Below are 57025 nucleotides of genomic sequence, written 5' to 3' on the forward strand. Positions count from 1 at the left end.
CCGCGTCGATCGCTCGTTGTACCTCGCCCGCAGAGGCACACTCAGCCCCGAGTCCGCACTGCTCAACGGCTTCGAGTACGGCTCGGGTCGTGTTCGCTTTGAGAGCGTAGCTCACCTCGGTCTCGGGGAAGGCCGCCCGAAGCCGATCCGCGTTCTCGCGGACTCGATCGGGATCAAGCACGTACAGCGGTGTGCCGTACTCGTCCGCGAGATCCCGGAGTCGATCGGCCGACCAGTCGGCCAGTCGTCGCACAGGCGGGTTCGTAGTCATATTCCGTTACTCTCGGAGTGCTGCCTCCCGTTCGGTTCCGTCGAGCGTCGTCGCCTCGATGTCCGTCGCAACAACCGCTGGTTTGTACGCGCCGCCCGCAAAGAGGTCGTGCTCACCAACGCTTGATTCGACAAAGCGCGTGAACGCGCGCCGTTCAGGCGGCAACCGGCCGTAGCGGATTTCCTCGTCAACGAGATCGTACACCGGGATGCGGGGTGTGAGTAGCGTGTTTTCGCCCACGACACAGCCCTCACCGACGACGAATCCCGACGTGACTCGACAGCCCGCACCCAGAGAAACGTCGTCTTCGACGACAACCGGCGCGTCTTCGACCGGTTCGAGGACGCCCCCGATCAACGTGTTCGCGCCGAGTTTCACATTGGCACCGATCTGGGCACACGAGCCAACGGTGTCACAGGAGTCAACGAGCGTTCCGTCGCCAACGTACGCGCCGATGTTGACGAACGCCGGACTCATCAGGATGGCGTCACCGCCGACGTATGATCCGCGTCGGATCACCGTTCCGTCGGGCGTGTTTCGTGTTCCCCGTTCGGGGAGATCCTCCGTTTCGCGCAACGGGAGCACGTCGTGGTACGCGACATCCCCGTGGGTGTGGCTGTGGATCTCTCGCAGCCCGAAGTTCAACAGGATTCCGCGTTTGACCCATTCGTTAGCCGTCCACTCGCCCCCCTGCCGCTCGGCTGCGCGGATGTCGCCGGTTTCGAGCGCGTCGAGGAACGAATCGAGTGTTGCATACTCCTCTGTCCCCGCTTCGCTCGCGGTCAGTTGGCCGTTGTCGTAGCGCCGATACAACTCCGTGATCTCCGATCGTAACGAATTCGTACTCATGTGTCTGCGATCACCTCGCTGAACGCGTACTGTCCCGGCTCCTGTCCGGCGAGCCACGTCGCGGCGTCGAGTGCGCCGGCTGCGAACACCCGGCGGCTTTCGGCCCGGTGGGTCAGCGTGAGCACTTCATCGTTACCGGCAAAGACGACTTCGTGCTCGCCACGGATTGATCCCGCACGCCGGACGTGGACGCCGATCTCGCCGTCGCTCCGTGGTTGAATCCCGTCTCGGCCATAAACGCGCTCGGTTGCGTCGGTCTCCGCCTCGATCGCGTCGAGCAGCGTGTTTGCCGTTCCGCTCGGCGCGTCACGCTTCCCGTTGTGGTGAGTCTCAGTGAGTTCCACATCGTACCCCGGCAGGGCCCCAGCCGCTTCGCGGACGAGCGCGAGTAAGCCTTGCACACCGCGCGCGAAGTTCGCCGCCCGCAGTACGGGAACCACGTCGCTCGCCCGTTCGATGCGGTCCAGTTCCGACGCTTCGAACCCCGTTGTTCCGATCACAGCAGGCGTTTCGGTATCGACGCACGCATCGAGGAACTCGACGCTCGCTGCCGGAACAGTGAAATCGATGAGTGCGTCGACCGACTGCTCGGCCAGCACCGAAGGGAGATCTTCCGGCTGGCACGTGCTGGCCGCCTCATCGACATCGGTGAGCGTCCGTGAAACCGCGATCGTCTCCACACCGCGATCGCTCGCCAACCCGAGAATCGATCGACCCATGCGGCCTGACGCCCCTGTCACCGCGATTGTCATGAACGGCCCTCAGGCGAGGACTGTGCTTCGAGTGGTTCGACCGGTTCGAGCGATTCGAGAACGCTAGCGAGTTGTTCGCGGTTCTCGGGACTGAGCGGCGACAGCGGTGAGCGCAGTCGCTCGGGAGCATGCCCTCGGATCTCCATCGCCGCCGTAACCGGGATGGGATTTGTTTCGAGGAACAGTGCCCGGAACAGCGGACCGAGTTCGTGGTGTAACTCGCGGGCGCGGTCGTACTCTCCCTCGTTGGCGGCGTGCACCATCGCACACATCCGTTCGGGTTCGACGTTGGCTGCGACGCTGATACAACCGGCCGCGCCGATGGCGAGCATCGGCGTCGTGAGCGCGTCGTCGCCCGAGAGCACCGAAAACGCCTCGTCTCGTGTGCGTTCGATGATCTCCGTGACGCGGTTGAGATCCCCGCTGGCAGCCTTATACCCGACCACGTTTTCGTGGCTGGCCAGCGAAACGGCCGTGTCGACTGCAATGTTCCGCCCGGTACGGCTCGGGACGTTGTACACGATCTGGGGGAGAGCTACCTTGTCAGCGATCGTCCGGAAATGCTCTTCCATGCCGGCCGGCTCGGGGTTGTTGTAGTACGGGGCGATGAGCAACAGCCCATCAGCACCCGCATCCGCCGCGCGAGTTGCGAGATCGACCGCCTCGTGAGTCGCGTTGCTTCCAGCCCCGGCGATCACGGGCACGTCGGTTACTGCTTCGACGACCGTCTCGATGACCGCAATGTGCTCGTCGTGGGTCATCGTCGCGCTCTCGCCGGTCGTGCCGACGGGAACGAGTCCGTCGACGCCTGCAGTTTCAAGACGCTCTGCTTGCGCAGCGAGCCGGTTGTGATCGATGCTGTACTCGTCTGTAAACGGCGTCGTCATCGCTGGAAGGACGCCTGTGAACGGTTCGTGTCTCATTCGTTTGCTTGATTACTGTGTCCAGTTGGTGTCACACTACGACGCTATCAAAAACAGCCCGCGACGGGGTGCCAACCCGCCATGGACCCGTCGCTACGGGCGTTTTGTTTTCCTCGGGCGTACCCGACGGTCACACCCGATGACTGTTGGGGATGTGACGACGTGCATGTCTGTAGAGGCGCGCCAGGACGACTTAGCAATTGTGCCACACCCCAATACCTGCCACATTAATGTATTCCAATAATTCCTGTCTGGATTTTTATCGTGTGTCGTGCATTGAGTGTCACTGTCAGAAGAATACCAAGGTCTATCCGCCTGGACGGTCGTATACGGCGTATGCCACCGTTACATTCGAGTCAGCGCGTCGCGGTGCTTGCCGACGCGCAAAATCTCTACCACAGTGCTCACAGTCTTTTCTCACGGAACGTCGATTACGACGCCGTTCTTGAACAGGCTGTGTACGAACGGGAACTGGTTCGCGCCATTGCGTACGTCATTCGGGCGCACTCTCCCGACGAGGAGCGGTTTTTCGAGGCGTTGTCCGACATTGGGTACGAAACGAAAAGCAAAGATTTGAAAACGTTCGCTGACGGGACAAAAAAGGCCGACTGGGATGTCGGGCTGAGTCTCGACGCCATCACGCTCGCGCAACACGTGGACGCGATCGTGCTCTGCACTGGTGATGGCGATTTTACCCGTCTCTGTTGGCACCTCCGCCACGAAGGCGTCCGGGTCGAAGTCATGAGTTTCCGGCCCTCGACCTCTGAGGATCTCATCGACGCCGCCGACTCGTTCGTCGATCTGGCCGAAGACGAGTATCTGTTGTAGCGAGAGACGCGATTCGAGGCCGATCACTCAGATATCTGCAAGAGACAAAAATATATTGCAATTCGCGGCGTCACCGTGTATGGACGAGTTTGATCCGGTCCCGCCACAGAAAGCTATTGACGACGTTCGGCAGCGCTGGCGTTCGTTGGGAGTGTCGCTGGGACCGTCACCCGAACGGCCACAATACGCGGACGCATTTCCATGAGCCTCCAGACGGAGCGTCGGTGACGAATGTATCGCCTCCCTCACAACATCCACTTGAGGTGTATGCGACGGTGCAGGCCGCAATCGAACAACGACTCGAAACCCATTGGATGGACGAAGAGACCGGGTGATCAGTTAAGCTTCGTCCGATAAAACAGCAGCTCGAACGGGTCACCCTCCCGTCGGCGGCGTTCGGTCCGTACCTGTTCGAAGCCGTTGGTCTCGAAAAACCGCCGTGCGCCTGTCTGTGCAGGTGTCGTATCGAGCACTATCTCCGTAAAGCCCTGCTCGCGCGCGCGGCGCTCCACTTCCTCGCAGACGGCTTGGCCGTACCCGTTTCGTTGGTGAACGGGATCGACGCGCAGCCGTTTCAGTTCTGCGGTCGTCCCAGAGCAGTCAAGGACTTCGGTGATGTGGCCCGTGGCTGGCCGGAACGCGCCCATCGCTACGATCCGATCATCGATCTCACCGACGAGAAAGTCGCCGTCCGTGAGATACGTCTTTTCGACGGCGTCGAGATCCGGCTCCGGCGCTCCCTCGATGAACCCACCCGCCGCTCGTAACGCGGTCTCGTGGAGTTCGCGGACACGGTCGTCGTCGGCAGGGCGGTACTGACGGATCGAGAGCGTCGTCATGTACGATCCACTCCGTATCGCAGTTCGACGATTCCCGAGTCACGCGCAACCGTATTCAGGAGCGTCAGATCACGCGTTTCGCCAGCGTCATCGAACAGGGGGATTCCGCCACCGAGCAGTATGGGGGCGCGACTCAGATGGAGACGATCGATCTGGTCCGAGCGCAAGACCGTTTGGGCGAGTTGTGCACCGCCGACGAGCCAAACGTGGTCGTACTCTCCTTTGAGTCGTTCGACGAGTCCGTCGACGGGACCGTCGAACAGCTCGATGGCTTCATTCGCGCGTGGCAGTTCTCGACGTGTCACGACGTACGTCGGTTTCTGTCCATAGGGCCACTCTCCGAACCCCATGACCTGTTCGTACGTTTTCGATCCCATGAGGAGACAGTCGATGCTGGCGAAAAACGCCTCGAAATCCCCGGCGTCGTCCTCCGTCTCCTCGTGAAACGCATCGAGCCACGAGACGCCACCGTCCTCGGTGGCGATGTATCCATCCACGCTCGCGGCGATGTACAGTGTGACAGTTCCGGAACTCACGACCGGACAGACCGCGGCTCACGATAACAATGTTCCGCAGACACGACGGCATCACCCGAGCCGTCGCAGCCAGTAGTTGAGCGTTGAGGTCAGCCGATCGCCGCGCCTGGTCACGATGACGGTGCCTTGGGCGTTCCGGCCGACTTTTTCCGGCGTTGGGCCGACTGCCAACCGTTGGGTCCACGTCCGATCGGTCGCGCCGAGGACGGTCACGTCCCGGTCGGCGGTCGCTTCGGTGATGGTCTCGGCCACCGAGTCGGTTTCCTCAACGAGCAGCGACACCGCAGTGACTGGTTCGAGTGCCTCACCGACGGTACGGACGTGTTCATGGGCATCGGTTCGCTCCGCTCGGGACGCATTCTGGTCGACAAGCCGAAGCACGTCGATTCCTGCGTCGTTGGCCACCGCGATCGCGCTTGCCACGCTCGCCGCAAGCTCGGTGTTTGGGCCTTTTCCGGCCGGAAGCAGTATGCGCTCGACTGAATTAGCCGTGTGTCCGATCTTCTCGACGAGCACGTCACACGGCGCGCGCGTCACCACTCGATCAACGTTCCGCCCGAACACCGATTCCGTCCGACGGCGATCGTGCCACCCGAGCAGCACGGCGTCACAATCGAATTCCGAAACGGCCTGCTCGATGGCCCGAGAAACATCGGGACCGACCAGCAACCGACCGCGGATCGGGACGCCAGAGCCGTCGGCTAATGCTATCGCACGATCGAGGATCTCCTGCCGATCGCCACTGAATTCCCGTTTGATGAACTCATCAGTAAACAGTGAAAATGGCGAGCCGCGAGGTTTCGTGATGACGCTCACGATGAGGACTTCCCCGTCGTTGTCAGCCGCGAGATCGAGCGCCGTACGGAGCAACTGCTCGACCGGCGTCGGTGCTTGGAGCGCCACGGCGATCCGGTAATCCGCCGACGGGAGCGTCTCGGTGTCGGTCGTGACTCGCCCTCTGGACGGTCTCACATCCTCCATGGTGTAAGTTATCACCAAGCACCGAAAAGTGTTCTCGAATTTCGAGGACAAAAGGACTATTCACTAACCGTCCGTTCGATCGGTCATGACCGTCGATCTCACCTTCGATGACGGACTGATCCCGGCGATCGCTCACGACGCCGAGTCCGGACAGGTGTTGATGTTCGCGTACGCCTCCCCGGAGGCCATCGAGCGAACCGAGGAAACGGGGCTGGCGCACTACTATTCCCGCAGCCGAGAGGAACTCTGGCAGAAGGGTGCGACCAGCGGCCACGTCCAACACGTCGAAGCGATCCGGGTCGACTGCGATGGTGACGCGTTGGTGTACGAAGTCGAGCAGGAGGGTGGTGCGTGTCACACCGGATACGAGAGCTGTTTCTACCGGACGGTCGAGACGGTCGAGCGGACAGACGCCTCGGTTGCGGTGTCAACGACCGAAACGGGCGAGCAACTGTTCGATCCCGAGGAGGTGTACGAGTAACGCGTCATATGTCAGACGCAGTCGAGACACTCCGAAACGTCGTCGAGGAGTACGATACCGTGCATGACCGCGTCGAATCGGTTGGAATCGAAGAGCTGAGAGCGGTGAGTACGGCCTATCACGACGTGATTGAACTGTTCGATCGGTACGAGGAGCGAGCGACCGACTGGGACGATTTTGAGGGGTACGTGGAGTTTCAAGAGAAGCTGGTCGATCTGATTGAAGGACTGCCGGCGGAGCTACCCGAGCGCGAGGCATTCGAGGCGGCCGACGAGCAACTCCACCAGCAAACGCTCTCCGCTGCGGAGTTCGATCGCGCGCGGTCGGCGCTACAGCCCGCCGCTGAGTACGCCGAGCTGTTGGACCGATACCGAGAGCTTCGAGAGCGCTACGACGACGCGCGCCACGCGGTCAGCCAGCAACGCGACGCGACCGTAGAACGGATCGAGCGGCTCGAACGACTCCAACGGTTCGAAACGGTTGATCTCGACGCCTCGGTCGATCGGATTCGAACGCCGATCAAGCGGTATAACGATACCGTCGGTGCTGCGTTCGAGACGTTTCGCGCCGAGACAAGCACTCGAACAGTGCTATCGCTCGTCGCCACGACGGAGCAGTATCCGCTCGTCGACTACCGCCAGCCGCCACCGGCGCTGTGTGAGTACGTTATGACACACGAAGCGGGCACCGAACCGATCCCGACGCTGCTTGAGTACGCGGACTACTCCCGCTCGAAGTTGAGCCACTACGTAGACGATCCACAGGCGCTGTTCAGCGCCGTCCGAACGAGCCGTACGTATCTGAGCCGTCTCGACGGTAGCCCGCTCGAAATCGCGTGGCCACCACCCTCTGCTGGGGCCCTTCGGTACCAGATCCGCGAACGCATCGCCGTCGCCGGCCGGTTCGCCCCCGAGAAGACGGTGCCACAACTCCGAGAACTCCGGTCGCTGTGCCAAAGCGCGGCGTACGAGCGGCTTCGGAAAACTGCCGTCGCCCACGATCGGCTCGGTGACGACGACCGCGAGCGCATCCGAAATGGCTCTGTCGATCGTGATCTCGAACGAGCGCGAGAGAAACGCCAACAGCTCGACGCCGTGCTCGATGAGCAACAAATTTCATAACAAGATTTTTTTGGAATGATTGGTAACGCAGTACATGCGTTCACTGCGTCTCGGTTTTACGCTCGGACTCGAACTCCCGTTCGAGCAGACGGTCGAGTGGGCCACCGAAGAGGGGTTCGACTTCGTTGAGATCCTTCTTGACGGTCCATACGCCCGCGAGCGCGTCGAGAATCGCAGCGAATCGATGCGCACATCCCTCTCCGACGCTGGGCTGGACATCGTGGTGCACCTGCCGTTCGTCCCCGATCCCGGCTCGCCGTTCACGCCGGTTCGGAACGGGGTGATCGCGGAGTTCAGGGCCGGAATGGAACTGGCGGTCGATCTGGGTGCGGAAAAAGTGGTTTTTCACCCATCCTCAGACGCGTGGAAACTGGGCTGGTCCGAATCCGAGTGTCAGGCGTTCGTCCATGAGAGCCTCGACGAACTGGTGCCTGCTGCCAGTGATCGAGGACTTACCCCCTGTCTCGAAAACATCGTTTCGAGCTACTACGATATCACCACGTTTCCGGAGCTGTTAGACCGGTATCCCAACGCGTCGATGACGTTCGACACCAGCCACGCGCTGCTCGCTGGAATGGAGGAACCGGCGATGGCCCAGTTCTGTCGGGAGTACGCCGACCGGATCGACCATCTTCATCTCGTTGACACCCGTGACGGTGACGAACACCTTCCGGTTGGGATGGGTCACATCGATTTCGCCACCGTGTTCGAGGGGATTGCGGCCGCTGACTGGTCGGGCACCGCGACACTCGAAGTCGGCACCAACGATCTCGATACGATCGCACTCGGCAAACGCCACGTTGCGAAATTGCTGGCGGACTGATCAACAGATCTGCCAGCCGCCATCGACGTGGAGCAACTCCCCGGTGATGTAGCTCGCGTCGTCGCTCGCGAGAAAGAGGTACGCGCCAGCAACGTCCTCGGGATGTCCGGCCCGCCCCATCGGGATCGGCTTGAGAAAGGCGTCCTCCTGTGCGCCAGTTGTCGCCTCCTCGGTCCACCCATCGAGGAATTCCGTGGCGATCTGGCCGGGGGCGACGCCGGCAACCCGGATGTCGTGTTCAGCGAGTTCGAGCGCCGCGCCGCGCGTAACCATCCGGATCGCTCCTTTCGTCGAGTCGTACTGCACCTGTCCGAACTGCGCGAGCGAGGAGCTGATTGAGGCCGTGTTCACGATAACGCCGCCCTGATCGCGGTCGATCATGTCATTGGCGGCGGCTTGACAGCCGAAAAACACGCCACGGACGTTCACCGCGTGGATGCGGTCGAACGCTTCGGGCGTGAGTTCTCGCAGCGGTGTTTCGATGTGCAGCCCCGCGTTGTTCACCATCACGTCGACACCGCCGTGCTCGCGGGCCGCCACAACAAGCGATTCGATGGCGTCGGGATCAGTCACATCGGTCTCAACGTACGCGGCCGTTCCACCGGCCGCGTTGATCAGTTCGTGAGTCGGCGTGGTTTCATCAACGTCTTTCGGCTCGGTCCGAACGTCACCGATTACCACTGTAGCACCTGCGTCCGCGAACCGCAGCGCAGTCTCTCGACCGATCCCCGAACTCCCGCCCGTCACGATCACTGTCTTCGCATCGAAATCATAGGTCGGCGTTCCCATGGGTCGTGTACACGATTCATCACCATAGGTGTTAACCGCAGCCCCCGAAACCGAATCGAACGTGCCACTCACCCGAACAGTTGAGTGAGAATCGAGCGCTCGGCCCGCCGGAGCCGCTCCAGAAACGCTGATTTGCTTACGCCGAGTTCGGCCGCGACCGCAGCCGCGTCGGCGTTCCTCGGCAGCTCGAAATAACCCAGTTCGGTTGCCACACGCAGCGCTTGTTCTTGCTTCCGTGTGAGATCCCACCGCTGTGTGATGGCCGTTCGTTCGCGTTCGTCGTGCACTCCCAGCGGATACACCCGCTTGAGCGTGACGCCGACCGTTTCACCGGCCCGGTCCATTACTCCGCCGAGCACATCATACCCGACGACGGCACCCGTGACGGTTGCGGTTCCGTTTCGATAGCCCAGTGACTCGATCAACAGGCCTTCACTCACCAGTTCGTGGACAACACACGGGTGTTTCGAGAGACACCGGTAGTTCACGCCGTTGTCGGTTAGCACGCGATGGAGATACCGAACCCGGTCGTCAGCTTCCAATACAGTCGTCAGGCGATCGGCCGCATTGGACGCGCCGAACCGTAACAGCGCGTATCCGTCGGACCGTAACTGTGGGGGCTGTGCCGTTACCGGGACAGCCACCCGCCGGGTGGCCTCCGCAAGCGGACAGTCATCACCCCGTATTTCGAATTCCACGACGAGGCACTCCGAAATCACGTGTATCGATACCGCTGATTTGTTATAAAACCCGCTCATGTTGGGGGTAATTCGTATGGTAGTGCATCGCAAACATCCGATCGTAATGAACGTCGAGGAGGTCACAGAGCGGGCCGAACCACGGGCGTTCAGTCCCCACGACGACATGCCTGAGGAGTACCGCAAGGCAGCGACGCGGATGATTCAGTTTCACGCCAACTCCGAGATCATGGGTGCGTATCTCGAACGGCCGTTCATCCGTCAGGCACCGAGTCTCGATCGGAAGCTTGCGTTTTCAGCGAAAGTTCAGGACGAGATCGGTCACGGACAGTTGCTGTACCGGGCAGCGGAGTCGCTCGGAATCAAAACGCGCGCGGAAATGTTGGACGAATTGGCCGCAGGTGAGGGAAAATTCCTCAACTGCTTTCATTATCCCATGACCGAGTGGTGGGAGACGCCGATGATCGCCTTCTTCGTTGACGGAGCGGCGATGCGCCGGCAAGCGACGATCAAACGCACTAGTTGGGAACCGTACGCCCACGCGATGGACAAGATCTGTTTTGAAGAGGGGTTCCACATCAAACACGGTGAGGACATCATGCGCGAGCTAGCGATGGGGTCCCGCCGGGAACAGCAGTTGCTACAAGAGGCGTTCGAGGAGTGGTGGCCGCGCATTCTGCAGTTTTTCGGGCCGACGGACGATCGAAGTACTCACCACGATTTCTCTGCGCGCGTGGGACTAAAAACGATGAGCAACGACGAACTCAGACAGGCGTTTCTGAACGCTTACCTTCCGAAAGCCGAAAAATACGGGTTAGAGATCCCTGACGAGCCACGGATCCGCAAGGAGGACGGACGATACATCGTCGCGGAGGATGATCTCGACTGGGAGGAGTTTTGGGAAGTCGCCAGCAACGAATACGACGGCAGTCACGAACAGATCGGATCCCGTGCCGCCACGCAGGAGGCGGTGGCGTGGGTCAGAAACGCGATCGACCGATCCGAACAATCACAACCATGATCTGGGAAGTGTTCAGACAGGAACAAGCGGGCGAATATCACACCCATTGCGGAAACGTCCATGCACCGGACCGGGAGATGGCGCTGTTGTTCGCACAGATCCAACACGCACGCCGAAAGCCGACCAACAGCTTATGGGTCGTTCCACAGTCGGAAGTGTCGGCAGTCGACGCAGATACCGACGGCGTCGAGTTCGGTGGGACGACCGACAAATCGTACCGATGGGTGTCGGCCTACAACGTTGATGTCGAATTCGCTGAAGAGATCGAAACCTCAGACCGCGAGCAACGCAAAGCGGAGGGTGAACGCTGATGGCAACGAACCAGCAGTCCGATCCGGACGAACTGACTGACCGTCAGCAGGCGGCCGTCGAGACGCTGCTGTTCTCGCTGGCTGATGATGAATTCGTGCTCGCGGAACGATACACCGAGTGGCAGGTGCGTGCACCGACGCTTGAGTCGGATCTCGCGCTCTCGAACATCGCACAGGATGAGTTGGGTCACGCGCGACTGTGGTACGATCTCCTCACGGAGTTCGATTACACTGAATCCGAGCTGCTCTTCGAGCGCGATCCGGCCGATTTCACCCACGCAGCACTCGTCGAACTTCCCTTCGCGGACGGCGACTGGGCCGACGCGATCGTTCGAAGCTACCTGTACGACACCGCCGAACAACTCCGGTTGGCCGCGCTTGAAGACGCCGCCTACACTCCGATCGCGGATCGGATCGGGAAGATCAGGAGTGAGGAGGCCTATCACCGCGAGCACGCAGAAAACTGGCTCGAACGGCTGTGTGCGGATCCAGATGGGCGTGCGAACGTACAGGCGGCGACAGATCGGCTGTTCCCGCACGCGTTGGCGCTATTCGAACCGGTTGACGCAGAGCACGAGGCAACGATCCGGGAGTTCGGTCTCCGATCCGAATCGCTTGCCGACCTGCGCGAGCGGTGGCTTTCGATCACCGTGCCGCTTCTCGATTCACTCGGCGTTCGCCCGCCGGTTTCGGCGGACGGTTCACCCCCAGAGCTTCCGGTTGCCTACGGTCGCGGCGGTGAGCACACCGAGCAGTGGCCGGTGCTCCACGCGGAGTTGACCCGAACGTACCGCGAACTCGACCGGACGAACACCCGCACGATCACGAACGATCCCGACCATGCCAGATGATCCATCCACCTCGATCGAGGCACACGGCGAGCCTGAGCAGACCGCGTACTGTCCGTATACGGCGTACGAACAGACGGGCGACGACAGTGATCTCCCCGCGACCGGTGAATCAGCACGCGGCCGAAAGCGATCAGTATGGGACGCGCTGTCTGAAGTAGAGGATCCAGAAATGCCGATCAGCGTCGTCGATCTGGGATTGATCTACGGCGTCGAAATCGATGACGACCACGTGCTGGTCGAGATGACACTCACCTACACCGGTTGTCCGGCCCGCACGATGCTGCTTTCAGATGTTCAGAGCGCTGTCGAAGCGGTCGATACCGTGGAGGACTGTGATGTGCGACTCGTATGGACGCCCGAGTGGTCGATCGAATTCATCACCGAAGACGGCGCGAACGCGCTCGAAGCGTTCGGGGTGAGTGTCCCATGAGACGATTTAACAACCCAGATCCGAGCGTCGACACCGATCGATCGACCGACGACGTTCGGTGTCCGTACTGTGAGGGGACGAACACGAGCCGTGAGCATCCAAAGGGACCGTCGCTCTGTCGATCGATGCATTTCTGTTACGATTGTAAAGAGCCGTTCGAAGCGCTTCGCTAAAGCCATAACACGCGCGACGGACAAACTGTGTGAGAACTTCTCATGATGTTGTCACCCGATCAATAACGTAATGCCGTCTCACGCGCAAGCAAACCCAGGATGAACGGTCGAGCGTTTACTCGTCGTCGCCTCATTCAGTTGGCGGGGACATCGGTGGCGGTCGGTATCAGCGGCTGTTTGGCCTCCGACGATGGAGAGAGCGGTGCCGAAGGCTATGCACCGCAGTCCGCGACACAGACCAACGAGACCATGAGCGCGATGGGGAACGAGAGTTCGTCCACGACCCCAGTGAATGAGGATTCGTTTAAAACACGCCCGACTCGGGGAGTGTCCGTGCCGCTTGTGCCGACCGATGTCGCGTATAGGTGGTATCGCAACCGGGAAGCCCGGTTTGTGGACGCCCGCAACGGTGGATATGAGGAATCTCACATCAGCGGTGCTGTGCGGAGTCCAGCCCCAAACGGGCAGGCGAACAGCGATCCCGTCGAGAACTGGCCGAAATCGGATCGGATCGTAACGTACTGTCGGTGTCCCCATCACATGTCGTCACTCCGTGCTGCAAATCTCATCAACCAAGGCTATGAGCGAGTGTACGCCCTTGATAAAGGGTTCGACGATTGGATAGCCAAAGGCCATCCCATCGCCGGATCGAACGTCGATAAACAACCGAATCGACAAACGATCACCGGCACAACCGCACCGAAGTTCGCGGGAGAGACGGCGTGGGCATTCCACCGCCAATCCGAACAACAGGAAGCGACAGGGATCAAGAAAAACGGTCAGTACGTCCTCAATCTACCCTTTTATGACGTTACTGCTGATTCGATGATCGAGATCAAAACACCTGGATACACGATCGAGGAATCGCTCGGAAAACTGACTAGCACCACTATTACCCCCTCCGGAACGCTGTCTCAGAACGATCAGTAACACTGAACGCAACATATAAAATACACGTTGTCAGTTAGTAGCATCCCCCATGATGCGGGTACGTGAAACGCTCGCTGTGTGCGATTCGGTACTTTTATGTAGAAGCACATTCAATCATCGTCCGATTATGGCACAACAGATGGGCAACCAGCCTCTCATCGTTCTGTCCGAGGAAAGTCAGCGAACCTCGGGCCGTGACGCACAGTCGATGAACGTCACCGCCGGGACGGCGGTTGCCGAGTCGGTACGTACGACACTCGGACCGAAAGGGATGGACAAGATGCTCGTCGATTCGACGGGCAACGTCGTTGTCACGAACGACGGCGTCACCATCCTGGATGAGATGGACATCGAGCACCCTGCCGCGAATATGATCGTGGAAGTCGCCCAGACCCAGGAGGACGAGGTTGGCGACGGCACGACGACGGCAGTTGTGATGGCTGGCGAACTGCTCGCCAAGGCCGAGGATCTGCTCGAACAGGACATTCACGCGACGATCCTGGCTCAGGGATACCGTCAGGCCGCCGCGAAAGCCAAGGAGATCCTCGATGAGATGGCCATCGATGTCGGCGAAGAGGACACCGAGGAACTCGAACAGATCGCCGCCACGGCGATGACCGGCAAGGGCGCAGAGTCCGCCCGCGATCAGCTCGCTGAGTTGGTCGTCGACGCCGTCAGTTCAGTCAGTGACGACGACGGCATCGACACGGACAACGTGAAACTCGAAAAGGTCGTTGGCGGCTCGATCGACGAGTCCGAACTCGTCGAGGGCGTCATCATCGACAAGGAGCGCGTCCACGACAACATGCCGTACTTCACGGAGGACGCCGATGTCGCGCTCATCGACACCGCGATCGAGGTTCAGGAAACGGAGATCGACGCGGAAGTCAACGTCACCGATCCCGACCAACTCCAGCAGTTCCTTGACCAGGAGGAGGCCCAGCTTCAGGAGATGGTCGATCAGCTCGCCGATGTGGGTGCCGACGTGGTGTTCTGCCAGAAAGGCATCGACGACATGGCCCAGCACTACCTCGCTCAGGAGGGCATCATCGCAGTCCGTCGTGCGAAGAAGTCCGACATGAAGCGACTCGCCCGCGCGACGGGCGGCCGGATCGTTTCGAGCATCGACGACATCACCGAGGACGACCTCGGCTTTGCGGGATCGGTCGCAGAGAAAGACATCGGCGGCGACAACCGCATCTTCGTCGAGGATGTCGAAGAGGCCCGATCGGTCACGCTCATCCTGCGCGGTGGGACCGAGCACGTGGTTGATGAGGTCGAGCGCGCTATCGAGGACTCCCTTGGTGTCGTTCGCGTCACGCTCAGTGATGGCACGGTGCTGCCCGGTGGCGGTGCTCCCGAAACTGAACTCGCCTTGCAGCTTCGTGACTACGCCGACAGCGTCGGCGGGCGCGAACAGCTCGCTGTCGAGGCGTTCGCGGACGCCATCGATGTCATCCCCCGTACGCTCGCTGAAAACGCAGGGCTGGACCCGATCGACTCGCTCGTCGATCTCCGCAGTCGCCACGACGGCGGCGAGACAAGCGCTGGTCTCGACGCCTACACTGGCGATGTCGTCGACATGGAAACCGACGGCGTCGTCGAACCGCTGCGCGTGAAAACGCAGGCCGTTGAGAGTGCGACGGAAGCGGCCGTCATGATCCTCCGCATTGACGACGTGATCGCTGCTGGCGATCTCAAAGGCGGCGGCAGCGACGACGACGAGGATGAAGGACCTGGCGGTCCCGGCGGTGCCCCCGGCGGCATGGGTGGCATGGGCGGCATGGGCGGCATGGGCGGCATGGGCGGCGCGATGTAAGCGTCCCCACGATCGCCTAACCGCAATCAGTCCAATCAGTTCCTACACGCGATTTTTTTCAACGCGTTGCCGTACCGAATTCGAAATCGTCACGCAGTGACCCAGAGCGACGTGTCATCAGACTTTCTTTCAGTGTCGTGTCCGTCCCTTCCCTGCCCATCGGATCAGTCGCGTCGGTTCTGTCGCTGAGCGTATTTTTCGTTCCGTTTCATACTGAGCGCGATGGTGTATCGCTTTTAGCCAACAGCGAGTTTCTGTAACACCACGACTGATCAGTCTACTCTCTGATCGCTTGGCGGTGATTTCCACCGTGAAACCGTACACCGCGTCGCGTGATCACTCCGTAACGTCCAAGGGGAACTGTTCGTGTTCACACACCGTGTTCAACACGACGCTCGTGTTGGTCTCTTTGACGTTGACATCGTTCAGAAGTTCCTTGATCTCGTCGTTCATCCCGTCGGTGTCTTTGAATTTAGCGATGGCGATCACGTCGTGGTCACCGGTCACCTCATACACCGACACCATCTGTTTGGCGTCCCGGAGCGTAGCGGCGACATCAGTGATGGCCGTGCCTTCGACCTTGAGCTGGATGACTGCTGTCACGTCATACCCTAACTCGCCGTAATCGACTTTCGGTGTGTATCCTTTGATCACTCCCTGTTCGTCCAGATCGCTCAGGTGGTTCGAAACGGTCGTGACCGAAACATCGAGATCCTCTGCGAGGTTCCGAAGACTCGACCGGCCGTCGTTAAGGAGCGCGTTCACCAACTTCTCGTCCAAGTTTTCATACGTCATTACATCACCACACTCGACGGAAGCACTATAATTTTACGAATATCCAGTTATCTGTCCCTGCATAACGCGATTGCGGGAACCAATACGATTTTAACTATTCGGGTGGTTGAATAGGACGTCAAAGAACAATGGGAAACGAAAATATTGCCCCTGATGGGGGTCTCAGCGTCGAGGCACAGAACGTTCTAGATTCGATCGAAGAAAACGACGTGGATTTCCTTCGGATCCAGTTTACGGATATTCTCGGAACCGTCAAGAACGTCTCCATTCCGGCGAGTCAGGCCGAAAAAGCGTTTTCTGAGGGCATTTACTTCGATGGGTCCTCGATCGAGGGGTTCGTCCGGATACAGGAGAGCGACATGCGCCTCAAGCCAGATCCGAGCACGTTCGCGTTGTTGCCGTGGCGAACCCGTGATGACGGTACTGCCAGCGCTCGGTTGATCGCTGACGTGATGGAGACATCCGGTGGCAGCTTCGCTGGTGATCCCCGCCACGTGCTCAAGCGCGCGTTAGGGAAAGCCGGCGACATGGGGTATACGCTCAACGCCGGACCGGAGCCGGAATTTTTCCTCTTTGAGGAGGAAAACGGGCAGGCAACGACGGTTACCCACGACGCTGGGGGCTATTTCGATCTCGCACCGAAGGATTTGGCGAGCGATGTCCGTCGGGACATCATCTACGGACTCGACCAGATGGGTTTCGAAGTCGAAGCCAGCCACCACGAAGTCGCAGAAGGACAACACGAGATCAGCTTCAAATACGCCGACGCCATCACGACCGCTGATAACATCGCTACCTTCCGGGCCGTCGTGCGTGCGATCGCCGCCGAGCACGGGCTTCACGGGACGTTCATGCCGAAACCGATCGCGGGCATCAACGGCAGCGGGATGCACACCCACCTCTCGCTGTTCACAGAAGACGGTGAAAATGCCTTCTACGACGGTAGCGACGAATTCGATCTCTCTCGGGAAGCCAAACAGTTCCTCGCTGGGATTCTCGAACACGCCCCTGCCATCACCGCGGTGTGTAACCCCACCGTGAACTCCTACAAACGACTGGTACCGGGGTATGAAGCGCCAGTGTACGTCGCGTGGAGCGACGTGAACCGCTCTGCGTTGGTTCGCAAACCTGCTGCACGAACACCGGCCGCCTCGCGGATCGAACTCCGCTCACCGGATCCCTCGTGCAACCCGTATCTCGCGCTGGCAGTCATGCTGCAAGCCGGTCTCGATGGGATCGAACGGGAACTCGAAGCGCCAAATCCCGTCCGGGAGAACATCTACGAGTTCGACGAATCGACCCGTGAGGAGTACGGCATCGACACCCTGCCGCCCAATCTCGGTGCGGCCATTGACGCACTCGAAAACGATGCGGTCGTCCTCGATGCACTCGGTGAGCACGTCGCTGAGAAGTTCATTGAGGCCAAACGCGCCGAATTCGCTGAGTACCGTGCCTCGGTTTCGGAGTGGGAAATCGATCAGTACCTCGAAATCTTCTAACCGACGTCGGTTCGATCGGTCGCACTACGACCGGAACGAACTGATGCGGTCTCGTAGTCGACCGGGAACGCCGAGCAGGTTGAGACCAACCCCGACCACGATCATAAACACATAGAGACCGAGCGTCGAGAGCCAGAGCACGATCATTGCGAGGATTGCCCACCCTCCCCTGAGAAAGTAGAACGCGCCGAGCGTCATCACCGTTCCATAAAGGAGCACGAGATACGGTCCCCATCCTCGGGCTTTACCGCGACGGGCGCGTTTCCGAACGTACCGTTTGAGATCGGATTCGATCTCATCGCGGTGGAGAGTACGCTCATCGACCTGTGCTTCGAATTCATTGAGTTTCGACCGGAGATCCCGCACCTCAGATCTGAGATCGTCGTCCGGCTCGCTTGTCTCGTCTGGCATAGTATGGTGGTGAATCGGCAGCACCTAAGTTGTCGGTTCCGTCTTTGTCCCGCCGTGATCGTCTCCGTTGTCCGTTTCGTCCGTCGCGGTATCGAGGCGTCCGGCGAGTGTGGCGTTTATCACCACGCCGACGAGGAGGATAAGGCCGCCGAAATAGAGAAACGTTACGAGCAATAGGCCCCCCCCGAGTACCCCATAGGCAGCGTAGGAGGTCGCGTATTCCGTGTACGTTCGAAACACGGTCTGGAGCACGGTCCAGCCGATGGCTGTAAACACGGCTCCAGGCACCACTTCTCGAACTGAAACGGACACCCCCGGAAGGATGTAATAGATCGGCAACAGTGAGAGGATCAGCCCGCTCACCTGAACGATCGTTCCGATCGCGACGACGAGATAGCCGCTGATAACGGTCACAACGTCGAACACTGCCAGTATCGTTCCGATGACGACCGTCAGTGTGATCCCGATCCCGACTGCAAGCAGGGTGAGTAACGCGTTTCGGAGTTGACCGACGAATCCCGGTGACGAAGCGCCGCTGTAGACGGTCGAAAACGCGATATCGATCCCTCGAAACAGCTTCAACCCACTCCACAAAAGAACGAGCAGGCTGACGACTGTTGCGCCGCTACTCCCTGACCGACGTTCGAGCGCGTCACGGACGACCGTGCCGGCTTCGCCACCGATAGCAGCCGTCACGGGGTCGGAAACGGTGTTGGCGAACGTTGCCCCACCGAGCGTTGTCCCGATCGCAATCGTAAGCAAAAGCAGGGGGATGAGCGAGACGAACGCGTAGTAGGCGAGGCTGGCCCCGAGGAACGTGATCTGTTTCGATCTGATTCCGTCAAGAATCGACCGGGTAGTGGCAACTGCTGCGGCGACGTCTCTGTTCACACGGTAGCAGTTCACAGGGAGCCCACATATATCTCGGGCAGGTCAGGACTGAACGGTGGCGCGTTCGATCTCTGCGACGTTCGCATCGGTTTTGAACGTCGTCCCGCCGTATTGGGCGCGTGAAGCGTCGAAGCCAGCATGTCTGAGCCGATCGAGGAATTCGTCCATGCCGATCGCAGAAACACCCCACTGTTTGGAAAGCCGGTGTTGGTCGTAATGCGTCGGCGTGTCGATTTCTGCGCCGACCGTATCGAGCAGTCGCTGTGCCCGCGTGGCGGTGTTGAACGTTTCGGGCAGTCGCTCGCTCACTTTAGTCACAAAGTCCGCGTCGTGTGTCGGACCGAGCCACAGCGGTCCAGCCGTGTTGATACGGTCGCTCGCACAGTTCGGGCACACGGCGGGCGGATCAGCGATCAGTCCCTGCGTCGTCGTGCGATACAAACAATCCTCGCAGTGATCGACGTAGCCCAACGTATCGATAGCGGCGTTGGCGTCCGTCGCCCGGTGATCGAGTGCCAGATACGTCCGAACGTAGTGACGGGTGACGTGACTCAACACGGGCGTGACACCGATATCATAGCGCGCACCAGTGCGCGCGAGCGCGGAGAGAAGGATCCGGAGTCCCATTTCGGCGTGAAAATCCGTATTGCGTGGCACGGCGCTGTACGACCGAACACCGCTTTCGAAGTGCGCACCACACAGCGGCGCGGTGTCGGTCGCCGTGACACACAGTAGGGATCGTGCCGACCGAAACGCACTGTCAGCGAAGGGGATCGGCGTCCCGAACGGGTCGAGGTCCACGACGTCGAACCGTTCTTCGTGCATGTACGCGTTGGCGTCCCGGTGGACGGCAGTCCCCGAGCGGTCGTTCCGCGCGAAGTTGGCGCGACAGTACTCGACCGCGCGCTCATCGTGGTCACAACACGTCGCTTCCCAACCCGCCGCCGCTCCGCGAACACCTCGAATACCGCTTGCGGCCGTCGCGTCGAGATACGTTCCTGTTCTGTCTCCCGTGCGGTCGTCCCAGACACGAAGTACGGCAGCGGTGATGTCCCGATTCAACTCTTGGTCGGGGTTGAAAAACACGTCGTCCCCGATACCCGACTCCGGTTGTTCGGGCACATCGACGGTGACGAGTCCCTCCGAAACTTCCATACACGCCTCACATGCTCGAACGCGAAAAACGACACCGATCGAACGTTGTATGAGTGCATCGAATCGGTTTTGGTTCCGGCCGGACAACCGTGTAGGTGTGATCTCCGTGGAAGAGTGGCAGGACTCTCTCGCTCAAGCAGGCGAACTCACTGCCCCGGTTGTCGATCGTATCATCACTGTCCACGGCTCGCGGGGGGAGCGCGCCATTGAAGCCGTCGCTGAAGCGCGTGTCAAGGAATACCGCGATTTCACCGTTGTCGTCGGCCACACCGAGGAGTACGTGGTCGAAGACGGCGAGTGTCCCTGTGAGGACAGCGTGTACAACCTCGACCGCGACGATCCGACACAGCAGTGTTGGCACACGCTTGCTGTCGAAATCGCACACCGGATCGACGCCGTCGACCATCACGATATGTGGTACTCGGAAGTCCGAGAGTTTCTGTAACCGACTCGGACGTAGTTTTCATTGGGAACCAGACGTGTGATCAGTAATCGTGTAGTTCGTGACGACGTGGTCGATGATCCAATTGACCGTGTCCGGATCGTACGTCCAGAAACCGTAGAAGGTGTCCGGTTCCCGTTCTTCGGCTAACAACGCACACTTGTTCGTGTCGGCTCCGTCCCCATCGTACGCGACGAACCACGTCGTGCGAATTTCCTCGGAGCGTTCGAGATGCACGGTAACGTCATCGTGGGTCGGAATTTCGCTGTCGGGAAACGCGTACAAATGAACCGATAAGGGTTTTTTGTCCGCGAGGCGCTCGTACGCATCGATCCGGAATTCAAGCGCTGAAACCGTTCCGAACCCGGCGTACACCGTTCCCGAACCGATGCGCCACGCGCGGTCTTCGATCTCGTGAGAGGCAGCACCCATCTGATCCATGTCGTACGACGTAAACGTCGTTTCATCGAGATGATCGAGGATCGGTCGGTACGAAGCCGGCTGTGAGGCTGTCCCGTCCGTTCCGAGCACTGAATCGATGCTCGTCGCCGTGACGAAGTCGTCTCCCTTGCTGAGAACGACGTACCGCTGTGGTCCAGCCGGTGTCTGTTCCCCCTGAACATCGATGTTCCGATCGGAAAAGTGATCTCGAAGCGCAGTGATCTCCGATTCGGTGGCGTTGAACACTGTGAGCGTCTTCCGATGCGCCTCGACCCCTGCGATCAGCTCTGTAAGCGTCATTCTCAATACATCCTGTTTGCTCTGCCATATAGTACGGTGTCTCCAATATGGTGACCGGTCCGGACTCAAACGTGGTCTTTACAACGCTGTGATCTATTGGTATTCTTGATAATCACTGCCCTTCCTTATGCTCATGATAGAACCTTATTCATCATAATCGATGTATGCTAACACATGGTAAACCCTTTAGTCTGCAGGGTTCCTTGCTGGGAGTACAGGCCTGTTTGGCCGTGATTTGCAATGACAAATGATGAGCTACTCTGGCGGATCGCTGGTGGGTCTGGCGACGGGATCGACTCGACCAGCCAAAATTTCGCCAAGGCACTGATGCGATCCGGTCTGAATATATTCACACACCGGCATTACCCCTCACGGATCCGTGGCGGTCACACGTACGTAGAGGTTCGAGCAGCGTCCCACGAGGTCAAATCACGCGGTGATGGGTATAACTTCCTCTTGGCGCTTGGGGACAGTTTTGCGCGCAATCCACAAGAAGACGCCTACTACGGCAACGAGGAAGTCAAACCGCTCACTGAAAATCTCGATGACCTACGCGAGGGCGGTGTGATCGTTTACGACGAAGGGTTACTCGATGAGACAGATGTTGCGGATCTCGATGAGCAAGCCGAAGAGAACGGCTGGCACGTCTACCCGCTCGATCTCCGCGGGCTTGCACGGGAACACGGCCGTGAAGTGATGCGAAACACTGCCGGCGTCGGTGCGACCGCCGCGCTCCTCGGTATGGAACTCGATCCGGTCGAAGAGTTGATGGAAGAGCGCATGAGCGGCGAAGTGTTGGAGCAGAATCTCGAAATCCTTGAGATCGCAAAAAACGAGGTCGAAGACCGGGAGTTCACCCACGACCTCCAGATCCCGGCGGTCGAGGACGGCCAAAAACAGGGGTTAGCCGAGGACCACGAACAGGTGCTTGTCTCGGGAAGCACGGCAATCGCGTACGGAGCGATCGATGAAGGCTGTCGGTTCATCTCCGGCTATCCGATGACGCCGTGGACCGACGTGTTCACGATCATGTCCCAGAACCTGCCGGAGTTCGGCGGGATCGCTGAGCAGGTCGAAGACGAGATCGCCGCTGCGTCGCTGGCGATCGGAGCTTCCCACGCGGGCGTCAAAGCCATGTCCGGTTCCTCTGGCGGGGGATTCGCGCTCATGTCCGAGCCGCTCGGACTGGCAGAGATGGCCGAAACGCCGATCGTGCTCGTCGAAGCAATGCGAGCCGGACCATCGACAGGCATGCCGACCAAGCCCGAACAGGGCGACCTCGAACACGTTCTATACACGAGTCAGGGCGATTCGAACCGTGTCGTCTTTGCGCCGGGGAACGCACAGGAAGCCTACGAGCAGACCCGGCGAGCGTTCCAGCTCGCCTATGAATACCAGCTCCCCGCGATCGTGCTGTACGACCAGAAGCTCTCGGGTGAGTTGGTCAACGTTGATGAGGCGTTTTTCGACCGCGAGCCGAACCCGTCGCTCGGCTCAGTGCTCACGGAAGAGGAGATCGCAGAGGCACCCCACCACCACTCTGGGAAGTTCAACCGGTACCAACACGATGTCGAAAACGGCGTCAGTCCCCGTTCAGTCCCCGGACAGGAAGACGGTCGGTTCCTCGTGACCGGCAACGAGCACACCCCACAGGGACACATCAGCGAGGATCCGGACAACCGGGTCAATCAGATGGACCGCCGGATGGAGAAGTTAGAATCCATTCGCGCAGAACTCGACGCTGACGACCAGAGCAGCCAGACGCTGTACGCCCCCGATGGTGCGGAGTGCCAGTACGGTATCGTGACGTTTGGTAGCCAGCAGGGCACCGTCGAGGAGGCCACGAAACGGCTCTCCGAGAACGGTCACTCTGTGAAAGCACTCGGTGTTAGCGAGTTGCTTCCGTACCCGACTAAGGACGTTAAAGCGTTTCTTGACTCGGTTGAGCAGTGTATGGTCGTCGAGATGAACGCCTCCGCGCAGTTCCGGGGTCTCACCCAGAAGGAACTGGGCGGCTACGGCGACATGATGACGAGCCTGTTGAAGTACAACGGCAACCCCTTCGAACCGGAGGAGATCGTTGACGGGTTCGAATCGAGCATCAGCGGGGATGGGGACGCCCCCGGTCACTCGACCACGTTCGTTCCCGCAGCAGGTGACTAACCAATGAGTGCATTCAGTGCAATCGAGACGAAACGGGACGTCGACCAGAACGAGTTCACCCCCGACATCGAGCCACAGGCGACGTGGTGTCCCGGCTGTGGCGACTTCGGCGTTTTGAAGGCGCTGAAAGGCGCTATGACCGAAGTCGGCAAGAATCCGGACGAGGTGTTGCTCGTGACAGGTATCGGCTGCTCGGGCAAGCTCTCGTCGTATTTCGACAGCTATGGCTACCACTCCATCCACGGCCGCTCGCTTCCGATCGCGCGGGCGTCGAAACTCGCCAATCCGAACCTCGAAGTCGTCGCTGCTGGCGGAGATGGTGACGGCTACGGCATCGGTGGGAACCACTTCATGCACACCGCCCGCGAGAACCACGATATGGTGTACATCGTGTTCAACAACGAGATCTTCGGGCTGACCAAAGGCCAGACTTCACCGACGAGTCCGAAAGGTCACAAATCCAAAACCCAGCCACACGGCAGTGCGAAAGATCCGGTTCGGCCGCTGTCGATGTCTCTCTCTGCAGGTTCATCGTACATCGCTCGGACCGCTGCCGTCAACCCCAACCAGGCTAAAGAGATCCTTGTCGAAGCCATCGAACACGACGGATTCGCCCACATCGATTTCCTCACGCAGTGTCCGACGTGGAACAAGGACGCGAAACAGTACGTGCCGTACACCGACGTGCAGGAAGACGAGGAATTCTCCTTTGAGGTAACCGATCGTCAAGAAGCCGGCGAGATGATGTATGAGGCCGAATCTCGACTCTCAGAGGGCGAGGTGCTCACGGGTCGATTCTACCAGGACGATCGTCCTTCCTACGGTCAGGAGAAACGACACACCGGAGAGATGCCCGAACAACCCCTCGCAGAACGCTACTTCGACGATAGCTACGAATGGGAACGGTCGGCTGATCTCATGCACCGACACCGGTGAAAAGCGACCGAATCGTCTCACTCGGACCCCGACGCGGCACTATCTCTCCATCGTTCGTAACGCCGCCAGACTGACGCTGTCTGTACTGCGTGTTCCTCGCCGGATGACCGCTGATACAGCCTGAACCCCCCCCCACACTAAAGCGCTGATCACGATGAACGTGACGCCATACGCCGGGCCTGAGAGTTCGCCACTCGTCGACGCCTCCCACTGAGCAACTTTTGCACGGATACGTTGCAGAACTGTTTGAGAAAGCTATTGATAGCTCCCATATGGATTCATTCAATGTATTATTAATATAATTTGTGAATAGAAAACGCCACTCTCTAATCAGTGAGAATACACTTCTACCATTTTCTGATTCGGAAGGTATTTTTTCTCGGATGCAAAATAATGATCCATGAGTACGGACACGACCGAGAATAGGATCCTTTCGGCCTTAGAGGACGATGCTCAAGCCTCCTACGCCGAGATCGCAGAACGGGCCGGCGTCTCGAAACCGACAGTACGTAAGTATATCGATAAGTTGGAGACTGAGGGGATCATTGTCGGCTACTCTGCTGATGTCGATCCGAAGAAACTCTCCGGTCGGTCGATTGCGCTGGTCGGAATCGATGTCGAGAGCGAGCAGTATGTCGAAGCCACGCGGGCGCTCGAAGAACACGACGCGATCGAGGCGTTGTACACCTCTTCGGGTGATCACATGTTGATGGCCGAGATCCACGCTGTGGACGGCCACGCAGTCGGTGACATCATCAGCGATCAGATCGAATCCATCGATGGCATCACGGCAGCCCATCCCTCGTTTCTCCAAGAACGGCTGAAGTAATGCGTGATTGGGGATCTGTATCGATCCGCTGCCACCAGCGGACGAACTCGGTTTTCCGTGGGACCAGCTCGCTCTGTCTTCCCCGAAGAGAGCGGTTCGCCGACACGGGTACAGTTCTTCGGACGGTAGTATTATTCATGCCGGTGTTCACCCGTCATACCCATGTTCGGGCATCGCTCGATTCCGTGTGGGAGTTTCACTCCTCGATCGATGGACTCGTGGCGCTCACACCGGGGGTTGCGAATCTTCGCATTGAGCGCGTTGTCGACGCCGACGGACGGCCAGCGGATCGGGATCAACTCGTACCCGGAACGCGCGTCGAAGCGTCCGTCAGACCGTTCGGCGTTGGTCCACGACACGCGTGGACCTCTGTCATCGTCGAACGCACTGAAGAGCCGGGAGCGAGGGTGTTCGTTGACGAGATGCAGGACGGTCCGTTCCCTCACTGGCGACACACACACGCGTTCTACGCCGATGGACCGGAAACCCTGCTCCGAGATCGGATCGAGTACGAACTCCCCGCAACGTTCGGTCCACTCAGTCGGTTCGGTGCGCTCGGGTTCGAACCGGTGTTTCGCTACCGTCATCGGCAGACGAAAGAGATCTTGGAGTGATGGCACGAGATTCGCCATCTGTCCCGCCTGCGCTCGGACTCCTCATCGCTGTGGGGGCAGTGAGCACGAGTGCAATCCTCATCCGTTGGAGTAACGCACCGAGTCTCATCAAGGCGTTTTATCGTGTTCTGTTCACGACGGTTCTACTCGCACCGGTCGCTCTCTTGCGCTACCGAACAGCGTTCAGCCGTCTCACTGTCCGTGACGCACTCGGTGCTGGAATCGCGGGATTCGCACTTGCGCTGCATTTTGCGACGTGGTTCGAGAGCCTCGAATGGACGAGTGTAGCGGCGAGTGTCACGCTTGTTCAGTCCCAACCCCTGTTCGTCGTTATCGGAGCTGCTCTGTTGCTTGAGGAGCACGTCTCGACACGAACCACAGTCGGAATCCTGATCGCGCTCGCAGGGATGGTCGTGATGTCGGTCGGTGGTGGTGGGGGTGGCGGACCGACGGCATTATCAGTTTATGGGAACGCGCTCGCTGTTGTCGGTGCAGTGATGGCTGCCGGATACGTGTTGGTCGGTCGAGCGCTCAGACACGGGGAGCGCATCGCGTTGCTCCCCTACGTGACGATCGTCTACGCCGTTTGTGCAGTCGTTCTGCTCGTACTGCTTCGCATCGAACAGCTACCGCTCATTTCCTATCCGCCGCGGGAGTGGCTCCTCTTTCTCGGCATGGCTATCGGTCCCGGAATCTTGGGACACACGGTCATCAACTGGGCGCTCGCACACGTCGAATCGAGCGTTGTCAGCGTCTCGCTCCTCGGTGAACCGGTTGGAAGCACGGTGCTCGCGCTCGTACTACTCGGAGAGTTCCCCGGCGTCGCTACCGTTGTTGGTGGGACCGTTGTGCTCAGTGGGATCGTCGTCACGTCTCACCGCTGAATGTCGAATGCCTGAGAAACACGTCTAACTCACGTCATTAGCACCGACTGACAAGTAGTTCGTCGAGAGGTAGAAAGTAAAGATTAGGCAGAATAATCGAGTGCATCGTTGATTACTTTATACACTTGTTTGACGATGATCTGCATATCGAGCGGGAACGACTGTCGTCTAATGTATTCGACATCGTATCCGAGCTTTTGTTTTGGGTTCGTACTCGATGCCTCGTTAATCTGTGCTAATCCCGTTAGTCCTGGTTTAACGAACCATCGTTTCTGCCAGTCACCAACCCGTTTTTGGAGTTCTTTTTCTTCGTCTGTCCATGCGGCTCGTGGTCCGACGACGCTCATCTTCCCAGTGAAGATGGCCCACAACTGTGGGATTTCATCGACGTGCGTGTCTCGGAGGATACGACCAACTCGTGTGATTCGATCGTTCTCTTCATCATCAATAGGGGTTGGATCCTCCGTCTCTGGGATCATCGTCCGGAACTTATACACGGAAAACGTCCCGCCGAAAGCTGATGTCCGTTCTTGAACGTAAAATATTGGACCAGGACTGTCAACTTTGATCGCTATTGCGATCGCGATCATTAGCGGTGAGAACACGAGTAAGCCTGTGGCTGCAAACGACATATCAAATACACGCTTTATCATTCGATCTTGCCAATCCCACGGCTCGAGATTAATATCAACTAGGTCTTCATATTTTGACGTGTCGCATGTCAGTATGTTATCTCCAAGTTCACGGTGAGCTTTCGTCGTGACCCCGTGATTGTAACACGTGTTAAGAACTCCGAAAAATTCCTCACGGTCTGTCTGGCTGAACGCAAGTACGGCAGTGTCTGGATCGTAGGACAGCAATGTTTCGTGAAGGCGTGATAGTCCACCGAGATAATCCAGGTTATCTATCTCTGGTTGAGGAACAAGGGATGTAGTTCCTCCGTCGGTGAACGTCGCTACTGGAGTTGATTCGGAAGTGGTTTCGGGATTTTTGTGCCCATCTTGACTGCGGATATTCAACGATACATACCCAATAAAATCTATCTCTGAATTGTTGTTTATTGCCGAAATCTTCTCGAGGTCATCTCCAATAATAATAACGCTTTCAGTTGCTCCTCGTTTTTGATTCCGTATGAGAACGTGCCACGCGGGAAGAAGAACAAGCAGCCCAAGGGTCATCAACACGAGCATCATCCGGGGAAGGCGGTAAGTGTAATCGAAATATCCGATGGTGGCGAGCGCAAACGCCGCGAGCAAGAGCCGACGTTGTGTTTCGGAAATTACGTCGATAATACGACGGGGGCGGGGTTTGTACAGCGGAATAAGCGACAGCAACACGACGAGAACTGCTGTCGCCGTGATGATAGTGAGACCACCGTGTGTGTGTACAGGTTTCGGGAGGTGTGAAACAACCGGCAATGATTTCGCGAGGTTCTCAACTGTTGGATGGCTAGTAACAGGGACCACAGTCGCAGTGATCAATGCCGTGCCGGTCACACTCGCCACCCGGTATCGCCAGCCGGACGTCACACCACTACTACGTTGACTCGACATACTATTATCTGTTTCCTACGTCTGATTGATATCCACTTCGATGGTGTTCTTTGCCCGTATCAGTGCCATCACAGTGTCGCTTGCTACAGTCGCTCCTATGTACATATTTCGATACTCCATGTTCTTCCGAAGGTCTCGTAGAGCAATCGTTTAGACGTAGTATTAAATGGCTGGGATCTCGATCCTTCCAATTATTTTACTACCCTCTATGTTATGAAAGACATATAACATTTGGTTAGAACAGGTACATTCACCACGACTACGAACTAGTTAAACGTGGCGTTTTGACAGATATCAGTATTCGATTCGTATCAGAATCTGATTTCATGTAATTGGCTTTTATTGACATGAAATAAAATAGGAGTTATACATGGGTTGGCTAAGCATCATTCTTGAAGTTCAATAATTAATATTCTTATTCCTACATAATAGCGAAGGTATATTTCAGCGTTCATACTGTTTTCTTTTACATCTATATTACGGATATAACCAGTGAGCAAAGATTCCCTCGGGATCGCTTCCTACTGGAGACAGCCACCAGCCGAATTGAGGTCGATCGAAATATCTCGGATGTGACCAGGAGTTACTGTCTTTTTTATTGTATATAACTGGAGAGTGTATAATCAGATTTTTACCTTGCTGCTACAAGAGAGTAGCTGATGAGTAGACTAGTCCGATACCTGTCGACTGGGTTTTTCGCAGTGATTGTTTCATGTCTAATATTAACCGACGCCAGCAATCCGCTAGTCACAAAATATCATCTTCTCGCACTCGGTCTATTGCTGGGGGGGGTCGGATTCACCGTCTATGGAGCCGAAGTGTATGGTGCCGATGGTCGATTCGTGATCTTGTTGTTCACGTATATCCTGAGTATGCTAGTCCTCCTCGGGGTGGTGTTTCGGCGGATGGGACCAGGGTTCCCACAGCCGGGAAGAGCGGCGAAGTTGACGCTCATCACGTCGTTGTTTTTCTTTTTCATTTTCGTGAGTCCGCGACAGCAACGATACTTACAGCGAGCAGGAATCTTTTTACTGGCGTTCGTCGTGCTGTTCTCGGTCCATCTGTTCTACGTCATGCCGATCGTAGATCCGGCTACGTCCGGCACTGCGGCGTTTTTCATCATCGCTGGGTTCATGACGGGACTGAACCTGTTTGTCATCCCTCGATACGTGCCCCGTAATGCGTTTTTGTGGACGGTGAGTTTCTTTTCAGCCGCTCTCATGCTGCTCGGATTTCTCTCTTACAGCGGGGCATTCTCGTTTTTCGGACTTCCTGTTGCCCCATGGGACAGGACGTTTACGCCGATGTTTGTGGATAGCGAAGTGTATATACTCACGTCGGTGTTCCCTAATCCGAACACACTCGGAGTGGTCGGGTTTGCTGGAACCATCGCATCAGTTTTACTCGTCACTCGTGCATTCCCCCGACGCAAGCAGAACGACCAACAGCAGCAGGTGCACACGGATGGTGGATCAGCCACCGTCTCCACGTTCCCATTCGTCGTATCACTCGGCTTGTCGTTCGTCGCCGGAGCGTTGTTCGTGGTAAACGCGTTCGGAACGTATCTCACTAACAGCCGAGCGAGCTATTTCGCGGTCGGGACGGCCCTCGCGCTGTACAGCGTTTACCTAATATTCGGTCGGCGTGCGCTTCCGTTTGCCGTGGTCGGTCTGATCGGTTCCGTATTCCTGTTCATACTGCTCATGCCGGTGCTCGGTATCAGTTCCACGGGACGGTTCGAACTCTGGGCCGGATCGATCGCAGCTGCCTTTGATGGACCATTGTTGTTCGGTCGCGGACTGGTCGCCGTCGGTGACACCATCGCGCCGTACGTTTCAGGATCTGCGAGCGGCTATAGTCCCCACAACTCCTATCTCTCGATCCTGATCCGGACTGGCGTCATCGGGTTCTCTGCGTATGTTTTCATCGTCGTTGGGAGCCTGTTCAGGGGTGTGTTCCAATCGGCTCGGGTTGACGTGCCCGCACTCGTTCTCGCGTTCGGTTTCGCAACCCACCAGATTTTCGAAGCGTACACGATCTTCCACCATACGCTTCCCGCAGTGCTCGCGTCGCTTTCGGCTGGTTATCTCATCATGAACGGAGCGTGGGTCGACGTGGCCGAAATCGACGAACGGGAAAGGCGTCGACGGAATTCCCGCGGTGCTGGAACCAGCGCGTGGAGTCGACCCGAGTGGGAACGATAGCACGGCCGACCGCTCAATCGTTGGTGTTTGGCCGTGGTTGCCGATGCGAATTGCTGTCGACTGGTCGGTGTTGCCGTCGGTCTTCTCGCGTCACATCGATGTCCAGCACCCCGCTCGTCTCATCGAAAACGACGTGTGAGTGTGGATAAGCCAGTTCCACGTCACTCTCCGCAAGTCGATTCAAGATCTCGTTTAGCACACGGGAACGAATCCTGTACTGTTTGGATGGCTTGGCGATCCAGTAGCGCAGCTGCAACTCTACGCTGTGGGCCCCGAATTCAGTGATATAGCACGTGGGAGCGGCTGGATAGCGCGCGCTCGAAATCCGAATCGCTGGCCCACCGGAAACGATTCCCGATACATCGGTAGCCGCGTCCTCGATGAGCGTTCGGGCGGTGTCGACATCGCTTTCGTAGGTAACGCCGATATCGAGTGCCAACCGCGTGCGGGCGTCCTCTGCGGTGTAGTTGACGACATCCCGCTCACGCATCGAACTGTTCGGGATCACGAGGGTCGTGTTATCGAGAGTGGCGACCTTGGTGTATCGGATCGTGATATCCTGAACGAAGCCGCGTTGCTCCGTATTGACGAGTTCGATCATATCCCCGATCTCGTAGGGTTGATCAGCGAGAATGAACAGTCCGGAGATAAAGCTCTGGACGATCGGCGCGAGCACGACACCAGCTATCGCTGAGAAGACGGTGAGCGGAAGAACGACGATATTCCCACTGATGCTGTACAGGTTGGTGATGGCAAACAGGATCCCGATCCCGAGAATCACCGCCCGGATGGCTCTGAGTATCATTCGCGTGACGCTCGGTCGTTCGAACTGGCTGGACACGTGCGGCTCCACTGACCGAGCAACGTACTTTGCGATGTACCACGCGATGGCAATGACAAGCGCTGTGACGAGCAACCGTGCTACGTCGGTTGGGAGCCACTGATTGAAGAGATTGAACAACTCATCTATGGCTTCCCGAGATTGCTCGACTGCTTGCTCTCTGACTGACGTGTTCACCGGGGTCGACGTGGAAGACGACTCCGGTGTCGCAGTAGCTGTGGTGTTGGTAGTTGTGGTCGTGATGTTCTCGACCTGTGATTGTCGTCGCATCCGCTCCCCGATCCCCATATCCTGGGGCATCTCAGGTGAATGAAAAAGCGTTGCGAACGACGACTGTCCGGTCGCTCACTCCACTCGATCGATATCGCTGTTACCCGCGAGAAGCGTGTACTCCTGAAGTATCGATTCGAATTTATCGCCACCTTCTGTCCGTTTCTCTTCAGCTTCGTACGTAACCCACTGGGTTGTTCTGTCGTGTTGAACGTAGCTGTACATCCGGTACTCCGTCGGGGTTTCCAACACGAAATCGACGATCGCGGTATCGGAAACCTCCTCCGGGATCGATCCCCGTTGGATCTGTCCCTGTGTCACTCCCCAAATGCCGACGACGGTCTCGTCGAGCGGGAGGTGATCGATCGCGTCGATCGGATCGAGATCGGTCTGGATCTCGGATCGTGTCACTGGCCGATCAGGCCATTCCGTTACTGGCCTCGGTGGCATATCCTACATATTTTTTCGAATTGTATTCACTCTTTGCTTTGCACTATAAAACGTGTGGTCGGCGTGTCGTGTAATGTCGTTGCTCCGGTCGTTGTCGCTCGTGGACAGTGCTCGTCGGACGACTTCACGCCGAGATGTCGCAGAGGTCCACGAAGTTCTGGAGGATTCGGAGTCCGGTCGCGCCGCTCTTTTCGGGATGGAACTGCGTTCCAAAGACGGTGCCGTCGTCCGTTGCAACGACGCTCGGAAACGCGCGGCCGTAGTCAGTGCTTGCCACAGCGGCGTGTTCGTCCTCGGGCGCGGCGTAGTAAGAGTGAACAAAGTACGCGTACTGGCCGTCGACGCCCGCGACGATCGGGTGGTCGCGCTCAACGGTTAGTTCGTTCCACCCCATATGGGGAACCGTTTGTTCTCGTTCAAATCGGACGTTTTTTCCGGGGATCAGATCGAGACCGTTCACATCGCCCTCTCCGACCTGTTCGGATTCTTCACTCGCGCTGAGTAGCATCTGCATCCCGAGACAGATGCCGAACAGCGGGATGTCATCGTCAACGGTTTCGGTCAGGGTTTCTCGGAATGGCTTGGCGTTTTCCATTCCCTCACTGAACGCACCCACACCGGGCAACACGATCCCATCGGCGCGCGTGAGGGCGGTCGGATCGTCACTCACTTCGACGTTTGCCCCCACCCGTTGGAGTGCTTGTGTTACACTCCGAAGGTTTCCGAGTCCGTAATCGACAACGACGATGTCCGCCTGGTTCATGGCGTTACTTTGGCAGGCGCGAGTAAGTCCTTTACCGTCTCAGTACTCACTGAGCCGGGACTGTCCGCCCGCGCTGTGACCCACGATCGAGATCGCTTCGTCTAACGCGCCTTCGAAGGCGTCCTGTTGGCTCGAATCGTACAGCGTCGCAGCGGGATGAACGCAGATCACGACGCGTCGTGAGGACCCAGCGATCCGGTGTTCAACGACCGACCCGGCTTCGTTGGTCACCGCGACATCGCGCTCAAGAAGGTGCTGACTCGGTACCTTCCCGAGTGTGACAATCAGTTCAGGATCGATCTGTTCGATCTCCCGGTGTAAATGCACGCGGCAGTTTTCGAGTTCGTTCGCGGTCGGATCGCGGTTATCCGGTGGCCGACAGCGGACGCAGTTGGTGATGCGGACATCGCGCCGTGTGAACCCGCGGTCACGCAGCGCCGCATCGAGGACGTCGCCTGATCGTCCGACGAACGGCTCGCCTCGTTCGTCCTCGTTCGCCCCCGGTCCCTCTCCGACGAACAGTATCGATCCGCTTGTGGTGCCAGTCCCATTGACGATCCGCGATCGAGACTCACACAGTTCGGGACACTGCTCGCAGGCGAGTACGTCGATTCCGTCGGTGCGCTGTTCCATACTCGAATCCCGTCCGACCGTGACTACAAGGTTGTGTTCTCGTCCATGTTCACAGCGTATCAACCGCAGCGGCTGCGGTGTGGGCCACACGAAGCGGCTCTGGACGGCCGCCTTCAGGAGTGAACGCCCGAACGACTCGCTTGGATTCCGCAGTGGTGAGTCCGACAGCGCGAACGAACAACTGCTCACCGTTCACACTGATTCTCTGACGGGACGGTTGGCGTTCGTATCGGCTAAGCCGCTCAGCGAGTGCTCGACCCTCGAACGCGTCTCGGAGTGCGGGCGCTAATCCATCGCTTTCCTCGAACGAAACAGAAATCACCGGACGATCGACGGCAACAGCAATCTCTGGGAGGTCAATGACGTTGTACCACGCCGGGGCAATCCCTGCGAGAAACACGTACTGCACGTCGGGTCGATCGATCCGCTGCCAAAGCTCAGTGATACGCGCAGTGCTGTCGGTTCCCCCCACGGTGATGTGTCCGCACACCATCCCATCGAACACACGATCAGCGCGCACGACAGCACCCACGATTGTGCTTTTGGTGGCCCCGTGAGTGTACGAATCAGCGACACCGAGCGCTCGCGTTCCTGCCTTCACTCTTTCATCTCTTGCAACCGATCTAACAGCTCGTCATTGGAAGTGTCGAACTCGAACGAGACGCTTCCCTCGTGGGAGTCCCCTGACGTAACGGTTTCATCTTCGTCAAAATCGGTGTCGATCTCACGATTCTCCTGTTCGGATTCATCGTAACTCCCAAAGCCCATACACGCTTTTCTAGGGAACAGCCGTTGAAAAGCGTTGTCCGAGTTTGGAATAATATAGTGTGGACAATATTCCCTTCGATTTCACGTCCGTCAGAGCGCTCGCTAACCGTCTAATCCGCAGGCCGGCAGGATGGTGAAGCAGGCTGAAGTGTGCGCACCACCATCGACCGGTATGGACGTACACAACGTCACGGCAGGGCTCGAGGCGTTCACCTGTAACGCGTATCTCGTCACTGGTGGGGCAACGACGCTCGTCGACGCTGGAGCAGTCGATGGCGTCGTTGACGCGATCAACGAGCGGACGGACACCGTTGACAGGGTTGTTCTCACGCATCAACACGGTGACCACGTCGGGGCGCTCGACACCGTAATGGACGCCTTCCAACCCGACTGTTATGCGTATGCCGACCAATCACACCGGACACACGCCATCGAAGACGGGGACGCCATCGAGATCGGTGAGGAAACGTTCGAGGTAGTGCACACGCCGGGTCACGCTGATGATCACGTCTCATTGGTGGGTGAAACCACGATTTTCACCGGCGATGTGGTGGTTCACGACGATGGGGCGTTCGACGATGGCAGCTTCGGACGAACGGATATGCCCGGCCAGTCGCGCGATCGCCTCATTGAGAGCATTGAGACGCTTCTCGACCGGCTTCCAGAACAGGATAACGCCGACGCGGACGGTATCACTCACATGTACTCGGGACACGGCGGCCCGTTCCATGGCGATGTCCGCACTGTCATCAAACGGGCGCTCGAACGGGCACGTCGGCGCGAACCAAAATATCCGGAGTGAGGGCACTTACTATGGTGGTCCGTCCGGATAGAAAACGAACAGATCACTCGGTGATCACCCTGAGATCGATCCCATCTGGATCGGAAACCTCGACGCCGTCCTCTGTGGTGGTGAAGCGTCGGCCGCTCGCGTCCAAGCGCGACTGCACCGTGTCGAGCGTGTGCTGGTCGGGCACCACGATCTCGAACCGATCCAACCCCCGGCCCGTGTGTGGTTCCGTCCGTTCGTTCCACGTGTTGAGACCGATGTGGTGGTGGTAGTCGCCCGCAGCGACGAACAGCGCCGACTCACCGAACTGATCCCGGACACGGAAACCGAGATCATCGACGTAAAACGCCCGTGCAGCAGCGAGCGAGGAGTTTTCGAGATGCACGTGGCCGACGGTCGTACCGGAGGGAACCGTCGGCTCCTGAGAGTGCTCTGGCAACGATTCGATGTCCAACGGGCGCGTCTCCATACCCACAGAGCCGTCCGCCGGAGTCGGCCACGCGTCGCGCGGTCGATCACAGTACACTTCTACCCCGTTTCCCGCCGGATCGGTGGCGTACAACGCCTCGCTGACGAGATGATCGGACGCCCCGTCCAGTTGCCACCGGTCGTGATCACGAATCCGGCCGAGTGCGGCGGCCAACGCCGTCCGTGACGGCACGCGAAACGCAACGTGGAACAGTCCCGTTTCCGTTCGGCTCCGCGGTGGGACATCCGGAGCGGCGACCACCACTACCAACGGGTCGGTTCCCGTTCCCAAAACCGCGCGACCGTCGTCGTGCTGGTGGGTTGTGAGACCAATCACCGTCTCGTAGTACTCGACCGTTTGATCGAGATCACCGACGCGAAGGAACACTCGACCGATGTGCGTAGAGCGTGGGAGTGTCGCCTGGTTCGACATGTGGACAGTCCTGTCTCAGTGTTCCAGAATGAAAAGCGTAACAGCCACGGTTTAAACCCGGACGGGAGACGTTTTCCACGGTCCGTACGACCCTGCTGGTCGCCCAGATTCACGAATCCCGTTTGCACGAGATCCGCTACGTTGGTCTTCGCTCCCATCCGCTCTCACGGATGGGTACTGGACCGCTTCGATTCTCCTTCGAGGCGTTCACCTCGTTCTCCTGTTATGGAGCCTTCGGTTTTGTCTCTCATCCGACCAAGTTCCGTACGAACCGGATCGGATCATCCGGCGTGTCCCCGTGACTCCTACATCTTGATTCTAGTTAGCAATGAGCATAAGAATTGTCGTTGCAAGAGAAACGTCTCCGTCTCAGCGGCGGTACGGCGGGCACAGCCCCCCTAGCTCACATGAAGTCTCCGAGCGTAGAGGGCTTGTTATGATCATTCTCGAAGATGCTTTCGAGCTGTCGTTTGAGGATTTCGAGTCGTTGTTTGGTGTACTCCCGGCAGTCGAACTCCTCTGCAACGCGGATTGCGGTGTCGAGATACTTATTGACCGATCCTTCATGAACAGTAAGATTCACGCGGCCACCACACTCCCGACACTCCCCGGAAAGTGGCACCCGTCGGTATTTCCTGTTACAGTCCAAACACCGGGTCTCTTGGCGGGCAAACGCCCGAAGATTGCCGATGAGATCCGGGAGGAAGTGATATTCGATGATGCGCTCTGCAACGTCGGTCTCGTCGACCGCCCGGAGCTTTCGGGCGAGGGCCAACTGAGCGTCCATCTTTTCCAGCATCGATCCGAGGGTCTTGTATGCGGAGAGATCCGGTCCGGCGGCGAGATCTGAGGTGTCGTGTGTGTGGTCGAACCCGGAATACTGGTCGTCGGTTCCAAGCGTGTCCTCTGCGATCGTGATGTCGACTTCGTCGGGATCAGCCATCTCTCGGGTCGCTTCGTAGAACTCGACGGGATAGGACGAAACGATGTCGACGTTGTGGGCTTCGTCGTCGATCTCGGTCGGATCGATCCGCGAGGACATCACTAGCGGTGCGTCCATGGAGTTGTGGGCGTACAGCCAGTTTGCGGTGAAGATCGGTTCACCGCCCACTTGGAGATCGTACAGATAACCGCTGTAGTTGACGCGTTCGATGTCGGTCACTTTGAGATACGAGAGGTCACCGTCGACGAGCGGGCGGAGTCGTTCGAGACGAGTCTCGGCCGCAGTCGACAGCTCACGCCGAGTGAGCGTGTCGACGATTTCCCGGAGTTTCGTCGCGGGGATCGTGTCTCGACGCGCGTACTTCCGTGGGATGAGTTGCCCCCCGTTTTGAACCATCTCCCGGAGTTCGAGTAAGGCGTCCGGAACGGGGACCACGAGACTCTCTTCGGATCCGTCGCTATCGGCCTGGGGTTCCCGAGTCGCGGAAAGGGTGTACGCTGGCTCGCCCGTCTGATGGGTGGTGATGTTCGCGACCAACCCGAGCCGGTGGAGCAGAAACACCAGTCCGTCTTTGACCGACTCGCTGTGTGCATGGAGATCGATCCGAGAACGAGCGGTGGTTTCATTCCCGCTGCGACCACCGGTCATGTATCCGCGAAGGAACGACTGCACGATCTGGCGTTCACCCCGGAGAACGCAGTCCGGAACGGCGAACGCCTCGTTGTCGGCGTCGGTGTCCGTAACGCCGAGGTGGTCGAGTACGTCGTTGAACACGGCCGGGAATCGAACGTGCTCGGTGTCGTGTTCGGTCTCGACAGCGGGTTCACAGCCGAGTGTTCCTGTTGCGATCGTCAGCACCCGGTCAAGGACAGCCGCTTCCGTGACCGAAAGCGTCGGTCGCTTCCCCTGGGAACCGTCAGCGATGAGCAGTCCGAGTAGCCATGCGACTTCTTCATCAACAGGGATGTACCGGTTGAGACCGCTCGATGAATCCTTACGTCCGATCTCCATGACATTTGGTACAGACTGAGAGCTGTGCGATGAGCTGCCGGCTACCACTCTGAACGGAAGCGTCTCTCGTCCCGTGGACTGATCTCCGTCGTCCGGGTCGTTGATGAAGACGTGCGGGGTATCCAGACAGTCGGTAACGTCGATCGTGGTTTCCGTCTCGTCGACCGCGAGTCGACGGGGTGCGAGGATCAGATCACCAGCGTCGAGTTCTGCTCCGGCAATGGTCTCGATGCCCTCGTCGTACCGGAAGAGACTGTGGTTGTCCGTGATCGTCACCGAGCGTCCGAACTGGGTTTTGACCTGAAGCAGTTGTTCATCCTCGACACGGTACCGGATGGCCTTCTCGATCGGCTGCGGTGTTGTCTCGTGGTGTTCGTCAAAGGCGTACGTCGTCCATCCCTCCCCGAGACAGCTCTTTTTCTCGAACTTTCCGTCGTACTCGATCGGACAGTCTAGCTCCGTCCACAACTCCTCGATCGGAAGCGTCTGAAGTTCCCCTGCCGGGTCGAAGGCGGTGAGACGGGTATCCGCCGTCACGCTTCCGCCGCGTTTGTCGGGCAGATACAGCTTGCTGAAGTTCAACAAGCCATCCATCAACAACATCACACAATCTTCGTCGCCATCGCAATTTCTGCGCTTTGCAGCGTGGAAATACGGGTGCGCATACCCGACGGCGGCGTCGGTGAATCCGACGACACGGCCGACGACCGCCGCGGAGGTGTGCGGTGCCATCCCGAACACCAGCTCACCCACCAGTTCGTCGCGGTCGTCAACGTCATAGAACGGCTCCATCCCGTAGTAGCGTTCAAGGAGGTCGTCCACGAAATCCGCCGTTTTGAGCATGTGCTCGGCCGCACCACTGGAGAGGACGATGTCTTGGACCCGCAGCTCGACCAGTTGGTCGTCGTGGCGGAGCGCCGCTCCGTCGATGTCGGTTTCGTATCCCAGCTCGCGGAACTGTTCGACGGTAACGTCCAACTCGGCCGGTCTGACGGCCGTCACCGGGAGATCCGTCATATCGTACCGGATCGTTCCGTCTTTGAACGCCGAAACGTCGTGTTTCGCGCGCAGGACCCCTTTCTCCATCGGTTCGGGAACCTTCTGCTCAGAGGTGAGTCCTTTCACCCCTTTGAGGATCTCGAAGGCGTGTTCCCGCTCTCCAACGGCCGACAGCGCCTCGTGATACGCCTCATTGAGATCAACCGTCCGGTTCTCGACAGGCGTGGCAAGCTCCTCACACCGGGGACACTCCGCTCGACCGGATTCGTCAGGCTCGACACGGATATCACAATCACGACAGACGTACACTGGTTCAGTGACCCCGCCACAGTCCGGACAGCGGGCCGTAAACGTCGTCGTTCCACAGTCGACACACTCTCGGCGTGCGATCGTCAGCTCAACTTCGCCAGCAGTCGATCGCATCGACTCCGTGTGCGCAGCCGCCTGTGCGACGTCCCGCTGGCTGCCACCGGACTCACCGATCGGGAACAGCGTGTGAACCGCCGGACTCAGCTCGCGCTTTTCGGATTTCTCCGGGCGACCCATCCGGTTGCCGACGCGGGTCGGGGCGCGTTCTCGAACCGAGAACGGTGCGACCTCGTTTACCGCCTTGATGGCGTTGCTCCCGGCGCTTTCGCCCCACGATCGGGCGGTCTCGGACAGATCGTTTAGCGACCACTCCCGTTCGAGATCAGGGGTTAGCCCAAGCGAGTGGATGAGCGCGCTCGCGTCGGGAATCGTGATTTCCTCGTCCGTCGTGTGTTCGACGAGCAGCGTTTCGAGCGCGGTTCGGGTGGACTCGGTTCGGGGAACGACCAGCGTGTCATCGGTCTCAGACACCCGTCCCGCCGAAACGGCGTCGGCCAACTCGTCGAACTGCCCAACGGTGAGATCGTGCCACAAGTACGTGTATTCGGGATGGAGCGGAACCTCGTCGGTTGCCCACGCCAACGCGCGTGTCACCGGGGGAGCAGCGAGATCCACGTGTGGATCATCCCGCAGTGCCTGTACGTCCCCTCCAGCCCGCTCGAACTCCTGCACCCACCATTCGACGGTGTACGACGCCGGAGCAAGCGGATGGTTGTTCTCGACGAATTCCCCGTAGTTGACGAGATACTCCCCGAGATCGAGGATGGCTTCGACCCCGTTCCGAATCTCTTTGGCCTCCTCGGGATCGTCGATGCGGCGCACTTCGCCGTTTGCCAGCCGAACCGTCGGCCCCTCGATCGTGTCGACAGGGACGACGCCGGCCGCCTTTCCAGGGCGCTCCGTTTTGATCTGCGTGCCGGTTGCGAGGAAATCATCGACCAGATGCATCGTCGCAGGATGGACGCCAGCGGTTGCAAAGCCGTGGTTGCGCGCCCGTCCGTACCGCAACCGGAAGCCGCCGGTTCGAGAGGGATGGGAAAAGACGGGCCGACCGGCGATGAGATCTCGGAGGAACTTCGTCGTTTGCTCTGCTCGCGGGGGACCCGATTCCGAGGCGGATGCGTCTTCAACGGCCGACGTTTGGCTGTCGGCGTCACCGTCGGTGTCGGTCTCAGTGTCGGTGTCGGAACCGTCGTCAGAATCAGTGCCGATCGTCCCCTCGATCAGATCATCGAGCCACGGCCATTCGAGTTCTGCAAGCTGTCCGGTGTACCGCTTTATTTTTGGGGCCTTCTGGGCGATTCCCTCTCCAAGTACGAGACACATCCCTCCCCGAGGGTTGTTCGTATCAACGCGTTCCAAATCGCGGGTGGCAGACACCTCCGTTTCGCCTGTCGCCTCGCCGTCGAGCATGATCGGACAGTGCTCAGCGATGAACGTCGTCTCCTTGTCTTTCGGTGAGTACTGTAGCCCGGTTTCGTTGTCGTACAGACCCAACTCCTCGGCGTAGCGTTCGACTTCCTCCTCACGAGGCTTGTATCGATCTAATCCGAGCAGCGTCCGGGCGTAGTCCGCGACGAGCACGGACAGCGCTTGAGCGGTCCCGCCAGCGGATCGGATCGGACCGGCGTAGAACACCCGAACGAACCGGGAGCCGTCGTCGTTTTCGAGCACTTCCACACGGTCGATCCCCTCGATGGGTGCCGCCACGACGCCCTCGGTAAGCAGCGCGACGGCAGTACGGACCGCACCTTCGATCTTTCCGGCCGTGGTTTCGTAGTCACCAACCCGTTCCTCAGCGAAATCTTCGGCCAGTGCTAACGCGGCCTCCTCACGGCTCATCTCCCCTTCGAGTTCTCGAACCCGCTGTGCGACCCCCTCGATACCGAGGATGTTCTCCACGCGGTCGGCCATGTCTTTGGCCACCGGAATCTCCACCTCGGTACTCGGATCGCCACCGCGTTCTTTGGCCGAGCGGGCGACCGAAAACGCCTCGTCCAATCGGGCTTCGATCTGCTCGAAATAGCGCTCCTCAGCGCTCACAGCTCCCAGAGATCTAGATCCGTCGTCTCATCGCGCTGGCGAACCAACTCGGTGTCGAACTCCCGGACGTACAGCTCGCCCGCGTACGTCGTCGCCCAGTCGAGGTGTCCTGCAACTGTCCGGCCCTCGTTATCGGAAAGTGTCATGTGGGTATGGGCGAACGACTCGCCGTCAAGTTTCGAAATGTTTCCGACGCACGCGGTCACTTCCAGTGGCTCCTCGAACGTGATCGGGCGGTACTCTTGGGCGTCGTGGTCGTAAAACAGTAGCTCCGCGTCTTGTACAGCACCTAGTCCATAGAAGAACGCCGCGTCGATCCCGCGTTCGTCCGCGAACGTCTCGATCTGATCGCGCCAGTCCACACCGTGGTCCAGACGAGCGACGAACTCACGGCTGCTTTCGACAGTCCGATAGTCCATACACGGACCCCACGAACGATGTCGGCAAAAAGGTTCCCGAACGATATGAGCCGCAGATCGGACGGGTCGAACCCATCAGCGCCAGTCTTCCATTGTTGCCGCTTCTGCGGTCGGCATCTTCAGCCAGGCTCCGTCCCGAGAAACGTCGGCAATGATGAGCTGGTCGGAGTCGACAGCCACCATCACCTCATGATCGACGCGTGTCTCCGACGCCGGGGCCGTATCTGGCACCATATCCGGCATTTGTTTCCACATCGATATAAACGTGACGAAACTGAGAACGAGTGATTATACAATAGGAATAATATATATGTAGAGAGATGGTTGGTGGCGACGTACAGCGGGCCACCCGAGTGGCATGAGTGTCGAAATCTATGCGTGAGTGAAACAGCGATTTCACTTATACTGGGATATTAGAGGTGTGATTTATTAATGATGAGATGTGTATATGTGTCCCACAAACAGTGGTATATCCACCGTACTAGCCCCGAATGCCGGAGAATTACTCACGGAGCGTGTGTCTGGGTTTCGATATGATGGCGGACGTATAACGGCAAATTTATCACCAAGGATCATTGAAGAGGTGATGGAATGACAGACAGTGCCGGACTCTCACGACGGGGGTTCCTCCAGGCGACGGCTGGTACAGCTGCCGCGATGTCGCTGGCAGGTTGTATTGGCGGTGACGGCGGAGACGACGGAGGCGATGGCAGTGGCTCCAAAAAACCGCAAAAGGGCGGACGGTTGAACTTCATCAACTCCACGATGGGTGGGTTCGATCCGGTCGCCAGCGACGGGACTGCCTCCGGACGGATCATCACACAGGTGTTCGATCCACTCGTCCACTACCCCCACGGGACGGTCGAGGCCGAGTCGTTGCTCGCGAAGAACTACGAGACCAACAACGACAAGACGGTGTACACATTTACGCTCAAAGAGGCCACGTTCCACAACGGCAATCCGGTGACGGCGAAGGACGTGGTGTACTCCTTTGAGCGGGTCGCTGGCTCGCCCCATTCGGTTCGGGCGGATTTCATCCTCAGTTCGATCGGCGTTACCCACGAAACCGATTCGGACGGCAACTACGAACCAGGATCGTTGGGCGTGAAAGCGGTCGACGAGAAAACAGTGGAGGTAACGCTCGAACAGCCGTTCCACTCCACGCTCGAAGTGCTGGCCTACGCCGCGTTCGCGATCGTTCCCGAGGGGGTCGTCGGCTCCCTGGAGGAAGAAGGCACATCGGAGAAACCGTCTAAGAAGTACACCAAATTCGCTGAGACGAATCCGATCGGTGCCGGCCCGTTCAAGTTCGACCACTGGAACAAACAGGAAGAAGCCGAAGTCGTTCGGTATGAAGACTACCACGGCCAGACCGCCTACGTCGATGGCGTCCACTGGGCAGTCATCGAGGACGATTCGGCCAAACTCAACTACGCGATGGAGGGCAACGCCGACATCTTCGAGATGCCCACGGCGGAGTACGATCCCGGTGGCGTTTCGGTCGACAACACCGACGACAAGAAACGCGAAACGGGAACGTACAAACACACCAATGGCGAGGAATTCGACTACCTGAAAGTACCCGAGGTCGCCACGCGCTACATCGCGTTCAACACGTCGAACGTGCCCAAACCCGTCCGCCAAGCAATCGCGTACATCTTCAACACCGAAACGTACGTGAAGCAGGTGCTTAAGAACCGCCAGACGCCGACATACCACCTCACTCCGTCGCTCATCTATCCCGGCGGACCAGACGCTGCGGACAAACACGCCAAGAAGAACTACCCCTACAGTCCCGGCAAAAACGACGCCGAGAGTGCGAAAAAGGTGATGGAGAAGGCGGGATACGGTGAGAACAACCGCTACCAGCTGAACTTCACCCATTACCAAGATAAGGCGTTCGCAAGCCTCGCGAAGAATCTCCAACAGCGCACCGGACAGGCGTACATCGATCTGTCGGCACAAGCGGCCGACTTCCAGACGCTCCAACAGCGCGGAGAGAACGGAACGAACGAGTTGTACTCGCTGGGGTGGATCGCTGACTGGCCCCGGCCGGATAACTTCCTGAAACTGCTGTACCCGCCGAACACCCACACCGGCGATCCGGCAGCGTACACGTATCTTAACTGGGGCCGTGACTCATCGACCAAGGCCTCCAAAAAGGCGAAAAGCGCCTTCGAGAAGGTCCAGAACAACCTCGGCCCGAGCGACGCAGCACGGAAAACGCGGGAAAAAGCGTACATCCAGATGGAAGAAGCCAATTGGGAGGACGCGGTACTCATTCCGACCAACGCCATCGCCACCGAATACTTCAGCTACCAGAAAGTTCATATTCAGAACAAGTTTGGTGGGATGGGTGTTTCACGGAGCATGTACAACACGATTTGGAAAGAACAGAAGTAATCGGACGAGAACAGTCGCTTTTCGCTGTGTCAGCGATCATCCAAAGGAAAGAGATATTTGCCTCAAACAGAAACGCAAAGTATGTCATCAATGTATCAATACAGAACGAGCGGTGAGCGACCGTGAGCCGGTGGCAGTATTTCCTCCGGCGGGTGGTGCTCGCCGTGCCAGTGGTGTTTTTCGCCATGTCGCTCGTGTTCCTCGTGATCCGGGCGGGACCGAGGGATCCGGTCGCGGCGGCGCTCGGACAGAACCAGAATCCGGAGATTGCCCACCGGATGCGGGTCCAGATGGGTATCATCAACCCCGACGGGACGCCAGTACCGCTGTGGGAACAGTACATCGACTTTATGACCGATCTTGTGACGTTGAGTCTCGGTCAGACGTGGGTGATCAATCGGGGCGCGTCGGTACTTGATCTGATCATCGCCCGCGCACCAATCACGATCTGGCTCGGTTTTTGGTCGGTGTTGATCGCACTGCTCATCGGGATCCCCTTGGGATTTTACGCGGGATTGCGACCGAACACGTTCCCTGATTATTTCGCCTCGTTCGGCGGAATCGTCTGGCGCGCGATGCCGAATTTCTGGCTCGCCATCATCCTTTCGAGTGTTCTCGTCAGTTCAGAGGGGTTGACCGAGGACCTGATCGGCGTTCCGCTCTCTTGGAGTGATTTCCTCATCGAGACAGACGTGATCGGGACAGCGAGTCTTGCGAACTTGGGCGATCCAGTCTCACTGATCGCCGCGGTCAAGTGGATTTTGCCGCCCGCGATCGTGTTGGGTTCGGCCTCGATGGGCAACGAGATGCGGATCGGTCGGACCGCTGTACTCGAAACCATCAACTCCGCTTACGTCGAAACCGCCCGCGCCAAGGGACTAGGTCGTCGAGTGATCGTCTGGAAGCACGTGTTCCGCAACGCGTTGATCCCATTGGTGCCCGTCATTTCGAGCGAGGCGTTCGTGCTGATCGGGGGATCGGTGCTCGTGGAAACCGTCTTTGCGATCAATGGGCTGGGGAAGCTCACGTTCGATGCGGTCAAACAGGGCGATCTCGCGCTCGCGGGTGGGCTGTTGTTCGTCTTCGCCATCTTCCTCCAGATCGTGAACATCGTCCAAGATCTGTTGTATACGCTGATCGATCCACGAATCGGGTATGATCAATCATGAGTGAAACTGCTACTACGGAACTGCCGTTCAGAGAGCGACTCCGAGAGAATCCTCGTCCAGCGCTGCTCTGGGTGGGTGTATTAGGTGTACTGCTCGCGCTCGAAATCGGAGCGATCACTTCGGTGGCCGTCACGGTCGTATCAGGATTAGCTGGTGCTGTCGCCAGTGCTGCCGCCGCGGTGCTGGGTGGGCCAGTAGTGCCCTCAATCGGTGGGGCTATCGACGGTGCGCTCACGAGTGCGGCCCACGTGGCCGATGGATTGCCATCGCTGTTGTCCCGTGATGTGATCCCGAACCAAGGGTATCAAACGCCGGACGGCACGTGGCACGGGACGTTCCTCGGACTCGAACCCAAATACGCGTGGTTGCTCCGACTCGTGCTCGTGTACGCCTACATGTTCGCCTTCCTGTGGTGGTGTTGGCGGGGCTACCGCGTTTACGTCCGCCACTATCGGTTTGCGGACTGGACGCCCCGAGACGACATGGTCGACCGGCTTCGCACCCACCGATGGGGCCAGTTCGGGTTCGTCGTAGTGTTGCTGTTCGTCGGCATGGCGTTGTTCGCGCCGGCAATCAGCCCGACTTCTGCCGACCAGAACATCTACCATACGAGTCAGTACGACGTTCAATACTACGACGCCGACACCGAGAGCGTCGAAACGATAGCAGTGCTCGATGCGAACCTCGATAGCGCTTCCCGAGGAGCAGGGACGACCAACATCGGTCCGTGGCAGTACGACCAGTACGACCGGTTCCATCCCTTTGGCACGATGTCCAATCCTGGGCAGGATCTCTTTACCTTCATGGCGTACGGCGCTCGGATCTCGCTCGCCATCGGTCTCATCGCCATCGGTGTGAGCGTCGTGTTGGCCGGCGGCTTTTCGATGCTCACCGCCTACTACAAGGGATTGGTCGATCTGTCGGTGGTGTTTGTCAGCGACTCGATCCAGTCGCTGCCGGGGATCTTGCTGTTGCTCCTCGTCGTGGCGGTGTTTCAGAGTCACTGGCTCTGGGAGATCTACAACGGCGGGCTGTTGCTCGCGCTCGCCTTCGGCGTGGTGTACTGGCCGGGGCTGTGGCGAGCGGTCCGTGGTCCGGCGCTTCAGGTGGCCGAACAGGAATGGGTCGACGCCGCAAAGAGCTACGGACAGCGATCGGTAACGACGATGCGAAAGCACATGTTGCCGTATCTCCTGAGCTACCTCCTGATCTACGGCTCGATGTCGCTCGGCGGCGTCATCATCGGTATAGCGGGACTGTCGTTTTTGGGTCTTGGTATTGATCCACCGACGCCGGAGTGGGGACGAGCCATCAATACGGGACAGGACTACGTTACGACCCCTGCGTGGCACATCTCACTTATTCCCGGCATCCTCATCGTGATCGTTGTCACGGGATTCAACGCGCTGGGTGACGGCATCCGAGACGCGATGGATCCTGAAAGCGAGGGTGAAGACGCGGGTGCCGGTGCGACCGCTAGTGGTGGGGGTGCATAACCATGAGTATGCATTCACATTCACCGGCGTCGGTCGACCGGACTGATGACGCGCTGTTGACCGTCGAGAACCTCCAGACATCGTTTTTCACGGACAAGGAGACGATCCGAGCGGTTGACTCGATCAGCTTCGAGATCGATCGGGGCGAGACCGTCGGAATCGTCGGTGAGTCTGGGTCTGGAAAGAGCGTGACGGCCCGGTCGATCATGGGTTTGATCGACGCTCCCGGTCGTGTGGTCGGCGGCAGCGTCCGGTTCAACGACGCTGAGACCGTCGAGCGCCTCGCACGGCAGTATCCTGACCGGACGATCGACGTAGACGAGCTTCGCACTGAACACGATGTCGCGGACTGTATCGAGCAGTTGCTCGAACAGGGGGTTTCCCCCGCGAAACTCACCGACGGCGAGCAGGATCGATCCGATGTCGATCCCGTCGAACTCGCGCGCGAAGACATCGTTACGATGCGCGATCTCGTCGAACGTCGGTTCACCGACGAACTCGGAATCACTGAGAAGAGCGCGTTCGTCGTGCGCGATACCGACGGCGGATACGTCGATGCGACGCACGCCTCCGAAGACGCGTTCCGGAAGCTTCGGGGACGGGGGATCTCAATGATCTTCCAGGATCCGCTCACGTCGCTGAATCCGGTGTACACCGTCGGCAACCAGATCAAAGAGGCGATCCGTCTTCATCAGGGATTGCAGGGCACCGAAGCCCACGAGGAAGCTATCAGACTTCTCGAAGCCGTCTCGATCCCTGACGCACACCGCCGTGTCGATGAGTATCCACACGAGTTCTCGGGCGGGATGCGCCAGCGTGCAGTCATCGCCATGGCGTTGGCGTGCAAACCCGAGTTGCTTATTTGCGACGAACCGACCACGGCGTTGGACGTGACGATTCAGGCCCAGATCCTCGAACTCCTAATGGAGATCCAAGACGACCGTGACCTAGCGATCATGTTCATTACCCACGATATGGGTGTGATCGCGGAGATCGCTGACCAAGTGAACGTGATGTATGCGGGCGAACTCGTGGAAAAAGCGCCTGTCGGGGCGCTGTTCGACGCGCCGAAACACCCCTACACCCAGGGGCTGCTTGAGTCGATTCCGGGGCGTCATCCCGAAGAAGACCGACTCAGAACCATCGAGGGCGATGTGCCGACACCAAACGAACAGCCGACGTACTGTCGGTTCGCACCCCGGTGTCCTGAGGCGTTCGACGCCTGTGAGGTGGTTCATCCCGAGAACGTCGGTGTGGGCGATGCGGAACACACCGCTGCGTGTCTGCTTTATCCCGAGGAACTACCCACAGACGAAGCGCTCGAACAGCACCGGTCACTCGGAGCGACCGACGGAGGTGATCAACGATGAGCGAGGAGCTACTCACCGAATCACGACAGACGACGGCCGAGCCGCTCGTTGAGGTCAACGGATTGAAGACGTACTACGACACCGGCGGGATGCTCGGTTCCCAGCCTGTCAAGGCCGTTGACGGCGTCGACTTCTCGATCGCGCGCGGCGAGACACTCGGATTGGTTGGCGAATCGGGCTGTGGAAAGACGACGCTCGGACGGACGCTCGTTCAGCTCGAAACCGCCACTGATGGAGAAGTGTTGTTCGATGGGCGTGATGTGACAACCCTTTCCGGGTCGGAGCTGAAGAAGTGGCGGCGCAACGCCCAGATCGTCTTTCAGGACCCTGAATCTAGCCTCAACAGCCGGATGACTGTGGGAGAGATCATCCGCGAACCGCTCGATGTCCACGGCTGGCCCAACTTCACTGTCGCTGTCGACGATCCACAGGACCGATCCGTGAGTCTTTCTGGCGACGGCACGCTCACAGACGACGACCAGGCCGATATCACCGTCGCTGTCGGAGACGATGATCAGACCGTAGCGGTACGGGAGGGGATTCCGATGGACGAGTCCGCTGTGAAGGTATCGACCACCGAACGCGGATCATCCGTGACGGTGTCGCTGTCGGTCGGCGTCTCTAAATCCCGCCTTCGTCGTGCACGCGTCCGAGAGCTGTTGAAGACGGTGGGACTCCAGGAAGAACACTACTACCGGTATCCACACCAGTTTTCCGGTGGACAACGACAACGCGTCGGTATCGCTCGCTCACTCGCGCTCGAACCGGAGTTCGTCGTTCTCGACGAACCAGTGAGCGCGCTTGATGTCTCAGTTCAGGCAAAGGTACTGAATCTACTCGAAGATCTCCAAGAACAGTTCGGGCTGACGTATCTGTTCATCGCTCACGACCTTTCCGTCGTCCGCCACATCTGTGATCGGGTCGCCGTGATGTATCTCGGTCACATCATGGAGATTGGAGAGACAGAAGAGCTATTCCAGAACCCGAAAAACCCCTACACCTACTCGTTGCTGTCGGCAATTCCGGACCCAGATCCCGAGACGACCCGCGAGCGCGTCACACTCCGGGGAACGCCACCCAGTCCTCGAAATCCGCCATCGGGCTGTCCGTTCAGCACGCGGTGTCCAGTAAAGATCCGGCCGACAGAGTACAGGGATATCGACGAACAGACCTGGGAAGGAATCGAACTTTTGGGCGACATCCTCCGAAACCGCGAGCAGCAGAGCGTCGGGGTTCGTGAGCGTGCAAAGCGGCTCTTGGGGTTGGAGACGGGCTTCGATGACATCGTGGATGTCGTCGAAGAGGTGTTCATGCCTGAGACCGTCGAGACGGAGCAATCGGCTGCTGAGAGATCGATGGCCGACGACGAACGACTCGAAGCCGCGTTGTCCGACGTGCCAGCCACTGTCAAAACCCACATCGAGACGGCCGTCGAACTCATCGAAGCCGGCGACGAATCACAGGCACACCAGCTGTTGACAGACGAATTCGGCTCGGTTTGTGAACACGAATCTCCAGAACACCACCCTGTGAGCGACACGGGCCGCGCGAGCTACTGTCACCGTCACCGATCAGAGTACGACGAGCCAGAGCCGGTGTTCGACAGCCATCTGGATCACGACTGATGAACCGAGAGCCGTCGATCCGCGTTCAACAGGCGGTGGATGCGTTCGTGTACGCCGTTGCCGTCACGACGATCGCCCTCGTGAGCGCAGTCATCGTCAGCTTCGCGCTCGGCGGCGGGTGGGTGGGTGTGAAGTTCATCCTGTTTCTCATCGGAATCGGACTGTTCGGAGTCGGTACGTTCGCTCTCCGACCGACCCCACCGTGGCGAGACCACTCCCGCCTCCCCACACCCGACCGATCAGTGCTGCAGTCGAGGCTGCAACGACTTCCGCCGCTCGATGCGTACGGATTGACTGCTGACGAACGGTTCCCGACCGGAGCGAAGCTGCTGCTGTCGAGTGTCTTTATTCTCGCGCTTTCGTTCGTACTCGAAACTGTGTTCGGCGTTGCACGGTGACGAACCGAAGCGAACGTTGACCGTTCCGTTCTGTGCTGGACATGTATTATGGGAAGTACATAGAACAGAAGAGAGTGAACTTTAATGTCCATGCGATCCAGCTGTCAGTATGACCGAATCCGGTGACGATGGGGCACACACTGAACAAAGCGCAGATACTATCGAGGAAGGGAAATCAGCGTGGCAAGCCACGGTCGATGACATGAACGGAATGGCTGCCGAGCTCGAAGAAGAGGGGTGGACGGCGACCGCCATCGCGGCCGACGATACCGCTCCGAATCCGCCGGAGGCGGGTGATACCGACCGATACGGCTTCATTCACGTGATCGCAGATAACGACGCTGAGGAGTTTTCCGAGACGTTCGAGCGCGGCCACGAGGAAGGCGGCGGCTTTCCGGAGTACGAAGTGTATCAATCCGAATCCGGCGGACGGATCTTCCAAGTGACCGTGTTGTACGATGAGGTGACAGCCAGCGTGATCCTTCTTGCTGGCAACTACGAACCACAACGGGCGCAGGATCTGATGCAGACCGCAGCCGAGCGCGAGGAGTTGTACACACACGTTCAAACCCTCGATAAGACGGTGTTGGGCAGTTTCCGACATGAGGGGTGGGAGATCTTCTTCCCGAACGTCGAGCAATGACTCGACGTGCGGCTCTCTACAACGGAGTCGCTCTGACACACGGACGATAATATTTTATACGGCGTGAGGTGACTACTGACACGGATCATACACGCGTTCACTCACTTCAAGAGATCCCACGATTCACCGAAAGTGTGTAAGGTCTTTGTAGTCTCGCGGCGACGAGTCGATATGGACGTAACAGACGCGATGACACCGCGTGAAGAATTGGTTACGGTGTCACTTCCAGGGTCGCGCGATGCTGCGCTCGAACACCTCCGCAAGCGCGAGTTTTCATCCGTTGCGGTGGTCAAAGAGGAGAACAGCGATGAGACGTTTCGGGGGCTGATCTCCCGTGAGGCACTGATCGAAAACCCCGACGAAGATCAGCTCGCGCTGTTAGTGGAGGAAGGCCCGACCACATCCTCGGACGCGAGCTTAGAAACGTTGGCGGAGATGATGGTCGAGACCGGTGCCCGCCGTGTACCGGTCGTCAACGGTAGCGGATTGAACGGCATCGTCACGATCACGGACGTTATCGGAGCCATCGCTGAAGGCGCTGCTGACGGTGAACGGCAGGTGTCGGAACTGGCGACGCGGTCAGTGAACGGAATTTACAGCGGCTCGCCGTTGCGCGTCGCAGAGCAGGAACTGCGGTACGCCGACACGCCGTACGCGGTCGTCATTGATGACGCGGCGGAGCCTGTCGGCATTCTCACGGACGCGGATTTGATCGCGGTAGCCGAAATCGTTGAGGGTGAAGACGATACCGGTGGCGCGATGGCGGGTGACGACGACGAGTGGATGTGGGAAGGGATCAAGACGGTTGGAAACCGCTATTACCCCACTCGGAACGTGGAGTTTCCCGACGGCACGGTCGCTGACTACATGAGCGACGATCTCGTCACGGTCTCGCGCACGCAGACCGCGCGTGAGGCCGCACAACTCATGGTCCGTCACGACATCGAACAGATCCCGCTGATGAGCGGCGGTGAACTCCTCGGCATCGTCCAGGATATGGACCTCCTTCACGCAGTATGAGTGATCGACTTGTCGAACTTGCAAAGCGTCGCGGCTTTTTCTTCCCGGCCAGCGGCGCGTACGGCGGCACAGCTGGGTTCTACGCGTACGGTCCACAAGGGGCGGCGCTGAAGCGCAATCTGATCGAATCGTGGCGTGAGCAGTTCCTCACCAGAGAAGGCCACATGGAGATCGACGCGCCGACGGTTATGCCCGAAAGCGTCTTCGAGGCCTCCGGACACCTCGATACGTTCGACGACATGATCATCGAATGTCCGTCGTGTGGGGAGAGCCACCGTGCGGACCACCTCGTCGAAGACGAGACCGACATTGACGACGCTGAAGGCATGTCCCTATCGGCCGTCGAGGAGATTATTGCCGAGCAGGATCTCCACTGTCCGGACTGCGGGGCGTCACTCGCCGGCATCGAGGTGTCGGCGTTCAACCTGATGTTCGGAACGAACATCGGTCCCGGTTCGTCCTCGCCGGGCTATCTTCGGCCGGAAACAGCCCAAGGGATTTTCGTGGAGTTTCCCCAGCTGAAAGAGTACGCGCGCAATCAACTCCCCTTTGGCGTGGGTCAGATCGGACGGGCGTACAGAAACGAGATCAGCCCACGGCGCTCGATCGTTCGGGTTCGGGAGTTGACACAGGCCGAACTGGAACATTTCATCGATCCGGAAACAGACAAGCCGCCGTTGTCGCGGGTTGCCGGCGTGGACGTGCCGTTGTACTCCGCGGCGGCCCAAGCGGACGACGGAGAGATCGAGACGATGACGGTCAACGATGCGGTCGAGGCGGGTGTCGTCAACGACTGGATCGCGTACTACCTCGGCGTGGCGGCCGAGTGGTACGAACGGGTGGGCGTCGACATGGACCGGTTCCGGTACCGTCAACATCAGCCTGAAGAGCTTTCACACTACTCTTCGGACTGTTGGGACGCCGAAGTCGAGGTTGATGGCAACTGGATCGAACTCACCGGCTTTGCCTACCGGGGATCGTACGATCTGTCCAAACACGACGAGTACTCCGATGAGGAGTTCACCCTGTTCAAACAGTACGACGAGCCGATCACCGTCGAGCGGCCGACCGTCGATCCGGACATGAGCGTGCTCGGTCCTGAGTTTGGGAGCGAGGCCAGCGACATCGCTGAGGAGCTACAGCGACTGGCCGAAACCGATCCTGACGCATTTGAGGGCGAGACTGTGACCGTCACGATCAACGACGAGGATCGGACGGTCCCTGTCGACGTGACTGGCTTTGCCGTCGAGGAGGTGACCGAATCCGGTGAGCACATCACCCCGCACGTCATCGAACCGTCGTTCGGCATCGACCGGCTCATCTACACGGTGTTAGCACACGGCTACCGAGAAGATGAAGTCGACGGCGAGCCACGAACCTCACTCGCACTACAGCCCGACATCGCACCGACGACAGTGGGCGTGTTTCCGCTGATGGCGAAAGACGGGATGGCCGAGCGTGCTCAGGAGATCGTCCGACGGCTCCGATCAGAGGGTTTCACCGTGAACTACGACGATTCGGGGGCGATCGGACGGCGGTACCGTCGACAGGACGAGATCGGGACACCCTACTGCGTCACAGTCGATTACGAATCACTGGAGGATGACACCGTTACCGTCCGTGAACGGGATTCGACCGAACAGGATCGGGTGGCTGTCGACGACCTGTGTTCCCACCTCAGATCACGCAGCGCAACGCAGTAGATGCATCCCGAGATCCAACGACGGCTGGTGCACGCGTCTGGCGTCGTGATCCCGTTTTCGTATCTTGGCGGGATCATCACGTGGGAGCACGTGCAGTTGCTGTTCGTCCTCTGTATGCTGAGTGCGTTCGTTCTCGAAGCGCTCCGGCTCACTGGATTCCTCCAGTGGCAGATCTTCGACACGCTCACCCGCGAGTACGAGCACGATCACGTTGCGGCCTACGCGTTGTACATGATCGGCACCACGGTCGTCGTGTTAACCGTCCGTCCGGGCGTTGCTGTTCCTGCCCTCCTGTTGCTCATGATCGCTGATCCCGTGATCGGCGTGCTCGGCTCCGGTGGTGGACTGACGATCAAACCGATCCGCGTGTTGGCGACGATGTTTGCCCTCTGTACGCTCATTGCGCTCCCGTTCGTCCATCTGGTTCCAGCGATCTGTGGGGCGTTCGCCGCAACCGTTGCCGACGGGGCAAAGCCGGTCATCGCCGGCTACGTGATCGACGACAATCTCACCATCCCACCGGCTGCTGCGGTTTCGATCATTGCCGGTCAGCAACTCCTTGAAATGAGCCATTCGGTCGGCTTCTGAGTGTCGCCACCGTCCAGGGGAACGCTTATGCGCCGGAGACGACAGCATTACGCTGATGGCGGCTGTTGATGAGGACTTCAATCTCGATCTCGATCATCCACTGTTGACGCCGGGACTCCTCGAACGCCGAGAGTACCAGCTACAGTTGGCTGACACGGCCTACACCCAGCACACGCTCGTCTGTCTTCCAACCGGACTGGGCAAGACGACTGTGAGCCTCCTTGTGACTGCGTATCGACTAGACGCGTGCGCTCGATCTGGACCCTCCGATGCGCAAGCTTCTGATCGGACACCGGTGTCGTTACTGCTCGCACCGACGAAGCCGCTGGTGTCCCAGCACGCGTCGTTTTATCGAGAGGCGCTCTCGATTCCTGAGGAGGAAATCGTCGTCTTCACGGGGGCTGTCTCACCCGAGGATCGGATCGACCTCTGGGACCGAGCGCGCGTCGTTGTTGCGACGCCCCAAGTGGTCGAAAACGACCTGATCGGTGATCGGATCGATCTCACCGATGTCGTGCATCTCACCTTCGATGAATGTCACCGCGCGACCGGCGAGTATGCCTACAACTACATTGCTGAACGCTACCACGCGGACGCCGCTGATCCACTCGTGACAGGAATGAGTGCTTCCCCTGGCGGCGACAACGAGGAGATCCTCACCGTCTGCTCAAACTTGGGTCTCACAACGGTCGAAGTGATGACCGAAGACGACGCCGACGTGAACGCATTTACCTATCAAACCGACGTTGAGTGGGAACGGATCGAACTTCCTGAGGAGGTCATCGAGATCCGCGATCTACTGAACGGCGTGATCGAGGATCGGCTCCAACGGCTGAAGTCGATCGGGGTGACCGAAACGACCAGTTCAGGACTCGCCCAGCGGGAACTCAACGAGATCCGGAGCAAACTCCAGCGGCTCATCGATGCCGACAAATCCGACGGCTACGAGGGGATGTCCGCCCACGCCGAGATCATGCGGCTCAGGCGGGCTGTCGAACTGGTCGAAACACAGAGTGTCGAGTCTCTGCGCCGATATTTCGAGCGCCAACGCAACGGAGCGCGTTCATCGGGTGCCTCGAAAGCTGCACAACGGTTCGTCAGTGATCCAGACGTGCAAGCCGCGATGAAACGCGCCGAGACCTACGACGACCTCCATCCGAAGTTTCGGCGGGCGCGCATCCTGCTGGCCCAAACCCTCGGTATCAACGACGGTGAGCGAGTGATCGTGTTCACCGAATCGCGTGACACCGCCGAAACGCTCACCGACTTCTTTTCTAATCACTTCGAAACAAGGAAATTTGTCGGCCAAAGCGACACCGACGGTTCGGACGGCATGACACAGACCGAACAGCAGGAAACGCTAGACGCGTTCCGCGACGGGGCGTTCGAAGTGCTCGTCTCTACGTCCGTCGCAGAAGAGGGACTAGATGTCCCGGAAGTCGATCTCGTGTTGTTTTATGAACCCGTCCCGAAGGGAATCCGGTCAATCCAGCGCAAGGGCCGAACCGGCCGTGGTCGTGAGGGGCACGTGGTCGTGTTGTTGGCCGAAGACACGCGTGACGAAGCGTTTTTCTGGATCTCGCGCCGCGAGGAAAAGCGGATGGAAGAGGAACTTCGTTCGCTTAAAGACGGTGCCGGGGAACTCCGAGACGAACTCGGGCCGTCCACAGCGGAAACGAAAAATTCCGAGGGACAGTCCGATCTGGAGTCGTTCACGGCAGTGCCCGACGGCGACGCGTCTCAAACCGACAGCGATCGAGACGCTGGTGTTGCGTCGACTGCCAGTCCCACCGCCGAGAACGCCGTCGAGATCGTGATTGACCAGCGAGAGCTGGACGCGACCATTGCCCGAGACCTCTCGACTCGCGACGGTCTCACAACCCGACTCGAAACCCTCGATGTCGGTGATTATGTCCTGTCCGACCGTGTGGTGGTCGAACGCAAGTCGGTCGACGATTTCCTCGATACGATCGTCGAAAGCGATCGGTCGTTGTTCGAGCAGATCCGGGACGCCACTCGAAGCTACGCCAGACCGATCTTGATCGTCGAGGGCGAGCAGACAGCGCTGTTCGAACGGCGCAACGTCCACCCGAACGCGATCCGTGGTGTGTTGGCGTCGCTCGCTGTTGATTTCGGAATCAGCGTGCTGTACACGCAGGACGAAACAGGAACGGCCGACCTGTTAGAAACCATCGCGCGCCGTGAACAGGAGGACACCGACCGCACCGTGAGCGTCCACGGCGAGAAAAGCACGAAAACCCTCACCGAACAACAGGAGTACGTCGTCAGCGCAATCGCGGAAGTCGGTCCCGTGACGGCCACTGCGCTCCTCGAACAGTTTGGGAGCGTTGAGGCAGTGATGAGTGCCTCGGCTGAGGACCTCACGTCGGTGTCGGGTGTCGGTGACGTGACTGCCAACAGGATCAGAGACGTCGTCGGAAGCGAGTACGCCTGATCAGCCTGTCCACAAGCCCCGGACCCCGAGGGTTTATTATGATATTGAACAATATGAAGGTGTATGAGTGGGAATAACACGACGGCATCCGGGACACAGTTTGCCGCGATCGATTTTTCGATCGACAAGCAGGCAGTGATTGTAGGGGCCGTACTCGGCGTTCTCATCAACATGAGTGCAATGTTAGTACCGGTGCTCAACTACGTCGGTGGGGGTGTCATCGCGGGATTCGTCGCCGCGTACATGGTTGGCGGCCCACGCGGGTGGCTCCACGGCGTTATTGCTGGCACTTTCGCGGGTATCGCAGGGGGAACGGTCGTCATGTTCACCGGCGCGTTGATCGGACTGTACACCGAACCCCCGACGCTGCTTCAGGAACTGTTTGGTATCATCAGTCCCGTCTTCAATGGAG

At 58.8% G+C, this 57025-nt stretch carries 57 protein-coding genes and 1 pseudogene (1 of these 58 cut by a window edge); 33 read left to right on the plus strand and 25 right to left on the minus strand.

Annotated elements, in window-relative coordinates; genetic code table 11:
* The 4 genes and pseudogenes from EIK79_RS13245 to dapA form a co-directional block, all read right to left on the minus strand.
* Nucleotides 1-271, minus strand: a pseudogene (locus EIK79_RS13245) (diaminopimelate decarboxylase); the annotation flags it as partial.
* Between the two features lie 6 nt (nt 272-277).
* On the minus strand, nt 278-1120 hold the full coding sequence (locus EIK79_RS13250; RefSeq protein WP_124955590.1) for a 2,3,4,5-tetrahydropyridine-2,6-dicarboxylate N-succinyltransferase: 843 nt from the start codon (nt 1118-1120) through the stop codon (nt 278-280).
* Nucleotides 1117-1872: a 4-hydroxy-tetrahydrodipicolinate reductase gene (dapB, locus tag EIK79_RS13255; protein ID WP_124955591.1), complete on the minus strand. Its 756-nt coding sequence runs from the start codon at nt 1870-1872 to the stop codon at nt 1117-1119. The genes EIK79_RS13250 and dapB overlap by 4 nt, the downstream gene beginning before the upstream one ends.
* Nucleotides 1869-2795, minus strand: coding sequence for a 4-hydroxy-tetrahydrodipicolinate synthase (dapA, locus tag EIK79_RS13260; RefSeq protein WP_124955592.1), 927 nt, complete (start codon nt 2793-2795; stop codon nt 1869-1871). Before dapA ends, dapB begins: the two co-directional genes overlap by 4 nt.
* Nucleotides 2796-3131: 336 nt before the next feature.
* Here dapA and EIK79_RS13265 point away from each other — a divergent pair, with 336 nt between their 5' ends.
* Nucleotides 3132-3623 carry a LabA-like NYN domain-containing protein gene (locus EIK79_RS13265; protein WP_124955593.1) on the plus strand — a complete coding sequence of 164 codons (492 nt, stop codon included), beginning with the start codon at nt 3132-3134 and terminating at the stop codon, nt 3621-3623.
* Between the two features lie 79 nt (nt 3624-3702).
* Nucleotides 3703-3828: a hypothetical protein gene (locus EIK79_RS19050; RefSeq protein ID WP_267900542.1), complete on the plus strand. Its 126-nt coding sequence runs from the start codon at nt 3703-3705 to the stop codon at nt 3826-3828.
* 130 nt (nt 3829-3958) lie between these two features.
* On the opposite strand, the gene EIK79_RS13275 is transcribed toward EIK79_RS19050, so the two are convergent.
* From EIK79_RS13275 to EIK79_RS13285, 3 genes are read right to left on the minus strand one after another with little or no spacing between them, the layout of a single operon-like run.
* Nucleotides 3959-4462, minus strand: coding sequence for a GNAT family N-acetyltransferase (locus EIK79_RS13275; protein WP_124955594.1), 504 nt, complete (start codon nt 4460-4462; stop codon nt 3959-3961).
* The gene (locus EIK79_RS13280) at nt 4459-4998 is read right to left on the minus strand and encodes a dihydrofolate reductase family protein (RefSeq protein WP_124955595.1); all 540 of its coding nucleotides are present in this window, start codon (nt 4996-4998) and stop codon (nt 4459-4461) included. Before EIK79_RS13280 ends, EIK79_RS13275 begins: the two co-directional genes overlap by 4 nt.
* A 51-nt stretch (nt 4999-5049) precedes the next feature.
* On the minus strand, nt 5050-5979 hold the full coding sequence (locus EIK79_RS13285) for a universal stress protein (RefSeq protein ID WP_124955596.1): 930 nt from the start codon (nt 5977-5979) through the stop codon (nt 5050-5052).
* Between the two features lie 85 nt (nt 5980-6064).
* Here EIK79_RS13285 and hisI point away from each other — a divergent pair, with 85 nt between their 5' ends.
* Genes hisI through EIK79_RS13300 form a run of 3 tightly spaced genes read left to right on the plus strand, consistent with a single transcriptional unit; the run spans nt 6065 to nt 8404 of the window.
* Nucleotides 6065-6460, plus strand: coding sequence for a phosphoribosyl-AMP cyclohydrolase (gene hisI / locus EIK79_RS13290; protein ID WP_124955597.1), 396 nt, complete (start codon nt 6065-6067; stop codon nt 6458-6460).
* 8 nt (nt 6461-6468) lie between these two features.
* A complete protein-coding gene (locus tag EIK79_RS13295; protein ID WP_124955598.1) occupies nt 6469-7581 on the plus strand; it encodes a DUF7118 family protein in 1113 nt (370 codons plus the stop codon).
* 34 nt (nt 7582-7615) lie between these two features.
* Complete coding sequence (locus EIK79_RS13300) at nt 7616-8404, plus strand: sugar phosphate isomerase/epimerase family protein (RefSeq protein ID WP_124955599.1); 789 nt, start codon at nt 7616-7618, stop codon at nt 8402-8404.
* Here the strand turns inward: EIK79_RS13300 and EIK79_RS13305 are convergent, their stop codons facing one another.
* Nucleotides 8405-9193, minus strand: a complete 789-nt coding sequence (locus tag EIK79_RS13305) for an SDR family NAD(P)-dependent oxidoreductase (RefSeq protein ID WP_124955600.1) — start codon at nt 9191-9193, stop codon at nt 8405-8407. It lies immediately after the preceding gene.
* Nucleotides 9194-9261: 68 nt separating this feature from the next.
* Nucleotides 9262-9912, minus strand: coding sequence for a helix-turn-helix domain-containing protein (locus EIK79_RS13310; RefSeq protein WP_124955601.1), 651 nt, complete (start codon nt 9910-9912; stop codon nt 9262-9264).
* A gap of 85 nt (nt 9913-9997) precedes the next feature.
* On the opposite strand from EIK79_RS13310, the gene paaA reads away from it, so the two are divergent.
* From paaA to thsA, 7 genes are all read left to right on the plus strand, one after another.
* Nucleotides 9998-10912 carry a 1,2-phenylacetyl-CoA epoxidase subunit PaaA gene (gene paaA / locus EIK79_RS13315; RefSeq protein WP_124955734.1) on the plus strand — a complete coding sequence of 305 codons (915 nt, stop codon included), beginning with the start codon at nt 9998-10000 and terminating at the stop codon, nt 10910-10912.
* The gene (paaB, locus tag EIK79_RS13320) at nt 10909-11223 is read left to right on the plus strand and encodes a 1,2-phenylacetyl-CoA epoxidase subunit PaaB (protein ID WP_124955602.1); all 315 of its coding nucleotides are present in this window, start codon (nt 10909-10911) and stop codon (nt 11221-11223) included. The genes paaA and paaB overlap by 4 nt, the downstream gene beginning before the upstream one ends.
* Nucleotides 11223-12074: a 1,2-phenylacetyl-CoA epoxidase subunit PaaC gene (gene paaC / locus EIK79_RS13325; RefSeq protein WP_124955603.1), complete on the plus strand. Its 852-nt coding sequence runs from the start codon at nt 11223-11225 to the stop codon at nt 12072-12074. Before paaB ends, paaC begins: the two co-directional genes overlap by 1 nt.
* Entirely contained in the window at nt 12064-12504 is a 441-nt protein-coding gene (gene paaD, locus EIK79_RS13330; protein WP_124955604.1) for a 1,2-phenylacetyl-CoA epoxidase subunit PaaD, read from the plus strand. Before paaC ends, paaD begins: the two co-directional genes overlap by 11 nt.
* Nucleotides 12501-12677 (plus strand): 1,2-phenylacetyl-CoA epoxidase subunit PaaE, encoded by a 177-nt coding sequence (gene paaE / locus EIK79_RS18165; protein ID WP_185715637.1) that lies wholly within the window; start codon nt 12501-12503, stop codon nt 12675-12677. The genes paaD and paaE overlap by 4 nt, the downstream gene beginning before the upstream one ends.
* Before the next feature lie 99 nt (nt 12678-12776).
* Nucleotides 12777-13607 (plus strand): rhodanese-like domain-containing protein, encoded by an 831-nt coding sequence (locus EIK79_RS13335; protein ID WP_124955605.1) that lies wholly within the window; start codon nt 12777-12779, stop codon nt 13605-13607.
* Nucleotides 13608-13746: 139 nt separating this feature from the next.
* Nucleotides 13747-15426 carry a thermosome subunit alpha gene (thsA, locus tag EIK79_RS13340; RefSeq protein WP_124955606.1) on the plus strand — a complete coding sequence of 560 codons (1680 nt, stop codon included), beginning with the start codon at nt 13747-13749 and terminating at the stop codon, nt 15424-15426.
* A 336-nt stretch (nt 15427-15762) separates the two neighbouring features.
* Here thsA and lrp read toward each other — a convergent pair whose 3' ends face one another.
* Nucleotides 15763-16221 carry an HTH-type transcriptional regulator Lrp gene (gene lrp / locus EIK79_RS13345; RefSeq protein WP_124955607.1) on the minus strand — a complete coding sequence of 153 codons (459 nt, stop codon included), beginning with the start codon at nt 16219-16221 and terminating at the stop codon, nt 15763-15765.
* Nucleotides 16222-16349: 128 nt separating this feature from the next.
* Between lrp and glnA the strand changes: the two genes are divergently transcribed.
* Nucleotides 16350-17720: a type I glutamate--ammonia ligase gene (gene glnA / locus EIK79_RS13350; RefSeq protein ID WP_124955608.1), complete on the plus strand. Its 1371-nt coding sequence runs from the start codon at nt 16350-16352 to the stop codon at nt 17718-17720.
* 24 nt (nt 17721-17744) lie between these two features.
* Here glnA and EIK79_RS13355 read toward each other — a convergent pair whose 3' ends face one another.
* From EIK79_RS13355 to EIK79_RS13365, 3 genes are read right to left on the minus strand one after another with little or no spacing between them, the layout of a single operon-like run.
* Nucleotides 17745-18131: a hypothetical protein gene (locus EIK79_RS13355; protein WP_124955609.1), complete on the minus strand. Its 387-nt coding sequence runs from the start codon at nt 18129-18131 to the stop codon at nt 17745-17747.
* Nucleotides 18132-18155: 24 nt separating this feature from the next.
* Nucleotides 18156-19022 carry a YihY/virulence factor BrkB family protein gene (locus EIK79_RS13360; RefSeq protein ID WP_185715638.1) on the minus strand — a complete coding sequence of 289 codons (867 nt, stop codon included), beginning with the start codon at nt 19020-19022 and terminating at the stop codon, nt 18156-18158.
* 42 nt (nt 19023-19064) lie between these two features.
* Nucleotides 19065-20177 (minus strand): tRNA (guanine(26)-N(2))-dimethyltransferase, encoded by a 1113-nt coding sequence (locus EIK79_RS13365; RefSeq protein WP_124955611.1) that lies wholly within the window; start codon nt 20175-20177, stop codon nt 19065-19067.
* A 49-nt stretch (nt 20178-20226) separates the two neighbouring features.
* Between EIK79_RS13365 and EIK79_RS13370 the strand changes: the two genes are divergently transcribed.
* Nucleotides 20227-20622, plus strand: coding sequence for a hypothetical protein (locus EIK79_RS13370; RefSeq protein WP_221621758.1), 396 nt, complete (start codon nt 20227-20229; stop codon nt 20620-20622).
* A gap of 18 nt (nt 20623-20640) precedes the next feature.
* Here EIK79_RS13370 and EIK79_RS13375 read toward each other — a convergent pair whose 3' ends face one another.
* Nucleotides 20641-21360, minus strand: coding sequence for a DICT sensory domain-containing protein (locus tag EIK79_RS13375; protein ID WP_124955613.1), 720 nt, complete (start codon nt 21358-21360; stop codon nt 20641-20643).
* Nucleotides 21361-21600: 240 nt separating this feature from the next.
* On the opposite strand from EIK79_RS13375, the gene EIK79_RS13380 reads away from it, so the two are divergent.
* The 5 genes from EIK79_RS13380 to EIK79_RS13400 all read left to right on the plus strand — a co-directional run bounded on the left by EIK79_RS13380 (nt 21601) and on the right by EIK79_RS13400 (nt 26786).
* The gene (locus EIK79_RS13380; protein WP_124955614.1) at nt 21601-23523 is read left to right on the plus strand and encodes a 2-oxoacid:acceptor oxidoreductase subunit alpha; all 1923 of its coding nucleotides are present in this window, start codon (nt 21601-21603) and stop codon (nt 23521-23523) included.
* Nucleotides 23524-23526: 3 nt separating this feature from the next.
* Entirely contained in the window at nt 23527-24459 is a 933-nt protein-coding gene (locus EIK79_RS13385) for a thiamine pyrophosphate-dependent enzyme (RefSeq protein ID WP_124955615.1), read from the plus strand.
* A 400-nt stretch (nt 24460-24859) separates the two neighbouring features.
* Complete coding sequence (gene lrpA1, locus EIK79_RS13390) at nt 24860-25288, plus strand: HTH-type transcriptional regulator LrpA1 (RefSeq protein WP_124955616.1); 429 nt, start codon at nt 24860-24862, stop codon at nt 25286-25288.
* 137 nt (nt 25289-25425) lie between these two features.
* Nucleotides 25426-25902, plus strand: a complete 477-nt coding sequence (locus EIK79_RS13395; protein ID WP_124955617.1) for an SRPBCC family protein — start codon at nt 25426-25428, stop codon at nt 25900-25902.
* Nucleotides 25902-26786, plus strand: a complete 885-nt coding sequence (locus EIK79_RS13400) for a DMT family transporter (RefSeq protein ID WP_124955618.1) — start codon at nt 25902-25904, stop codon at nt 26784-26786. The genes EIK79_RS13395 and EIK79_RS13400 overlap by 1 nt, the downstream gene beginning before the upstream one ends.
* Before the next feature lie 83 nt (nt 26787-26869).
* On the opposite strand, the gene EIK79_RS13405 is transcribed toward EIK79_RS13400, so the two are convergent.
* Nucleotides 26870-27979 (minus strand): sugar transferase, encoded by a 1110-nt coding sequence (locus EIK79_RS13405; protein WP_368276863.1) that lies wholly within the window; start codon nt 27977-27979, stop codon nt 26870-26872.
* A gap of 1232 nt (nt 27980-29211) precedes the next feature.
* Between EIK79_RS13405 and EIK79_RS13410 the strand changes: the two genes are divergently transcribed.
* Complete coding sequence (locus EIK79_RS13410) at nt 29212-30543, plus strand: O-antigen ligase family protein (protein WP_185715639.1); 1332 nt, start codon at nt 29212-29214, stop codon at nt 30541-30543.
* Between the two features lie 13 nt (nt 30544-30556).
* On the opposite strand, the gene EIK79_RS13415 is transcribed toward EIK79_RS13410, so the two are convergent.
* The 6 genes from EIK79_RS13415 to EIK79_RS13440 form a co-directional block, all read right to left on the minus strand.
* The gene (locus EIK79_RS13415; RefSeq protein ID WP_233738162.1) at nt 30557-31672 is read right to left on the minus strand and encodes a mechanosensitive ion channel family protein; all 1116 of its coding nucleotides are present in this window, start codon (nt 31670-31672) and stop codon (nt 30557-30559) included.
* A gap of 57 nt (nt 31673-31729) precedes the next feature.
* Nucleotides 31730-32104: a hypothetical protein gene (locus EIK79_RS13420; protein ID WP_124955621.1), complete on the minus strand. Its 375-nt coding sequence runs from the start codon at nt 32102-32104 to the stop codon at nt 31730-31732.
* Nucleotides 32105-32228: 124 nt separating this feature from the next.
* Nucleotides 32229-32867 carry an imidazole glycerol phosphate synthase subunit HisH gene (gene hisH, locus EIK79_RS13425; RefSeq protein WP_124955622.1) on the minus strand — a complete coding sequence of 213 codons (639 nt, stop codon included), beginning with the start codon at nt 32865-32867 and terminating at the stop codon, nt 32229-32231.
* Between the two features lie 39 nt (nt 32868-32906).
* The gene (locus EIK79_RS13430) at nt 32907-33500 is read right to left on the minus strand and encodes a uracil-DNA glycosylase (RefSeq protein ID WP_124955623.1); all 594 of its coding nucleotides are present in this window, start codon (nt 33498-33500) and stop codon (nt 32907-32909) included.
* A gap of 49 nt (nt 33501-33549) precedes the next feature.
* Nucleotides 33550-34101 carry an endonuclease dU gene (locus EIK79_RS13435; protein ID WP_124955624.1) on the minus strand — a complete coding sequence of 184 codons (552 nt, stop codon included), beginning with the start codon at nt 34099-34101 and terminating at the stop codon, nt 33550-33552.
* Nucleotides 34098-34268, minus strand: a complete 171-nt coding sequence (locus EIK79_RS13440; RefSeq protein ID WP_124955625.1) for a DUF5786 family protein — start codon at nt 34266-34268, stop codon at nt 34098-34100. The genes EIK79_RS13435 and EIK79_RS13440 overlap by 4 nt, the downstream gene beginning before the upstream one ends.
* A 172-nt stretch (nt 34269-34440) precedes the next feature.
* Between EIK79_RS13440 and EIK79_RS13445 the strand changes: the two genes are divergently transcribed.
* Nucleotides 34441-35070 (plus strand): MBL fold metallo-hydrolase, encoded by a 630-nt coding sequence (locus tag EIK79_RS13445; protein WP_124955626.1) that lies wholly within the window; start codon nt 34441-34443, stop codon nt 35068-35070.
* A 43-nt stretch (nt 35071-35113) separates the two neighbouring features.
* Here the strand turns inward: EIK79_RS13445 and EIK79_RS13450 are convergent, their stop codons facing one another.
* From EIK79_RS13450 to EIK79_RS18170, 4 genes are all read right to left on the minus strand, one after another.
* The gene (locus EIK79_RS13450; protein WP_124955627.1) at nt 35114-35959 is read right to left on the minus strand and encodes a VOC family protein; all 846 of its coding nucleotides are present in this window, start codon (nt 35957-35959) and stop codon (nt 35114-35116) included.
* A 403-nt stretch (nt 35960-36362) separates the two neighbouring features.
* Nucleotides 36363-41324, minus strand: coding sequence for a DNA polymerase II large subunit (locus tag EIK79_RS13455; protein ID WP_124955628.1), 4962 nt, complete (start codon nt 41322-41324; stop codon nt 36363-36365).
* Nucleotides 41321-41743, minus strand: a complete 423-nt coding sequence (locus tag EIK79_RS13460; RefSeq protein WP_124955629.1) for a PPC domain-containing DNA-binding protein — start codon at nt 41741-41743, stop codon at nt 41321-41323. The genes EIK79_RS13455 and EIK79_RS13460 overlap by 4 nt, the downstream gene beginning before the upstream one ends.
* A 75-nt stretch (nt 41744-41818) precedes the next feature.
* On the minus strand, nt 41819-41977 hold the full coding sequence (locus EIK79_RS18170) for a DUF7556 family protein (protein ID WP_185715640.1): 159 nt from the start codon (nt 41975-41977) through the stop codon (nt 41819-41821).
* 357 nt (nt 41978-42334) lie between these two features.
* Between EIK79_RS18170 and EIK79_RS13465 the strand changes: the two genes are divergently transcribed.
* The 12 genes from EIK79_RS13465 to EIK79_RS13520 form a co-directional block, all read left to right on the plus strand.
* A complete protein-coding gene (locus EIK79_RS13465) occupies nt 42335-44146 on the plus strand; it encodes an ABC transporter substrate-binding protein (RefSeq protein WP_124955630.1) in 1812 nt (603 codons plus the stop codon).
* A 122-nt stretch (nt 44147-44268) separates the two neighbouring features.
* The gene (locus EIK79_RS13470; RefSeq protein WP_124955631.1) at nt 44269-45315 is read left to right on the plus strand and encodes an ABC transporter permease; all 1047 of its coding nucleotides are present in this window, start codon (nt 44269-44271) and stop codon (nt 45313-45315) included.
* Nucleotides 45312-46811, plus strand: a complete 1500-nt coding sequence (locus EIK79_RS13475; protein WP_124955632.1) for an ABC transporter permease — start codon at nt 45312-45314, stop codon at nt 46809-46811. Before EIK79_RS13470 ends, EIK79_RS13475 begins: the two co-directional genes overlap by 4 nt.
* A gap of 2 nt (nt 46812-46813) precedes the next feature.
* Nucleotides 46814-48181, plus strand: coding sequence for an oligopeptide/dipeptide ABC transporter ATP-binding protein (locus EIK79_RS13480; RefSeq protein WP_124955633.1), 1368 nt, complete (start codon nt 46814-46816; stop codon nt 48179-48181).
* Complete coding sequence (locus EIK79_RS13485) at nt 48178-49806, plus strand: ABC transporter ATP-binding protein (protein WP_124955634.1); 1629 nt, start codon at nt 48178-48180, stop codon at nt 49804-49806. Before EIK79_RS13480 ends, EIK79_RS13485 begins: the two co-directional genes overlap by 4 nt.
* Nucleotides 49806-50204 (plus strand): DUF7555 family protein, encoded by a 399-nt coding sequence (locus tag EIK79_RS13490; RefSeq protein WP_124955635.1) that lies wholly within the window; start codon nt 49806-49808, stop codon nt 50202-50204. The genes EIK79_RS13485 and EIK79_RS13490 overlap by 1 nt, the downstream gene beginning before the upstream one ends.
* Nucleotides 50205-50313: 109 nt before the next feature.
* Nucleotides 50314-50847 carry a DUF7529 family protein gene (locus EIK79_RS13495; RefSeq protein WP_124955636.1) on the plus strand — a complete coding sequence of 178 codons (534 nt, stop codon included), beginning with the start codon at nt 50314-50316 and terminating at the stop codon, nt 50845-50847.
* A gap of 171 nt (nt 50848-51018) precedes the next feature.
* Nucleotides 51019-51867, plus strand: a complete 849-nt coding sequence (locus EIK79_RS13500) for a CBS domain-containing protein (protein ID WP_124955637.1) — start codon at nt 51019-51021, stop codon at nt 51865-51867.
* A complete protein-coding gene (gene glyS, locus EIK79_RS13505) occupies nt 51864-53570 on the plus strand; it encodes a glycine--tRNA ligase (RefSeq protein ID WP_124955638.1) in 1707 nt (568 codons plus the stop codon). The genes EIK79_RS13500 and glyS overlap by 4 nt, the downstream gene beginning before the upstream one ends.
* On the plus strand, nt 53571-54158 hold the full coding sequence (locus EIK79_RS13510) for a diacylglycerol/polyprenol kinase family protein (protein WP_124955639.1): 588 nt from the start codon (nt 53571-53573) through the stop codon (nt 54156-54158).
* A 55-nt stretch (nt 54159-54213) separates the two neighbouring features.
* A complete protein-coding gene (locus tag EIK79_RS13515) occupies nt 54214-56613 on the plus strand; it encodes a DEAD/DEAH box helicase (RefSeq protein ID WP_124955640.1) in 2400 nt (799 codons plus the stop codon).
* A 63-nt stretch (nt 56614-56676) separates the two neighbouring features.
* Nucleotides 56677-57025 carry the 5' portion of a hypothetical protein gene (locus tag EIK79_RS13520; protein ID WP_124955641.1) on the plus strand. 125 nt of this gene lie beyond the right edge of the window, so the window shows 349 of its 474 coding nt (coding positions 1-349); its start codon is at nt 56677-56679; its stop codon lies off the right edge, out of view.

It is taken from the genome of Halocatena pleomorpha (genome assembly GCF_003862495.1).
Lineage (GTDB): Archaea > Halobacteriota > Halobacteria > Halobacteriales > Haloarculaceae > Halocatena > Halocatena pleomorpha.

Coding starts and splice junctions, on each gene's coding strand:
- EIK79_RS13250 (WP_124955590.1), bottom strand. CDS start 1,120: ATGAGTACGAATTCGTTACGATCGGAGATCACGGAGTTGTATCGGCGC.
- dapB (WP_124955591.1), bottom strand. CDS start 1,872: ATGACAATCGCGGTGACAGGGGCGTCAGGCCGCATGGGTCGATCGATT.
- dapA (WP_124955592.1), bottom strand. CDS start 2,795: ATGAGACACGAACCGTTCACAGGCGTCCTTCCAGCGATGACGACGCCG.
- EIK79_RS13265 (WP_124955593.1), top strand. CDS start 3,132: ATGCCACCGTTACATTCGAGTCAGCGCGTCGCGGTGCTTGCCGACGCG.
- EIK79_RS19050 (WP_267900542.1), top strand. CDS start 3,703: ATGGACGAGTTTGATCCGGTCCCGCCACAGAAAGCTATTGACGACGTT.
- EIK79_RS13275 (WP_124955594.1), bottom strand. CDS start 4,462: ATGACGACGCTCTCGATCCGTCAGTACCGCCCTGCCGACGACGACCGT.
- EIK79_RS13285 (WP_124955596.1), bottom strand. CDS start 5,979: ATGGAGGATGTGAGACCGTCCAGAGGGCGAGTCACGACCGACACCGAG.
- hisI (WP_124955597.1), top strand. CDS start 6,065: ATGACCGTCGATCTCACCTTCGATGACGGACTGATCCCGGCGATCGCT.
- EIK79_RS13295 (WP_124955598.1), top strand. CDS start 6,469: ATGTCAGACGCAGTCGAGACACTCCGAAACGTCGTCGAGGAGTACGAT.
- EIK79_RS13300 (WP_124955599.1), top strand. CDS start 7,616: ATGCGTTCACTGCGTCTCGGTTTTACGCTCGGACTCGAACTCCCGTTC.
- EIK79_RS13305 (WP_124955600.1), bottom strand. CDS start 9,193: ATGGGAACGCCGACCTATGATTTCGATGCGAAGACAGTGATCGTGACG.
- paaA (WP_124955734.1), top strand. CDS start 9,998: ATGAACGTCGAGGAGGTCACAGAGCGGGCCGAACCACGGGCGTTCAGT.
- paaB (WP_124955602.1), top strand. CDS start 10,909: ATGATCTGGGAAGTGTTCAGACAGGAACAAGCGGGCGAATATCACACC.
- paaC (WP_124955603.1), top strand. CDS start 11,223: ATGGCAACGAACCAGCAGTCCGATCCGGACGAACTGACTGACCGTCAG.
- paaD (WP_124955604.1), top strand. CDS start 12,064: ATGCCAGATGATCCATCCACCTCGATCGAGGCACACGGCGAGCCTGAG.
- paaE (WP_185715637.1), top strand. CDS start 12,501: ATGAGACGATTTAACAACCCAGATCCGAGCGTCGACACCGATCGATCG.
- EIK79_RS13335 (WP_124955605.1), top strand. CDS start 12,777: ATGAACGGTCGAGCGTTTACTCGTCGTCGCCTCATTCAGTTGGCGGGG.
- thsA (WP_124955606.1), top strand. CDS start 13,747: ATGGGCAACCAGCCTCTCATCGTTCTGTCCGAGGAAAGTCAGCGAACC.
- lrp (WP_124955607.1), bottom strand. CDS start 16,221: ATGACGTATGAAAACTTGGACGAGAAGTTGGTGAACGCGCTCCTTAAC.
- glnA (WP_124955608.1), top strand. CDS start 16,350: ATGGGAAACGAAAATATTGCCCCTGATGGGGGTCTCAGCGTCGAGGCA.
- EIK79_RS13355 (WP_124955609.1), bottom strand. CDS start 18,131: ATGCCAGACGAGACAAGCGAGCCGGACGACGATCTCAGATCTGAGGTG.
- EIK79_RS13365 (WP_124955611.1), bottom strand. CDS start 20,177: ATGGAAGTTTCGGAGGGACTCGTCACCGTCGATGTGCCCGAACAACCG.
- EIK79_RS13370 (WP_221621758.1), top strand. CDS start 20,227: ATGAGTGCATCGAATCGGTTTTGGTTCCGGCCGGACAACCGTGTAGGT.
- EIK79_RS13375 (WP_124955613.1), bottom strand. CDS start 21,360: ATGACGCTTACAGAGCTGATCGCAGGGGTCGAGGCGCATCGGAAGACG.
- EIK79_RS13380 (WP_124955614.1), top strand. CDS start 21,601: ATGACAAATGATGAGCTACTCTGGCGGATCGCTGGTGGGTCTGGCGAC.
- EIK79_RS13385 (WP_124955615.1), top strand. CDS start 23,527: ATGAGTGCATTCAGTGCAATCGAGACGAAACGGGACGTCGACCAGAAC.
- lrpA1 (WP_124955616.1), top strand. CDS start 24,860: ATGAGTACGGACACGACCGAGAATAGGATCCTTTCGGCCTTAGAGGAC.
- EIK79_RS13395 (WP_124955617.1), top strand. CDS start 25,426: ATGCCGGTGTTCACCCGTCATACCCATGTTCGGGCATCGCTCGATTCC.
- EIK79_RS13400 (WP_124955618.1), top strand. CDS start 25,902: ATGGCACGAGATTCGCCATCTGTCCCGCCTGCGCTCGGACTCCTCATC.
- EIK79_RS13405 (WP_368276863.1), bottom strand. CDS start 27,979: ATGATGCTCGTGTTGATGACCCTTGGGCTGCTTGTTCTTCTTCCCGCG.
- EIK79_RS13410 (WP_185715639.1), top strand. CDS start 29,212: ATGCTAGTCCTCCTCGGGGTGGTGTTTCGGCGGATGGGACCAGGGTTC.
- EIK79_RS13415 (WP_233738162.1), bottom strand. CDS start 31,672: ATGGGGATCGGGGAGCGGATGCGACGACAATCACAGGTCGAGAACATC.
- EIK79_RS13420 (WP_124955621.1), bottom strand. CDS start 32,104: ATGCCACCGAGGCCAGTAACGGAATGGCCTGATCGGCCAGTGACACGA.
- hisH (WP_124955622.1), bottom strand. CDS start 32,867: ATGAACCAGGCGGACATCGTCGTTGTCGATTACGGACTCGGAAACCTT.
- EIK79_RS13430 (WP_124955623.1), bottom strand. CDS start 33,500: ATGGAACAGCGCACCGACGGAATCGACGTACTCGCCTGCGAGCAGTGT.
- EIK79_RS13440 (WP_124955625.1), bottom strand. CDS start 34,268: ATGGGCTTTGGGAGTTACGATGAATCCGAACAGGAGAATCGTGAGATC.
- EIK79_RS13445 (WP_124955626.1), top strand. CDS start 34,441: ATGGACGTACACAACGTCACGGCAGGGCTCGAGGCGTTCACCTGTAAC.
- EIK79_RS13450 (WP_124955627.1), bottom strand. CDS start 35,959: ATGTCGAACCAGGCGACACTCCCACGCTCTACGCACATCGGTCGAGTG.
- EIK79_RS13460 (WP_124955629.1), bottom strand. CDS start 41,743: ATGGACTATCGGACTGTCGAAAGCAGCCGTGAGTTCGTCGCTCGTCTG.
- EIK79_RS18170 (WP_185715640.1), bottom strand. CDS start 41,977: ATGGTGCCAGATACGGCCCCGGCGTCGGAGACACGCGTCGATCATGAG.
- EIK79_RS13465 (WP_124955630.1), top strand. CDS start 42,335: ATGACAGACAGTGCCGGACTCTCACGACGGGGGTTCCTCCAGGCGACG.
- EIK79_RS13475 (WP_124955632.1), top strand. CDS start 45,312: ATGAGTGAAACTGCTACTACGGAACTGCCGTTCAGAGAGCGACTCCGA.
- EIK79_RS13480 (WP_124955633.1), top strand. CDS start 46,814: ATGAGTATGCATTCACATTCACCGGCGTCGGTCGACCGGACTGATGAC.
- EIK79_RS13485 (WP_124955634.1), top strand. CDS start 48,178: ATGAGCGAGGAGCTACTCACCGAATCACGACAGACGACGGCCGAGCCG.
- EIK79_RS13490 (WP_124955635.1), top strand. CDS start 49,806: ATGAACCGAGAGCCGTCGATCCGCGTTCAACAGGCGGTGGATGCGTTC.
- EIK79_RS13495 (WP_124955636.1), top strand. CDS start 50,314: ATGACCGAATCCGGTGACGATGGGGCACACACTGAACAAAGCGCAGAT.
- EIK79_RS13500 (WP_124955637.1), top strand. CDS start 51,019: ATGGACGTAACAGACGCGATGACACCGCGTGAAGAATTGGTTACGGTG.
- glyS (WP_124955638.1), top strand. CDS start 51,864: ATGAGTGATCGACTTGTCGAACTTGCAAAGCGTCGCGGCTTTTTCTTC.
- EIK79_RS13510 (WP_124955639.1), top strand. CDS start 53,571: ATGCATCCCGAGATCCAACGACGGCTGGTGCACGCGTCTGGCGTCGTG.
- EIK79_RS13515 (WP_124955640.1), top strand. CDS start 54,214: ATGGCGGCTGTTGATGAGGACTTCAATCTCGATCTCGATCATCCACTG.